At 63.2% G+C, this 56,534-nt stretch carries 51 protein-coding genes (2 of these 51 running past the window's edge); 29 read left to right on the forward strand and 22 right to left on the reverse strand.

The window, feature by feature from the left end:
• Positions 1-852 carry the 3' portion of an alpha/beta fold hydrolase gene (locus AC07N6_RS16825; protein ID WP_494782672.1) on the forward strand. Its footprint begins 75 nt before the window's first position, so 852 of the gene's 927 nt are visible here — the last part of the coding sequence; its start codon lies beyond the left edge, outside the window; it ends in the stop codon at positions 850-852.
• 22 nt (positions 853-874) lie between these two features.
• On the opposite strand, the gene AC07N6_RS16830 is transcribed toward AC07N6_RS16825, so the two are convergent.
• The 5 genes from AC07N6_RS16830 to AC07N6_RS16850 form a co-directional block, all read right to left on the reverse strand.
• Entirely contained in the window at positions 875-1,735 is an 861-nt protein-coding gene (locus AC07N6_RS16830; RefSeq protein WP_494782671.1) for an alpha/beta hydrolase, read from the reverse strand.
• Between the two features lie 90 nt (positions 1,736-1,825).
• Complete coding sequence (locus AC07N6_RS16835) at positions 1,826-5,188, reverse strand: autotransporter outer membrane beta-barrel domain-containing protein (RefSeq protein WP_494782670.1); 3,363 nt, start codon at positions 5,186-5,188, stop codon at positions 1,826-1,828.
• Between the two features lie 221 nt (positions 5,189-5,409).
• Positions 5,410-6,687 carry an MFS transporter gene (locus AC07N6_RS16840; RefSeq protein WP_494782669.1) on the reverse strand — a complete coding sequence of 426 codons (1,278 nt, stop codon included), beginning with the start codon at positions 6,685-6,687 and terminating at the stop codon, positions 5,410-5,412.
• Positions 6,688-7,072: 385 nt separating this feature from the next.
• The gene (locus AC07N6_RS16845) at positions 7,073-8,296 is read right to left on the reverse strand and encodes an ABC transporter substrate-binding protein (protein WP_494782668.1); all 1,224 of its coding nucleotides are present in this window, start codon (positions 8,294-8,296) and stop codon (positions 7,073-7,075) included.
• A gap of 96 nt (positions 8,297-8,392) precedes the next feature.
• The gene (locus AC07N6_RS16850) at positions 8,393-9,685 is read right to left on the reverse strand and encodes a hydroxymethylglutaryl-CoA reductase, degradative (protein WP_494782667.1); all 1,293 of its coding nucleotides are present in this window, start codon (positions 9,683-9,685) and stop codon (positions 8,393-8,395) included.
• Between the two features lie 177 nt (positions 9,686-9,862).
• Between AC07N6_RS16850 and AC07N6_RS16855 the strand changes: the two genes are divergently transcribed.
• Positions 9,863-11,305 carry an aminotransferase-like domain-containing protein gene (locus tag AC07N6_RS16855; protein ID WP_494782666.1) on the forward strand — a complete coding sequence of 481 codons (1,443 nt, stop codon included), beginning with the start codon at positions 9,863-9,865 and terminating at the stop codon, positions 11,303-11,305.
• Here AC07N6_RS16855 and AC07N6_RS16860 read toward each other — a convergent pair.
• Complete coding sequence (locus AC07N6_RS16860; protein ID WP_494782665.1) at positions 11,285-11,518, reverse strand: hypothetical protein; 234 nt, start codon at positions 11,516-11,518, stop codon at positions 11,285-11,287. The genes AC07N6_RS16855 and AC07N6_RS16860 overlap by 21 nt on opposite strands.
• Here AC07N6_RS16860 and AC07N6_RS16865 point away from each other — a divergent pair.
• Positions 11,517-13,133 carry a methyl-accepting chemotaxis protein gene (locus tag AC07N6_RS16865; protein ID WP_494782664.1) on the forward strand — a complete coding sequence of 539 codons (1,617 nt, stop codon included), beginning with the start codon at positions 11,517-11,519 and terminating at the stop codon, positions 13,131-13,133. The genes AC07N6_RS16860 and AC07N6_RS16865 overlap by 2 nt on opposite strands.
• A 79-nt stretch (positions 13,134-13,212) precedes the next feature.
• On the opposite strand, the gene AC07N6_RS16870 is transcribed toward AC07N6_RS16865, so the two are convergent.
• From AC07N6_RS16870 to AC07N6_RS16885, 4 genes are all read right to left on the reverse strand, one after another.
• Positions 13,213-14,694, reverse strand: a complete 1,482-nt coding sequence (locus tag AC07N6_RS16870; protein ID WP_494782663.1) for a sensor histidine kinase — start codon at positions 14,692-14,694, stop codon at positions 13,213-13,215.
• Positions 14,681-15,367, reverse strand: coding sequence for a response regulator transcription factor (locus AC07N6_RS16875; protein WP_494782726.1), 687 nt, complete (start codon positions 15,365-15,367; stop codon positions 14,681-14,683). Before AC07N6_RS16875 ends, AC07N6_RS16870 begins: the two co-directional genes overlap by 14 nt.
• Before the next feature lie 4 nt (positions 15,368-15,371).
• Positions 15,372-16,187, reverse strand: coding sequence for a MipA/OmpV family protein (locus tag AC07N6_RS16880; RefSeq protein WP_494782662.1), 816 nt, complete (start codon positions 16,185-16,187; stop codon positions 15,372-15,374).
• Positions 16,188-16,298: 111 nt separating this feature from the next.
• Complete coding sequence (locus AC07N6_RS16885; protein WP_494782661.1) at positions 16,299-17,207, reverse strand: LysR family transcriptional regulator; 909 nt, start codon at positions 17,205-17,207, stop codon at positions 16,299-16,301.
• A gap of 207 nt (positions 17,208-17,414) precedes the next feature.
• On the opposite strand from AC07N6_RS16885, the gene aceB reads away from it, so the two are divergent.
• Positions 17,415-19,001: a malate synthase A gene (aceB, locus tag AC07N6_RS16890; RefSeq protein WP_494782660.1), complete on the forward strand. Its 1,587-nt coding sequence runs from the start codon at positions 17,415-17,417 to the stop codon at positions 18,999-19,001.
• 232 nt (positions 19,002-19,233) lie between these two features.
• On the opposite strand, the gene AC07N6_RS16895 is transcribed toward aceB, so the two are convergent.
• From AC07N6_RS16895 to ispD, 3 genes are all read right to left on the reverse strand, one after another.
• A complete protein-coding gene (locus AC07N6_RS16895) occupies positions 19,234-19,440 on the reverse strand; it encodes a cold-shock protein (RefSeq protein WP_050468323.1) in 207 nt (68 codons plus the stop codon).
• Positions 19,441-19,746: 306 nt separating this feature from the next.
• Positions 19,747-20,247 carry a 2-C-methyl-D-erythritol 2,4-cyclodiphosphate synthase gene (ispF, locus tag AC07N6_RS16900; RefSeq protein WP_494782659.1) on the reverse strand — a complete coding sequence of 167 codons (501 nt, stop codon included), beginning with the start codon at positions 20,245-20,247 and terminating at the stop codon, positions 19,747-19,749.
• Positions 20,248-20,252: 5 nt separating this feature from the next.
• Positions 20,253-20,987: a 2-C-methyl-D-erythritol 4-phosphate cytidylyltransferase gene (gene ispD / locus AC07N6_RS16905; RefSeq protein WP_494782658.1), complete on the reverse strand. Its 735-nt coding sequence runs from the start codon at positions 20,985-20,987 to the stop codon at positions 20,253-20,255.
• 152 nt (positions 20,988-21,139) lie between these two features.
• Here ispD and mfd point away from each other — a divergent pair, with 152 nt between their 5' ends.
• The 5 genes from mfd to AC07N6_RS16930 all read left to right on the forward strand — a co-directional run bounded on the left by mfd (position 21,140) and on the right by AC07N6_RS16930 (position 28,549).
• Positions 21,140-24,586, forward strand: a complete 3,447-nt coding sequence (gene mfd / locus AC07N6_RS16910) for a transcription-repair coupling factor (RefSeq protein WP_494782657.1) — start codon at positions 21,140-21,142, stop codon at positions 24,584-24,586.
• Positions 24,587-24,656: 70 nt separating this feature from the next.
• On the forward strand, positions 24,657-25,514 hold the full coding sequence (serB, locus tag AC07N6_RS16915; RefSeq protein WP_494782656.1) for a phosphoserine phosphatase SerB: 858 nt from the start codon (positions 24,657-24,659) through the stop codon (positions 25,512-25,514).
• Positions 25,515-25,576: 62 nt separating this feature from the next.
• Positions 25,577-25,939: a DUF4870 family protein gene (locus AC07N6_RS16920; RefSeq protein ID WP_494782655.1), complete on the forward strand. Its 363-nt coding sequence runs from the start codon at positions 25,577-25,579 to the stop codon at positions 25,937-25,939.
• 52 nt (positions 25,940-25,991) lie between these two features.
• Positions 25,992-26,447, forward strand: a complete 456-nt coding sequence (locus AC07N6_RS16925; RefSeq protein ID WP_494782654.1) for a MaoC family dehydratase — start codon at positions 25,992-25,994, stop codon at positions 26,445-26,447.
• A gap of 335 nt (positions 26,448-26,782) precedes the next feature.
• Complete coding sequence (locus tag AC07N6_RS16930) at positions 26,783-28,549, forward strand: sensor domain-containing diguanylate cyclase (protein WP_494782653.1); 1,767 nt, start codon at positions 26,783-26,785, stop codon at positions 28,547-28,549.
• A 13-nt stretch (positions 28,550-28,562) separates the two neighbouring features.
• On the opposite strand, the gene AC07N6_RS16935 is transcribed toward AC07N6_RS16930, so the two are convergent.
• From AC07N6_RS16935 to AC07N6_RS16955, 5 genes are all read right to left on the reverse strand, one after another.
• The gene (locus tag AC07N6_RS16935; RefSeq protein ID WP_494782652.1) at positions 28,563-29,255 is read right to left on the reverse strand and encodes a glutathione binding-like protein; all 693 of its coding nucleotides are present in this window, start codon (positions 29,253-29,255) and stop codon (positions 28,563-28,565) included.
• A 183-nt stretch (positions 29,256-29,438) separates the two neighbouring features.
• The gene (locus tag AC07N6_RS16940; RefSeq protein WP_494782651.1) at positions 29,439-30,599 is read right to left on the reverse strand and encodes a pyridoxal phosphate-dependent aminotransferase; all 1,161 of its coding nucleotides are present in this window, start codon (positions 30,597-30,599) and stop codon (positions 29,439-29,441) included.
• Positions 30,600-30,680: 81 nt separating this feature from the next.
• Positions 30,681-31,220: a putative toxin-antitoxin system toxin component, PIN family gene (locus AC07N6_RS16945; RefSeq protein WP_494782650.1), complete on the reverse strand. Its 540-nt coding sequence runs from the start codon at positions 31,218-31,220 to the stop codon at positions 30,681-30,683.
• A 12-nt stretch (positions 31,221-31,232) separates the two neighbouring features.
• Entirely contained in the window at positions 31,233-31,520 is a 288-nt protein-coding gene (locus AC07N6_RS16950; protein ID WP_494782649.1) for a hypothetical protein, read from the reverse strand.
• 290 nt (positions 31,521-31,810) lie between these two features.
• Entirely contained in the window at positions 31,811-33,550 is a 1,740-nt protein-coding gene (locus AC07N6_RS16955; protein ID WP_494782648.1) for a methyl-accepting chemotaxis protein, read from the reverse strand.
• Between the two features lie 255 nt (positions 33,551-33,805).
• Here AC07N6_RS16955 and yaaA point away from each other — a divergent pair, with 255 nt between their 5' ends.
• Entirely contained in the window at positions 33,806-34,582 is a 777-nt protein-coding gene (gene yaaA / locus AC07N6_RS16960) for a peroxide stress protein YaaA (RefSeq protein ID WP_494782647.1), read from the forward strand.
• A 119-nt stretch (positions 34,583-34,701) separates the two neighbouring features.
• Here the strand turns inward: yaaA and AC07N6_RS16965 are convergent, their stop codons facing one another.
• A complete protein-coding gene (locus tag AC07N6_RS16965) occupies positions 34,702-35,502 on the reverse strand; it encodes an outer membrane protein assembly factor BamD (protein ID WP_494782646.1) in 801 nt (266 codons plus the stop codon).
• 119 nt (positions 35,503-35,621) lie between these two features.
• Between AC07N6_RS16965 and AC07N6_RS16970 the strand changes: the two genes are divergently transcribed.
• Both AC07N6_RS16970 and pgeF read left to right on the forward strand, forming a co-directional pair.
• The gene (locus tag AC07N6_RS16970) at positions 35,622-36,743 is read left to right on the forward strand and encodes an RluA family pseudouridine synthase (protein ID WP_494782645.1); all 1,122 of its coding nucleotides are present in this window, start codon (positions 35,622-35,624) and stop codon (positions 36,741-36,743) included.
• A 10-nt stretch (positions 36,744-36,753) separates the two neighbouring features.
• Complete coding sequence (gene pgeF / locus AC07N6_RS16975) at positions 36,754-37,500, forward strand: peptidoglycan editing factor PgeF (RefSeq protein ID WP_494782644.1); 747 nt, start codon at positions 36,754-36,756, stop codon at positions 37,498-37,500.
• A 58-nt stretch (positions 37,501-37,558) separates the two neighbouring features.
• Here the strand turns inward: pgeF and AC07N6_RS16980 are convergent, their stop codons facing one another.
• Positions 37,559-38,509 (reverse strand): LysR substrate-binding domain-containing protein, encoded by a 951-nt coding sequence (locus AC07N6_RS16980; protein ID WP_494782643.1) that lies wholly within the window; start codon positions 38,507-38,509, stop codon positions 37,559-37,561.
• 135 nt (positions 38,510-38,644) lie between these two features.
• On the opposite strand from AC07N6_RS16980, the gene AC07N6_RS16985 reads away from it, so the two are divergent.
• A complete protein-coding gene (locus AC07N6_RS16985; protein WP_494782642.1) occupies positions 38,645-39,412 on the forward strand; it encodes a sulfite exporter TauE/SafE family protein in 768 nt (255 codons plus the stop codon).
• A gap of 54 nt (positions 39,413-39,466) precedes the next feature.
• Complete coding sequence (locus tag AC07N6_RS16990; RefSeq protein WP_494782641.1) at positions 39,467-39,676, forward strand: hypothetical protein; 210 nt, start codon at positions 39,467-39,469, stop codon at positions 39,674-39,676.
• A 43-nt stretch (positions 39,677-39,719) separates the two neighbouring features.
• On the opposite strand, the gene AC07N6_RS16995 is transcribed toward AC07N6_RS16990, so the two are convergent.
• Positions 39,720-39,989 carry a hypothetical protein gene (locus AC07N6_RS16995; protein WP_494782640.1) on the reverse strand — a complete coding sequence of 90 codons (270 nt, stop codon included), beginning with the start codon at positions 39,987-39,989 and terminating at the stop codon, positions 39,720-39,722.
• A gap of 56 nt (positions 39,990-40,045) precedes the next feature.
• On the opposite strand from AC07N6_RS16995, the gene AC07N6_RS17000 reads away from it, so the two are divergent.
• From AC07N6_RS17000 to AC07N6_RS17070, 15 genes are all read left to right on the forward strand, one after another.
• Positions 40,046-41,881 carry a PHA/PHB synthase family protein gene (locus AC07N6_RS17000; protein WP_494782639.1) on the forward strand — a complete coding sequence of 612 codons (1,836 nt, stop codon included), beginning with the start codon at positions 40,046-40,048 and terminating at the stop codon, positions 41,879-41,881.
• A gap of 247 nt (positions 41,882-42,128) precedes the next feature.
• On the forward strand, positions 42,129-42,869 hold the full coding sequence (locus AC07N6_RS17005; RefSeq protein WP_494782638.1) for a 3-ketoacyl-ACP reductase: 741 nt from the start codon (positions 42,129-42,131) through the stop codon (positions 42,867-42,869).
• A 302-nt stretch (positions 42,870-43,171) separates the two neighbouring features.
• Positions 43,172-43,729, forward strand: coding sequence for a polyhydroxyalkanoate synthesis repressor PhaR (phaR, locus tag AC07N6_RS17010; RefSeq protein ID WP_141916213.1), 558 nt, complete (start codon positions 43,172-43,174; stop codon positions 43,727-43,729).
• 261 nt (positions 43,730-43,990) lie between these two features.
• Positions 43,991-45,367 carry a 30S ribosomal protein S12 methylthiotransferase RimO gene (gene rimO, locus AC07N6_RS17015; protein ID WP_494782637.1) on the forward strand — a complete coding sequence of 459 codons (1,377 nt, stop codon included), beginning with the start codon at positions 43,991-43,993 and terminating at the stop codon, positions 45,365-45,367.
• The gene (locus AC07N6_RS17020) at positions 45,367-45,783 is read left to right on the forward strand and encodes a hypothetical protein (protein ID WP_494782725.1); all 417 of its coding nucleotides are present in this window, start codon (positions 45,367-45,369) and stop codon (positions 45,781-45,783) included. The genes rimO and AC07N6_RS17020 overlap by 1 nt, the downstream gene beginning before the upstream one ends.
• Positions 45,784-45,947: 164 nt before the next feature.
• Positions 45,948-47,117 (forward strand): cystathionine beta-lyase, encoded by a 1,170-nt coding sequence (locus AC07N6_RS17025; protein ID WP_494782636.1) that lies wholly within the window; start codon positions 45,948-45,950, stop codon positions 47,115-47,117.
• A gap of 619 nt (positions 47,118-47,736) precedes the next feature.
• Entirely contained in the window at positions 47,737-48,054 is a 318-nt protein-coding gene (flhD, locus tag AC07N6_RS17030; RefSeq protein WP_050470524.1) for a flagellar transcriptional regulator FlhD, read from the forward strand.
• Between the two features lie 160 nt (positions 48,055-48,214).
• Positions 48,215-48,811 (forward strand): flagellar transcriptional regulator FlhC, encoded by a 597-nt coding sequence (gene flhC / locus AC07N6_RS17035; RefSeq protein ID WP_494782635.1) that lies wholly within the window; start codon positions 48,215-48,217, stop codon positions 48,809-48,811.
• A 68-nt stretch (positions 48,812-48,879) separates the two neighbouring features.
• Entirely contained in the window at positions 48,880-49,689 is an 810-nt protein-coding gene (locus tag AC07N6_RS17040) for a class I SAM-dependent methyltransferase (protein WP_494782634.1), read from the forward strand.
• A gap of 184 nt (positions 49,690-49,873) precedes the next feature.
• Entirely contained in the window at positions 49,874-50,734 is an 861-nt protein-coding gene (gene motA, locus AC07N6_RS17045) for a flagellar motor stator protein MotA (protein ID WP_494782633.1), read from the forward strand.
• A gap of 64 nt (positions 50,735-50,798) precedes the next feature.
• Positions 50,799-51,728, forward strand: a complete 930-nt coding sequence (motB, locus tag AC07N6_RS17050) for a flagellar motor protein MotB (protein ID WP_494782632.1) — start codon at positions 50,799-50,801, stop codon at positions 51,726-51,728.
• A gap of 37 nt (positions 51,729-51,765) precedes the next feature.
• Positions 51,766-52,320, forward strand: coding sequence for a chemotaxis protein (locus AC07N6_RS17055; RefSeq protein ID WP_494782631.1), 555 nt, complete (start codon positions 51,766-51,768; stop codon positions 52,318-52,320).
• 240 nt (positions 52,321-52,560) lie between these two features.
• On the forward strand, positions 52,561-52,926 hold the full coding sequence (locus tag AC07N6_RS17060; protein ID WP_494782630.1) for a response regulator: 366 nt from the start codon (positions 52,561-52,563) through the stop codon (positions 52,924-52,926).
• Positions 52,927-52,975: 49 nt separating this feature from the next.
• Complete coding sequence (gene cheA, locus AC07N6_RS17065) at positions 52,976-55,126, forward strand: chemotaxis protein CheA (protein ID WP_494782629.1); 2,151 nt, start codon at positions 52,976-52,978, stop codon at positions 55,124-55,126.
• An 18-nt stretch (positions 55,127-55,144) separates the two neighbouring features.
• A complete protein-coding gene (locus AC07N6_RS17070; RefSeq protein WP_050467922.1) occupies positions 55,145-55,651 on the forward strand; it encodes a chemotaxis protein CheW in 507 nt (168 codons plus the stop codon).
• A gap of 185 nt (positions 55,652-55,836) precedes the next feature.
• Here the strand turns inward: AC07N6_RS17070 and AC07N6_RS17075 are convergent, their stop codons facing one another.
• On the reverse strand, positions 55,837-56,534 hold the 3' portion of the coding sequence (locus AC07N6_RS17075) for a DUF2863 family protein (RefSeq protein WP_494782628.1). Its footprint extends 550 nt past the window's final position; only the last 698 of its 1,248 coding nucleotides appear in the window; the start codon falls outside the window, past its right edge; it ends in the stop codon at positions 55,837-55,839.

Below are 56,534 nucleotides of genomic sequence, written 5' to 3' on the forward strand. Positions count from 1 at the left end.
GACAGGGCGGAGGCAAACCGGTGGGGTGCAACCATCCCGTCGAGGCATGATCGGCATGCCGATATCGGCGGCCACCGGATCGCGGTCTCGACCTGGGGCTATCCGGCCGGCGATGGCGGCATCCCCATCGTTTTTTTCCACGACTCTCTTGGCGCAATCGACCTGTGGCGCGATTTCCCGGCGCAGTTGGCCGCCCATGCGGGGCATGCCGCCATGGCTTACGACCGGCTTGGATTCGGCCGCTCCGATCCGAATCCGGGCACACTCGGCCACGGCTTCATTCGCGACGAAGCAGGTGCGGCGCTGCTGCCGTTGATGGCGCATCTGGGCGCGGAGAAAGCCATCCTCTTCGGCCACAGCGTCGGCGGCGGCATGGCCATCTGCGCCGCCGCGCAATTCCCCGACCGCATCGCCGCGGTGATCACCGAATCGGCCCAGGCCTTCGTCGAAGAGCGCACGCTGGAAGGCATACGCGCGGCCAAGAAGAATTTTGTTGATCCGGCGCAGTTGGCGCGGCTGGCGAAGTACCACGGCAACGACCTGGAGAAGGCGCGGTGGGTGCTCGATGCCTGGACCGAAACCTGGCTGTCGCCGCAGTTCGCCGGTTGGTCGCTGGAGGAGGATTTGCGCAAGTTGCAATGCCCGGTGCTGGCCATGCATGGCGACCTGGACGAGTTCGGTTCCGAGCGGCATCCGAAGATGATCGCAGGCCTGCCGTCGGCGTTCGCGGGGCAGGGCGAGTATGCGATGTTCGAGGGATGCGGGCATGTGCCGCATCGCGAGCAGCCGGAGCGGGTGCTGGCGACGGTCGCGGATTTCCTGCGGCGGCGCTTGTCGTCGACAACAGGCTGAGTCCGGCGCCGGGTGTGCGCCGCTAGGGCGCTGCCTCCGCCCCACGACACGGCAACTGCTCTGCCAGCAAGCCCGGCCAGGCCGCGGCCCAGGCTCCTTCATGGGCCAGGCCATCGACGATGCGCAAGCGTGCGCAAGGGCCGGCCAGGGCGACAAAATGGCGGGCGATCGCGGTGGGGACGATGGCGTCGTCGGCGCCGCTGAAGTGCAACTGCGGGATTGCCGCGGTCTGCGCCGCCACGTCGATGGGGTTGAGCGAGCCGGGCATCGGCGATACGTCGTGCCAACGGTTGACGGCCTCGTGATCCAGGTTGCCGGCCACGGTGCGCAGGGAGGCGATGTCGCCATGCTGCCGTCGCCGTGCCGCCAGCAGCACGGCGACGGCGCCGCCGCCGGAGTAGCCCACCAGGTTGACGCGCGGCGCCGGCAGCTGTTGCAGATAGTGGGAGAGGGCCGCATCCATCGAGGCGATCACCTCGGGCGCGAAGCGCTTGTCGGTCCAATAGGCGACCGCGCAGGACGGGTTGCGGGCCATGGCGGTGAACTGGCACGGGCGCGCCAGGTAGAGCACGTTGGCGGCACGGTCGGCGGCCGCCAGCTGCAGCCCCAGTGCTTCGCGCGGCGTAGGGTCGGGAGACGGCTCTGTGCGCGTCAACCAGGCACGGCCGTCGCCTTCGATGTAGACCGTCAGCGGCAACGCCGGTTGGGTGATGCGCACGTAAGCGGTCAGTACGAAGTCGCCGCCCTTGATCTCTTCTTTGCGCAACCCGGCGGGTTGCGCCAGCGCGTCGGCATGTTCGCGCGGGTTGCCGGCGCATGCCGCCAGCAGCGACAGCGCAGCGGACAGGCACAGCAGCGCGCGCAGTTTGATCCATCCATCCATCGCGCAATTGTCTCCTGGAAGGGAAACGGCCCGCAAGTATTTGCGGGCCGTCGGTTCAGGGCGCCGGGCAAGGCCCGTGGACGGGCGGGATCAGAATGTCCAGCCGGCGCGCGCCGTCACCTGGTGGACCAGCGAGCGATCGCGCACTTCGGCGTCGTAACCCAACGTCGCGAAGCTGCCTTGCGCGCCATTCCAGCGGTAGCTGGCGCCGATCTGCAGGGCGTCGCGATTGGCCGACGCGCCGGGGGTGACGAAGCTGGGGCCGCCGGCGACGAAGCTGGCGGTGACATCCGGGCTGTTGGCCAATTCGTGCAGGTAGCGTGCCCGCAACTGCAAGCGGCCGCCGTTCTCGCCGACGCGGTTCACCTCCACGCCCAGCGTCGGCTGGACCGAGTTGGCATTGCTCGAGGCGACGTTTTGCGCGACGGCTGCATTGCCGCTTTCGGTATAGCCCTGGTTGCCGAGGTGCGAGGCGCGCAGGCCGGCCAGCCAGCGGCCGGACCAGGCCTGGTCGATGGCGAAGGGCAAGCCGGCCTCGATGCGCGCGCCGATCTGCCAGCCGTTGTAGCTGCCGTGCACGGTCTGGCCGAGGAAGTTGACGGCGCGTGTGCTGCGGTAGTGGTTGCCGCCCAGCATGAGCGAGGTGTCGAGCGTCCAGCCGCCCATGTCGCGTCCCATGTAGCCGCCGATGTTGATGGCGTCGACATCGACGTCGTTGCCGCTGGCGTTATCGCTGCCGCGGGTACCGGCGCGCGTGTAGCCGAGCGTCATGCCTGCCACTTCGCGTGCCGACAGGTCGGTTTCCAGCCCGGCGGCGATGCCGTAGGCATTGATCCTGTAGCCGTCGGCGCCGGCGCGCGCATCCTGCTTGCCCCAGGCGCCAAGGCCCTGGATCCAGACGCGGCCGCGCGCCGATTTTTCACCGGTCGCGATACCGCTGCGGCCATTGGCGGCGAGCGCGTCGCCGCCGCGCGCCGCGTCGATGCGCTCGCCGACCGCGGAGAACACGCTGCCCATGGCCACCTGCGCCGCCTGCTGGCTGGCGTGGTTGGTTTCTGGCTGCAGTTGCCGGATGGCGGCGCGATAGGCCGCCGTGGTCGGTTGCGCGTCCAGTGCGGTGAGCAATGCCACCGTCTGCGCGTTGTCGGCGCCGGCGCCGATGCCGGCGCCCAGCGCGTCAAGCGCCTGGCCGATACCGCCGCCACCGCCGCCGATGCTGCCGGCGCTGGCGGTGCGCTGCGCGGTGAGGATCAGGTCGTTCCCCGACTGCTGCAGCGAATAGTCCAGCGTCGCGGTATCGGCCACCTGGAGTTGCGCGACGTCGGCCTTGAGCCCGCCGCTGGCCGACAGGATGGTCCAGCGCGTGCTGGACGGCACATAGGTCTTCACCACCGGTTGCACCGTCGCGCCGTTGGCCAGCGTAGCGCTGCCGGCGGCGGCGATCTTGTCGGCCTGCGCACCGGCGATGCCGACCTGGAGCGTGCCGGCCGCGCCGAGCGAGAAGTCGCCGCCGACGGCGACGGTGCGTGTGGTCGCGCCCGACGCCGTCCTGAAGGTGCCGTTGACGGCGAGGTCGCCGCTGGTGCCGAAGGCGCCGTTGACCTGCAGAACCGCGCCCTGGTTCACGCTCATGTTGCTGACGGTGCCGAGGTCGTAATTGAAGGTCGTGACGCCGTCGCGGACGACGAAGTTCTCGAAGCCGGAGAGCACGCCCGCCGCGAAGGTCTGCGTGCCGCCGGTGGTCAGCGTGTCGGTGCCGTTGCCGCCGGCGATGGTGCCGATGACGGTGCCGCCCAGCAGCATCAGCGAATCGTCGCCGTCGCCCATGTCGATGGCCATGCCGTTCTTGCCTTCGATCCTGCCATAGTTGATCAGCGTGTCGTTGCCGCCGCCCATTTGCACTGCCGCGCCGGGGGCGCTGCTGCCGCCCTGGCCGGCCAGCGTGGCTTGCGCGCCGCCGGTGATGACGCCGGTGGCGTTGTTGATCAGGGTGTCGTCATAGTTGCCGACCAGCGCCACGGCCACGCCCTTGTTGCCGATGATGGCGCCGCTGTTGACGATGTAGGCGGTGGCGCCATTGACGGTTGCGGTGCCGCGGCCGGTGGTGTTGCCGCTGTTGTAGGTGATCAGCGGATTGCCGGCATCCTTGGACCAGTCGTTGCCGTCATCGATGAGGATGCCGTGGTCTTCGCCATAGATCAGCGCGCCTGCGTGGTTGATGAAGGTGCCGCCGCCGGCGGCGATGCCGTCGGCGCCGTTGGGCTGGCCGGTCGAGTCGAGGCCGCCGGCGCCGGTGCCCTTGATGGTGCCCCAGTTCTCGACATAGGCGATGCCGTCGATGTCGACGCCGTCGCCGTCGCCATTGTTGACCGTCGAGCCGTTGCCAAGCACGTCGTAGACGTTGCCGGCGCCGGCATAGTTGCCGGTGATGGTGCCGTAGTTGAAGACCACGCCGTGGCTGTCGAAGCCGATGCCGGAGCCGTTGTTGCCGGTGATGACGCCGGTGGCCTGGTTGATGACCACATTGTTGCCGATGGTGACGTTGCTGCGCGTGGTGCCGTCGGCGTAGGTCGCATCGAAGCTCACGCCGGCGGCGCCGATGTGCGCCACCAGTTGCACCGCGTTGGCCAGGTTGGCATCCGGCGTGGCGCTGACCGGATCGCCGCCGTCGATGCCGTGGCGCGCGCCGGTGATGTTGCCGTAATTGACGATGACGGCGTTCTTGATCGCGTCGTCGATGGAGATGCCATCGGCCGCCTTGGGCGGCGATCCCGTGGCGCAGGCGCTCAGGTAGTCGGGGCAGGACGTGTTGACCGGGCTGGAGGTGTAGATCTGACCGTAGTTGGTCACCATCGTATTGGAGCCCAGCTTGATCGCCGTCGCGCTGGAGGAGGTGATGGTGGCGCTGCTGTTGGTCGCCGATCCATTGACGATGGTGTTGCCGGTGGTCGAGAAATCGCTGTTGACGTTGATCGCGTAGTTCTTGCCGTTGTCCGCGTTGGTCGGGGTGGGACCGGTCTGCGAGATGGTGCCCAGGTTGACGATGGTGAAGGCGTCGCTGCCCTTGCCGACCACGATCGTCGGCGTCTTGGCGGCGTTGGACGAGCTGGTGATGAGGCCGCCGGCCTCGTTGGTCAGGACCAGGTTGATCTTCTTGTTGTTGATGTTGATCGCCGACAGGCCGCTGCTCTGGCTGATCGTGCCCGCGTTGCTGATCGTGACGGTGGTGAGGTTGTCGTTGTCCTGGGAGGACTTGATGGTGGCGGCGCTGCCGGAGCTCAGCGTGCCGCCGGCATTGATGGTGATGTTGTCGGCCACATTCTTGGTCAGCGTCTTGGCCGTGCTGTCGATGGCGCCGGTGGGAACCGTGTAGTCGGCGGCATGGGCTGCCGGATAGATGGCCTGCAGGGCGATCGCGACGGGAAGAAGTCGGAGATGTAAGGGGAGCCGCATGGTGTCAGGTTTTTGTAAGAAATTATTAAAACCTCGAATTCTGCGGAGAACATGTGACCGCTTCATTACACGCGTGTGATGATGGCGAACATGAGACAAGGCCGCTGTCAGCTCCTGGGGTTGGCGGCGCATGAAAAGAAATAGCGGGAATAGAGGCGGCGCCTGAAATGAAAAAGCGGGCCCATGGCCCGCTTGGTGAACTCCCGGCAATCAGACCCGGTTCATGATGCCGCCCGCGCGGTTGCCGCTGCCGCCGCGCGCGCCTGCACATCCCGGTCCAGCCGCCACACCAGCACCGACGCCGCCAGCGTGGTGCCGACGATCACATAACCCACCACATCGAAGTTGGCCAGGCGGCCGTCGGCGCCCAGCGTGACGATGTGGCCGGCCACTACCGAGGCGATGCCGCCCGACAATTGCTGGATCGACGCGCTGATGGCGTTGAACGAGCCGCGCTGGTTGGGCGAGGGCACTGTCGACACCAGCGCCTGGAAGGGGATCATGCGCGAGAAGATGCCCAGGAACAGCACCGCGTTGACCACGATGATCACCGGCACCGTGACCGGGCCGAGGTGGGTATAGACCAGCACCATGACGATCGACAGGGCGGCGCCGAACAGGAACACGCGGAACTTGCCGACGCGGTCGGCGGCGCGGCCGATCAGCGGGCCGAAGCCGATGGTGCAGATGCCGGTGACCATGTAGACCGTCGGCAGGTGGTGCAGGTCGATGCCGAGGTTGCCGACCAGGTAGGCGCTGGAGAACGGCATCAGCATGAAGCCGCCGGTCATCAGCAGCGCGGTGGTGGCGAAGGCGATCAGGTAGCGCGGTTCCGTCACGGTGTGGAACAGGTGCATCGAGGCGCTGTGTTCCTGTTTCAGCTTCAGGTGCTCGGCCACCGGTTGCATCTTCCACATCACGGCGATGCCGCCGAGCAGGCCCAGCGCCGCCATGGCGATGAAGGGCACATGCCAGTTCCAGCTGTTGGACAGGTACAGGCCGATCGGGATGCCCAGCACCTGGCTGGCGGCGAAGGCGGTCTGGATCAGGCCCATCACGCGGCCGCGCAGTTGCAGCGGGAACAGGTCGGTGGCGATGGCCAGTACGATGGAACCGATCACGCCGCCGAACAGGCCGGTGACGATGCGCGCCGCCAGCAGGCTTTCAAAGCTCTGCGCCAGCCCGCACCACAGCGTGCCGAGCACGAAACCGGCGTAGAAGAACAGCAGCAGGCGCTTGCGGTCGAAGCGGTCGGCGAAGCCGGCCGTCAGCAAGCCGGAGATGCCGGCCGAAAAGGCATAGGCCGAGACCACCAGGCCGAACTGCTGGGCGCTGATCTTCATGTCGGGCATGATCACGGCGCCCAGCGGCGACATCAGCATGAAGTCGAGGATCACGGCGAACTGCAGGAAGGCCAGCAGGCCGACCACGATTTTCTGGTAAGGCGTGAATTTGCCGGGCGTGGATGCGACGGCGCTGTTGTTGTCTTTGTTATTCAAATGAGTTCCTTGGCTTTTTATTGGCTATTGGCGATGGCCGCGCGTGCGCGCCCGCGCGGATGGCGCGGGCGGCGAAGATGTTGCGTGCGCGTTTGCATGCCGGAGGCGGCAGCAGTGAAGACGAAACAGGGCCGGGAATATTGTGCCGGGATCGTTGGAGGGACGGCGGACGAGCGGCAGCGGTGCGGCGGACAGCAAGAGTATGCCTAAGCGGCGCGTTGCGCAAGCTTCAGATGCTGACGCGGGGCTGACGCTGTGGCTGCCTGTGCACGCGGCGGGGGGAGGGGCGGTTGCGGTGCAAAAGATCCGGTCGTCCCGGCGCAGGCCGGGACCCGGTGACGTTCATCGTGCGTCGTGCGTCGAAGAACGCCGGTTCAGGTTCAGATCATGGTTTGAGCAAACTGCACTTGGACTCCGCCACGCTGGTGAACGCCTGTTCGCCGGGGATGGTTTCCAGCAGCTTCAGGTAATCCCACGGCTTTTTCGATTCGGACGGCGACTTCACCTGGTACAGGTACATGTCGTGGATGTTGCGGCCGTCGGCGCGGATGTAGCCCTTGTTATAGAAGTCGTCGATCTTGGTTTTCTTGAGTTCGGCCATGACCCTGGTCGAGTCGTCGGTGCCGGCGGCGGCCACGGCCTTCAGGTAGGTGGTGGTCGCGGAATAGGCCGCGGCCTGGTGCGTGCTCGGCATCTTCTTCATCTTCTGGTAGAAGCGCTGGGCGAACTTGCGCGAGGGCTCGTCCTTGTCCCAGTACCAGCTGTCGGTCATCATCAGGCCCTCGGCATTGGCCAGGCCCAGCGCGTGGATGTCGTTGATCACCATCAGCAGGCCGACCAGTTTCATGTTCTTGGTGACGCCGAATTCCTTGGCGGCCTTGATCGAGTTGACGGTATCTTCGCCGGCGTTGGCCAGCCCCAGGATTTGCGCCTTGGAGGCCTGCGCCTGCAGCATGAAGGACGACAGGTCGGAGGACTGCGGCGGGTGCTTGACCGAACCTACCACCGTGCCGCCGTTGGCCTTGACCACGGCGCTGGTGTCGTTGGCCAGCGAGTGGCCGAAAGCATAGTCGGCCACCAGGAAGAACCAGGTCTTGCCGCCTTGCCTGATCACGGCCTGGCCGGTGCCCTTGGCCAGCGCCACGGTGTCGTATTCATAGTGCACGGTGTAGGGCGTGCATTCCTCGTTGGTCAGGCGCGCGGTGCCGGCGCCGATGTTGATGTAGACGCGCTTCTTCTCCGCCATCACCTTGTTCATCGACAGCGCGGTGGCCGAGTTGACGCCGCCGATCAGCATGTCCAGGCCGCGCTCGTCGGCCCATTCGCGCGCGCGGGTGGCGGCGATGTCGGCCTTGTTCTGGTGGTCGGCCGACATGATCTCGATCGGCTTGCCCAGCACCTTGCCGCCGTAGTCGGCCACCGCCATGCGGATCGCTTCCAGGCCGCCGGCGCCGTCGGTATCGGCATAGGGGCCGGACATGTCGGTGATGAAGCCGATGCGCACGGCATCGTTGGATACCTGCGCTTGCGCGGCGCTACAGGCCGCGGTCACGGCGAGCGTGCAAGCCAGCAGGCGCAGCGATCGGCCGCGTGGGGTGGACTGGTTCATGGTGCTGTCTCCTTGGGTTTTCATCGGCCGCCTTGGGGCGGCTCGTGGGGGATGTCTCGGGTTGGCTTGCCTGGTTGGCTGACTGCATTGGCAGGCTTATTGCCCGCGCTTTTGCGCCAGCAGTTGCGCGGCATAGTCGACGCGCACATCGTGCCTGGCCACCATCTGCTGTACCAGCCAATCCATCTCTTCCGGCCTGGCGCCGGCCGCCAGCGCGATATTGCGCGCATGCAGCGCCATGTGGCCGCGCTGGATGCCTTCGGTGGCCAGCGCGCGCAGCGCCGCCATGTTCTGCGCCAGGCCCACGGCCACGGCCACCTCGGCCAGCTCTTGCGCGCTTTGCACCTTGAGGATCTTGAGCGCCGCGCGCGCCGCTGGATGGGTCTTGGTGGCGCCGCCCACCAGGCCGACCGGCATCGGGATTTCCAGCGTGCCGACCAGGTCGCCGTCGGCGGCGATCTCCCAGTGCGTCAGCGACGTGTAATGGCCGTCGCGGCTGGCGTAGGCATGCGCGCCGGCTTCCACCGCGCGCCAGTCGTTGCCGGTGGCGACGATCACCGGGTCGATGCCGTTCATGATGCCCTTGTTATGCGTGGCCGCGCGGTAGGGATCCACGGCGGCGAACTCATAGGCGTCGACGATGCCGTTGATCACTTCCTCGCCGCTGTAGTGTTCCGTGCCCAGCACCTTGGCCGAGACTTTCACGCGCGCCCGTGCCAGGCGCAGGTCGGCCAGGTTGGAGAGGATGCGCAGGCGCACCTTGCCGCCGGTGACCTGCTCGATATGCGGGGCCACCGCCTCGGCCATGGTGTTGACGGTATTGGCGCCCATCGCGTCGCGCACGTCGACGATCAGGTGGGTGACCACCATGGCGCCGCGCCGCGTGTTCGGGAAGACATGCACTTCGATGTCGCGGCAGCCGCCGCCGAGCTGGTTCAACAACTGGTCGCGGCTGTTGGCGATATCGATGATGGCCTGGCGCTCCTTGAGGATGGCCAGGCGCGCGCCGTGCGGATCGCCGATGCCGATCAGCTGGATCTGGGCGCGCATCAGCGGCGCGCTGCTGGAGGTCTGGAAACCGCCGCATTCACGGATCAGTTTGGCCATGAAGGAGGCGGCGGCCACCACCGAAGGTTCTTCCACCGCCATCGGCACCAGCACGTCGCGCCCGTTCAACTGGAAATAGCCGGCCACGCCCAGCGGCAGCTGGAAGGTGCCGACCACGTTTTCGATCATGCCGTTGGCGGTGGCCAGCGGCAGCGCGCCGGCGTCCGACAGCAGCGCCTGGTCGGCGGCGTCGAGGCCGGCCAGGCGGGCCACTTCGGCCAGGCGCTGTTCAGGCGCAAGGGAACGGAAGCCGGGCAGGCGGGAATCGATGGCAGTGCTCATGGGTGTGCGTCTCTCTTTATGTTTTGCGCTTGACCGGGAAGGTCGCGGGGCGGCCGGATTTGGAGCAGAATACCAGCGTGTACCAATATGAATGGATACAGTTTGGGCCAACAGTGCTGCAACTGTACCCAAGACAATCGCTTTGCGGCGCAACAAGAAAAATCACCGGAAGAGACCATGGCCACAGAAAACCGCAACCCCCGCACCTTGACCGGCAAGCTGGTACAACTGATCCGCCAGCAGATCGGGGAGGGCATCTATCCGCCCGGCAGCCGGTTGCCGTCGATCCGCGAGATGGCGGCGCGGCACGACTGCGCCAAGAACACCATCGTCAATGTCTTCGACGAGCTCACCGCGCTGGGCGTGGCCGAACCGCGCCGTGGTTCCGGCTTCTTCGTTTGCGCGGCGCCGCCGCCGGTCAAGGAGGATGACGAGGGCTCGCTGAGCCGGGCGATGGATGTGGTGTGGCTGATGCGCGAGCAGTTGAAGAGCGACCCCGGCCACCTGCGCCTGGGCGACGGCTTTCCGCCGGTGGATTGGTTGAACGATGTGCGCCTGGACAAGTTCCACCAGAAAGTGGTGCGCACCGGCATTGGCGCGCTGTTCGGCTACGGCAGCCGCTTCGGCTACCTGCCGCTGCGCCAGCACCTGTCGCACAAGCTGGCGCAGCACGGCATTGAGGCGGCCACCGGGCAGATCGTGCTGACCCACGGTGCCAACCAGGCGCTGGACATCGTGATCCGCAATTTCATCCGCCCCGGCGAGCGCGTGCTGGTGGATGAGCCGGGCTACTACATGTTGTACGGCAAACTGAAACTGTCCGGCGCGCGCATCGTCGGCATTCCGCGCCTGGCCGACGGGCCGGATGTGGCGGCGCTGGAGCGCGAACTGAAGCAGCCGGGCAAGCCGCCGCTGTTCTTCACGCAATCGCTGGCGCACAATCCGACCGCCTCCGACACCTCGCCGCACAAGGCGCACACGATCCTGCAACTGGCCGACCGCTACAACGCCATCATCGTCGAGAACGATGCCTTCGCCGACTTCAAGCCGGCCACCGCCGCGCGCATCTCGACGCTGGACCAACTGCGCCGCACGATCTATATCGGCAGCTTCTCCAAGTCGGTGTCGGCGGCGTTGCGGGTGGGCTTCATCGCCTGCCACCGGGATCTCGCCAGCGACCTGGCCGATATCAAGATGCTGGTGCATGTGAGCAGTTCCGAATACTGCGAGCGCACGCTGGATGTGATCCTCTCCGACGGCCACTTCAGCCGCCACACCGCGCGCCTGCGCGACCGCCTCACGCAGGCCACCGAGCATGCCATCCACCTGCTGCAACAGCTCGGCGCGGAACTGTTTTGCACGCCGCAGCAATCGATGTACCTGTGGGCGCGCTTTGCGCAATTCGAGGATGCCAAGCAATTGGCGCAAGGGCTGATGGCGCGCAATATCGTGCTGGCGCCGGGCAGCATCTTCCGTCTCGACACCGAGGAAACGGTGGCCTGGTCGCGCTTTAATGTGGGCTTGCTGGGGGATGAGCGCTTCCGGCGTGCGATGCCCGAATTGCTGGGGGAATACGCAGGCGGCGAGCTTGGCAGAATTTCAATCAATCCCGCCGCATGAATGCATTGTTGCAGCCGATTTGATCCATTTGCGAAGTAGAGGCGCAATCCGCGTTTGTTCTGCGCTTAGCTTGCTTGTTCCAGCACAGGCGGCGTGCCATAGTGCAACATGGCTGCCGGGATATTCGGCAGCGCTACACAAGAGAAAAAAGAACAAAACGCAAACAACTAAAAATGCATCGGCGCTGGCGCTGGCATTTGGGACGGAAGACATGACTATCCTCGGCAACATGAAAATCGGCAAACGCCTCACGGCCGGCTTTTCCCTGATCCTCGCTTTTTCCATCATCATCGCCGGCATCGGCGTCTGGCGCCTGCAGAACGTAGCGGCCGCCACGCGGGAGATGATGAACACGCCGCTGATGACGGAGCGCCTGATTGCCGACTGGTATGCCAACCTCGTCGGCGGCGTCCGTCGCACCATCGCCATCGCCAAGAGCAACGATCCCGCGCTGGGCCCGTATTTTGCCGAAGAGGCGGCGGCATCGTCCAAGAGTTCGGGCGAGTACCAGAAGAAGGTCGAGGCGCTGCTCAGTTCGCCGCAAGAGAAAGCCCTGTTCCAGAAGATCGGCGAATACCGCAAGGTCTACCTTTCTTCGCGCGACGAGATCAACAAGGCCAAGGCGGCGGGCGATGTGGACGAGGCGACGCGCATCCTTGACAAGGTGTTCGTGCCGGTTTCGGTCGCTTATCAGGACACCATGCGCCAGTTGATGGAAGTGCAGCGCAAGGAAATCGACGACACCGCCAAGGAAATCGATGCCATCGCCGACAAGAGCCGCACCCTGATCATCGCGCTGGAAGGCCTGATCCTGCTGCTGGGCATCTTCTGCGCACGCATCCTGACGCTGGGCATCACCCGTCCGCTGGATACCGCCGTCAGCATCTCGCGCCGCGTGGCCGAAGGCGACCTCTCCAGCGATGTGACGGTGAAGTCCAGGGACGAGACCGGCCAATTGCTGCAGTCGCTCAAGGACATGAACCACAGCTTGCGCGGTATCGTCAGCAACGTGCGCAGCGGCACCGATACGATCACCACGGCGTCGGCCGAAATAGCGGCGGGCAACCTCGACCTGTCCTCGCGCACCGAAGAGCAGGCCAGCTCGCTGGAAGAAACCGCATCGGCGATGGAAGAACTGATCTCCACCGTGCGCCAGAACGCCGACAATGCGCGCCAGGCCAGCCAATTGGCGGTGTCCGCCTCGGCCGTGGCGGAGCAGGGCGGCGGCGTGGTGAGCCAGGTGGTCGATACCATGGGCGCGATCAACGCGTCGTCCCGGAAGATCGTGGACATCATCAGCGTGATTGACGGCATCGCTTTCCAGACCAACATCCTGGCGTTGAACGCGGCGGTGGAAGCGGCGCGCGCCGGCGAGCAGGGGCGCGGCTTCGCGGTGGTGGCGTCGGAGGTGCGCTCGCTGGCGCAGCGCTCGGCATCGGCCGCCAAGGAAATCAAGGAGCTGATCAACGACTCGGTGGAAAAGGTCGGCAACGGCAGCCGCCTGGTCGAGCAGGCCGGCGCCACCATGAACGAGGTCGTCAACAGCGTGCGGCGCGTGACCGACATCGTGTCCGAGATCAGCGCCGCCAGCGCCGAGCAGACCAACGGCATCGAGCAGGTCAACCATGCCATCACGCAGATGGACCAGGTTACGCAACAGAACGCGGCGCTGGTGGAGCAGGCCGCGGCGGCGGCGGCTTCGATGCAGAACCAGGCCGATACTTTGGCGCGCCTGGTCAGCGTGTTTACGCTGCAGCCGGGCGAGCAGCCGGCGCGGCGCGAGATCGATATCACGCCGACGGCGGCGCAACTGGCGTCCCGGCGTTGAGCGGAGCAAACCAGGCATAACAAGCGCGAGCGTTATGGCGCGCAGGCGGCACGCCGCAATTTGATTGGCCCTGTCTCCCTCAGGGCGGCAGGAGATCGCCTGTGCGGCCAGGGGCCGGATGCGGCGCGGCGCCGGCATCGCTCATGGATGGCGTTGCGGCCGCCATTGCCATTGTTATCTCCGGCTGGAAGCGCAATTCGAATACCGCGCCCGGATGGGCATTGCCGGCTTCCAGGCGCCAGCCATGCGCCTTGGCGATTTCGGCGCAGATCGACAGGCCGAGGCCGGCGCCTTCGTCGCGCCGGTGCGGCCCGCGCCAGAAACGCTCGAACAGGTGCGGCATGGCCTCGGGCGCAATCCCTGCACCTTCGTCCCGCACCGAGAGGCTGAACTGGTCGGCATGGACGCTGACGATGCCGCCGGGCCCGGAGTGGCAGATCGCGTTTTCCAGCAGGTTCTTCACCAGCACCGACAAGGCGCCGGCATCGGCGCGGATGGGTTCGCCGAGGCGGGCCCCGGGCGCCGTGGAGACGATGCGCACCTGCCGTTGCTGCGCCAGTCTTTCCAGCTGCGCACAGGCTTGCGCCAGCACGTCGGCGGGATGGGTGTCGACCATCGCATAGTTGTGCGGTTCGCTGGCCTCGGCCAGGTGCAGCAACTGATGCACATGGCGCGCCATCTGGTCGATGTCCTGCAGCAGCATGCGGCGGTCGCCCAGGTCGCCCAGCTCGATCTGGCCGCGCATCAGCGCCAGCGGCGTCTTCAGTTCGTGGGCGGCGGTGGCGAGGAATTCGCGCTGGCGGCTGTAGCCTTCTTCGATCCGATCCAGCGCCAGGTTGAAGGCGCCGAACAGCGGCGCCAGTTCGCGCGGCACGCCCTCCAGCGACAGCCGGGTCGAGAGCTTGTCGGGATGGATGTCGGCGGCGGCCGCGGCGGCCAGGCGCAGCGGCTTGAGCAGGTGGTGCAGGGTGATCACCACGATCAGGGAAAACAGCGCCATGCCGACGATGGCGGCGATGATGGTGAGCGAGCGCACGCGCTGGCTATTGACGTCCAGCGAGATGCGCTGCAGCCGCTCGCTGCGCATGACCTGCACATAGATCGGGCGGCCCCGGTGCTCGATGGCCTGGGTGATGACCTGCAGTTTCTCGCCGTCCTGCACCAGGTTCAGGCGCTGGCGCGCGGGGTCGAAGGCGCTGCCCGGCAGCGCATAGGCCGATGCGGCGCCGTCGGAGGCCAGCAGTACCGTGCCGTGCTCGTCCAGCACGCGATAGACGCAATCCTTCTGCAGTACTTTGTAGGCGGTTCCCAGCCGGTTATCGATGATGACCTGGGAGGGGCGGCCGGCGGCATCGAACTGCAGGCCGTCGATGACGCGCTCGGCGTTGCTTTCCAGGGCGTGGTCCATCATCAGTTCCGGGCCCCAGCGCAGCACGGCGGCGATGGCGCCGACCACGGCGGCGCCGGCCAGCGCCAGCACGATGGCGGTCACGCCCAGCAGGCGCAGCGACAGGCTGCGCGCGCGCGGCGGACAGGCGCAACGGGCTTCAGGCGCTGCCATGGGTGTGCTTCAAGGCATAGCCCAACCCGCGCTGGTTGGCGATCTGCATCTGCGAGTCGATGCCGTTGAGCTTGCGCCGCAGGCGATGCAGCGCCACGTCGAGCGCATTGGGCGTGACCGGCTCGGCGATGCCCCAGGCGGCCGCTTCCAGCGCCGTGCGCCGTACCGTGGCGCCGGCCGCGCGCACCAGCATGAGCATCATCTGCAGTTCGGCGGCCGATAGCGAGATCGACTCCTCGCCGCAGGTCATGCGGCTTTCCACCGGATCGAGGCATACATCGCCATGCGCGGGCGCCAGGGCTTGCTGGCGCGGCGGACGGCGCATCAGGGCGCGCACGCGCGCCACCAGTTCTTCCATCGAGAAGGGTTTGGGCAGGTAGTCGTCGGCGCCGGCCTCCAGCCCGGCGATGCGGTCGTGCAGGGCATCGCGCGCGGTCAGCATCAGGCAGGGCGTGTCGACCTGGCGCGCGCGCAGGCGCCGCACCAGTTCCAGGCCGTCGCCGTCGGGCAGGTTGCGGTCCACCACCAGCGCCGGATAGCTGATGCGCGAGAGCCCCAGCGAGGCTTGCGAGATCGACCCGTAGACGTCGGTCTCGATGCCTGCCGCCGCAAGCGCCTTGACCACCAGCGCGGCCATGCGCTCATGGTCTTCCAGCAAGGCGATGCGGTTCATCATGTCAGAAACGGTACAGGTAGCCGGCGCGCACGCCGGCCGCGCTGGAGCGGTCGACCAGCGGGCTGTCGGTGATGCCGCTGCCGTAGCGGGTCACAGACACGTCGAGGAACAGCGACTGCGACGGCGTCAGGCTGTAGCCGGTGCGCAGGCCGCCCACCAGGTTGGCGGTCGAGCTGCCCTGGTAGGCCGCGCGCTGGGCGGTGGCTTCGTTTTGCCGCACGCCGAAGTAATAGTCCACGTAGTCGCTGCTCATCCAGTTGATCCCGAGATAGGGCGCCAGCGTGAAGCTGCCGGCCTTGAATTGATGTTCGGCACGCAGTTTGAGGGTTTGGCCGCCGCTGTTGCCGGAGGCGTCGGTCAGCCATTCCAGCGAGAGGTCGGCGTACGGGTTGCGCCAGGCCGCATGGGCGCCGACCCAGAAGCTGCCCTTGCGTTTTTCCATGCCGTTGAGGATGGGCGCGTCGCTGCCGTCATAGCCATCGTCGGCGTACTTGGCGCGCAAGGTAAAGCCGACCGGCCCGAGCGCGCCCAGCTTGAGGTCGGCGGTAGTGCCCATGAACTGGAAATAGCGGCTATTGTACATAACCATGGGCAGTGCCCGGGTCTTGTTGCCGTAGCCGCGATAAGGGCTTTGCTCGGTGCCGGCGGCCAGGCCCAGCGCCCATTGGGCGGCTTGCGGATCCTGCTGCGATGAAGCGGATGACGGGGTGGGTGAAGGGGCGGGCGAAGGGGCGCTTTCCTGGGCATGGGCGGCTTGCAGCATCAGGACGGCGGCGACGCCGCTCAGCAGGGAAAGGCGGGAAGGCAGGACTGGCATGGTGCAGACTCCGTTTCGGGATAGGGGAAATGACAGCGGATCATGTCCCAGGGAGTCTTACCGGATACTTACTTGCATTGCAGCATCGGCGGCCCGGCCGGCCGGGCCCGGTCAGCCGGCCTGTTTCCAGTAGTCCGGTTGCGCATAGGCATGCCGCAAAAAGTCGACGAAGGCGCGGATGCGCAGCGGCAGGTGGCGGCGCTGGGCGAACACGGCGTAGATGGACGGGGCGGGGGCGGCGAACTTGTCGAGCACCGTGACCAGTTGGCCGGCCTCGATGGCGGCGCCGACTTCCCACATCGAGCGCCAGGCCAGGCCTTTGCCGTTGAGCGCCCAGTTGTGCAGCACCTCGCCATCGTTGCAGACCATGTTGCCGCCTACCTTGAACACGCTGACCTTCCCGGATTGCTTGAGCGTCCAGCCGCGCTGGCTGCCTTCGCTGCTGATGGCCAGGCAATTGTGGCGCGCCAGTTCGTCGGGCGTTTGCGGCGTGCCGTGGCGGCGCAGGTAGGCGGGCGCGGCGACGATCACGCGGTCGTTGTCGGCCAGCTTGATGCTGACCAGGTTGGAGTCGGTCAGGGTGGCGATGCGGATGGCGACATCGATGCCTTCGCCGATGACGTCGGCGATGCGGTCGTTGAGGTTCAAGGTGAGCGTGACATCGCGATGCTCGGCCAGGAAGGACGGCACCAGCGGCGCCACGTGCTGGCGGCCGAAGCCGGCCGGGGCCGAGATCAGCAGGTCGCCGCTGGCGCGCGCGCTGCGTTCGGAGACCGCCGATTCCGCGTCTTCCAGGTCGGCCAGGATGCGCTGGCAATCTTCCAGGAAGGCGGCGCCTTCGTTGGTCAGCACGATCTTGCGCGTCGTGCGTTGCAGCAGCTTGACGCCCAGCCGTTCTTCCAGCGCATCGAGCCGGCGGCCGATCATGGCGGGGGCGATGCCTTCGGCGCGGGCCGCGGCCGACAGGCTGCCTTTGGCGATGACGTCGACGAAGGTGGAGATCTGCTTGAACTGGTCCATGGCGAGGCCTCAAAACGGGTTGCAGCGATTATCGGTTCACTTGTGACTAAAACGCAAAGATAAATTGATAAAACGTGCCACTCATATCGATTTGGTTTAAATATACTGCGTACATAACATTCCTGATGCAATGCAGCTAAAGGGCTGCCCATCAGGCACAATCAGACACGATTCAAACGTTTTTCTTTTCTTTTTGAGGAGTCCAGCATGACGCAATTGAAGCTGCCCGCCGGCATGGAAATTTCCGGCGCAATCAAGCCGGGTTACGAGAACATCCTGACCTTCGAAGCCCTGTCGCTGGTTGCCAAGCTGTCGCGCGCCTTCGAAGCCCGCCGCCAGGAACTGCTGGCCGCGCGCGTGGAGCGCGTCAAGCGCCTGGACGCCGGCGAGCGTCCGGACTTCCTGCCGGAAACCGCCAGCATCCGCACTGGCGACTGGAAGATCGCCCCGATCCCCGAGGCGCTGAAGTGCCGCCGTGTGGAAATCACCGGCCCGGTCGAGCGCAAGATGGTCATCAATGCCTTCAACTCGGGCGCCGACAGCTACATGACCGACTTCGAGGATTCCAACTCGCCGGTATGGGACAACCAGGTCAGCGGCCAGATCAACCTGTTCGACGCCATCCGCCGCACCATCTCGCTGGAGTCCAACGGCAAGAGCTACAAGTTGAACGACAAGATCGCCACGCTGGTGGTGCGTCCGCGCGGCTGGCACCTGGACGAGAAGCACGTCACCATCGACGGCAAGCGCATCTCCGGCGGCATCTTCGATTTCGCGCTGTTCCTGTTCCATAACGCCAAGGAACAGCTGGCGCGCGGCGCCGGCCCGTACTTCTACCTGCCGAAGATGGAATCGCACCTGGAAGCGCGCCTGTGGAACGACATCTTCGTGCTGGCGCAAAACGAGATCGGCCTGCCGCAGGGCACCATCAAGGCCACCGTGCTGATCGAGACCATCACCGCCGCCTTCGAGATGGAAGAAATCCTGTACGAGCTGCGCGAACACAGCGCGGGCCTGAACGCCGGCCGCTGGGACTACATCTTCTCCTGCATCAAGAAGTTCAAGAACGACAAGGACTTCTGCCTGGCCGACCGCGCCAAGGTCACCATGACCTCGCCGTTCATGCGCGCCTACGCGCTGCTGCTCCTGAAGACCTGCCACAAGCGCGGCGCCCCGGCCATCGGCGGCATGAGCGCGCTGATCCCGATCAAGAACGATCCGGAAAAGAACGCCATCGCCATGCAGGGCATCATCAACGACAAGCGCCGCGACGCCACCGACGGTTACGACGGCGGCTGGGTGGCGCACCCGGGCCTGGTCGAGCCATCGATGAAGGAATTCGTCGCGGTGCTGGGCGACAAGCCCAACCAGTTCGAGAAGCAGCGTCCGGATGTCGACGTCAAGGCGGCCGACCTGCTGAACTTCCAGCCGGAGACGCCGATCACCGAAGCCGGCCTGCGCTACAACATCAACGTCGGCATCCACTATCTGGGCGCCTGGCTGGCCGGCAACGGCTGCGTGCCGATCCACAACCTGATGGAAGATGCGGCCACCGCCGAAATCAGCCGCGCGCAGGTGTGGCAGTGGATCCGCAGCGCCAAGGGCAACCTGGAAGACGGCCGCAAGGTCAGCGCCGACATGGTGCGCGCAATGATCCCGGAAGAACTGGCCAAGGTGAAGGAAGTCGCCGGCAACGGCCCGACCTATGATCGCGCCGCCAAGATCTTCGAAGAAATGTCGACTTCGGCCACCTTCGCCGAATTCCTGACGTTGCCGCTGTACGAAGAGATCTGAGCCTCCTGAAGCGGCGCCGGCTCAGGCCGGTTTGCCGCGGTAATGAAAAATCCCCGCCTCTCGCAAGAGGGCGGGGATTTTGCATGGCTTGCCGCCGCGTCCGGTGCCCCGGGGACTGCCATCCGGCGCCGGTGCGATGGCTTGCGCACCTTGCCTGGGGCATGCGGGAGGGCCAAACAAGCAGACGAAAAAAATCCCCGACAAGTCGGGGATTTTTTATCTCAGCTGAAGCTTAAGCAACAGGCTGGATGTTCGAAGCTTGCTTGCCCTTCGGGCCAGTGGTCACTTCGAAGGAAACGCGTTGGTTTTCCTTCAGCGACTTGAAACCATTCGACTGAATAGCCGAGAAGTGCGCGAACAGATCTTCACCGCCTTCATCGGGGGTGATAAAACCAAAACCTTTTGCATCATTGAACCACTTGACGGTACCAGTTGCCATTACGGACTCCTAAATTAATTGATTGGGGCTGCTATGCCCGGCTCTTTATCGTTACTCGGGAGGAATGACAGCGAAGACCGCACTACCAGCTCGAATCCTAACGACGCGCTGATTATACTCATTAAATAGGGAATGCAAGCTATTTTCGGTAGCAAAGTTCAATTTAAATATTTAATTATTTTTGCTTGTACTTTAGTTTTCTATTCATGCCGAAAAACGGTGCGCAGAAATGCCCGGAATCCCTTTCCTGGTGCGGCTTTTAGCGTGTCCGTCATTGTCCTACGCGAATTTTCGAATTCGCACAATTCAATCATTTTTCTGATGGATCAGCACAACAGCTTCGGCCGCAATTCCTTCTTCACGGCCTAAATAACCCAATTTTTCGTTGGTTTTTGCCTTGATGTTGATTTGCTGGACAGAAATTCCCAGGTCGTCGGCCAGGTTTTTCACCATGGCGGGAATATGCGGCGCCATCTTCGGCGCCTGGGCGATGATGGTGGCGTCCACGTTGCCGATCGTATAACCGGCCGCGCCCAGGCGTTTGGCCGCTTCGCGCAGCAGGGCGCGCGAGTCGGCGCCCTTGAATTGCGCATCGGTGTCGGGGAAGTGGCGGCCGATGTCGCCCAGCGCGGCGGCGCCGAACAGGGCATCGGTAATGGCATGCAGCAGGGCGTCGGCGTCGGAGTGGCCGAGCAGGCCTTTCCGGTGGGGGATATCGACGCCGCCCAGGATCAGCGGGCGGCCTTCGACCAGCGCATGGCAATCGTAGCCCTGGCCGATGCGGAAGGGAAATGCGGTGGCGCTCATGGCGGTCAGCCTTTCAAAAAGAATTCGGCCAGCGCGGCGTCCTGCGCCAGCGTGACCTTGAGGTTGCGGGGACTGCCTTCCACCAGGCGCGGGCGCAGGCCCAGCATCTCGATGGCGCTGGCGTCGTCGGTGATGGCGCCGATGCGGCCTTGCTGCTCTGCTTGCCGCAAGGCCCGCCGCAGCAACGCGTAGCGGAACATCTGCGGCGTTTGCGCGGCCCACAGGCCGGCGCGCGGGACGGTTTCCTGCGAACGGCCGCCGGCGCCCTCGCGCTTGAGCGTGTCGACCACCGGCAGCGCCAGCAGGCCGCCCACCTCATCGTCGGCCAGCGCGTCGAGCAGGCGCTCGATCAGCTCGGCGTTCAGGCCCGGGCGCGCGGCGTCGTGCACCAGCACCCAGTCGGCGTCGCCGGCCACGTTGCGCATCTGGTTCAAGCCATTGAACACGCTTTCCTGCCGGGTGGCGCCGCCCACGCGCAGTACCGTGGCGCGTTGCGCCAGTTCGGGCGTGAGCAGTTCGTCGATCCAGCCGTCGTCGGCGCTGACCACCACGAAGGTATGGGCGATGCGCGCATGCGCGGCGAAGGTGTCCAGCGCATGGCGCAGCATCGGCTTGCCGGCCAGCGCCATGTATTGCTTGGGGGTAGCCGCGCCCATGCGAGCGCCGACGCCGGCGGCGGGGATCAGCGCGAAATGTTGCGGTTGCGCCAGGGCGGCGGTAGGGGAGGCCGGTCGGTTCATGTGATGCGGGGTGCCTGTACGGGCCGCGCGGCAGCCTGCGGCAAGGGCCATCGTTTATAATCGGAGGCTGAATTTTAATGCCAATCCTTCGCAAGCGGCCGGCATTTTGATCGCCTGAAACTGCCGGATCCGCTGAATCCCCGAACCCGCCGATGCCTTTCGACCTGAAAAAAAACCTTCCCAAGCCCGGCGTACGTTTTGTCCCGCCAGCAGCGCATGGTTCTGCCGACGCCTACCTGCTGGCGCAAGCGGCGCTGGCGCTGAAGGCCGAAGGCCGCATGCTGGCCGTGGTGGTGGCCGGCGCCACCGACGCCCAGCGCCTCCTGGCCGAGATCCCCTGGTTCCAGCCGGCCGGCGACGCGGCCGCCAAGCTGCGCTGCCATCTGCTGCCGGACTGGGAAACCCTGCCCTACGATGCCTTCTCGCCGCACCAGGATCTGGTGTCCGAGCGCCTGGCGACGCTGTATGAAGTGCAGTCGGGCCAGTGCGACCTGCTGATCGTGCCGGCGACCACCGCCTTGCTGCGCATGGCGCCGCCCGAATTCCTGGCGGCTTATACCTTCTTCTTCAAGCAGGGCGAGAAGCTGGATGAGGCCAGGCTCAAATCGCAGTTGACGCTGGCCGGCTACAGCCATGTCGGCCAGGTGATGTCGCCGGGCGAATATTCGGTGCGCGGCGGCCTGATCGATATCTTCCCGATGGGCTCGGTGCTGCCGTATCGCCTCGACCTGTTCGGCGACACGGTGGAAACCATCCGCACCTTCGATGCCGATACCCAGCGCTCGTTGTACCCGGTGCCGGAAGTGCGCCTGTTGCCCGGCCGCGAATTCCCGATGGATGAAGCGGCGCGCCTGGCCTTCCGCAACCGCTGGCGCGAGGTGTTCGAGGGCGACCCGTCGCGTTCGGCCATCTACAAGGACATCGGCAACGGCATCGCCTCGGCCGGCATCGAGTACTACCTGCCGCTGTTTTTCGAGCAGACCGCGACACTGTTCCAATACCTGCCGGCCGACGCCATGTTCGCCACGGTGGGCGACATCGAACAGGCCATCAAGCGCTTCTGGAGCGATACCCGCTCGCGCTGGCAGTTCCTGCACGCCGACCGCGAGCGTCCGGTGCTGGAGCCGAAAGCGATCTACCTCGATGACGAGGATTTCTTCACGCTGTTGAAACCCCATGCGCGCTGGATCGTCAAGACCGATGATGCGCCTTCCGAGCTGTCGGCGCCGCTGCCCAACATTGCCGTCAATCGCCGCGTCGACGATCCGCTGACCAACCTGCGTTCCTTCCTGCTGCAGACCGACAAGCGCGTGCTGATCTGCGCCGACAGCAATGGTCGCCGCGAGACGCTGCAGCAATATTTCGCCGAATACGATTTGCATCCCGCGCTGTGCGACGACTGGCAGGGTTTCCTGGCCAGCGGCGAAAGGCTGATGCTGGGCGTGGCGCCGCTGTATGCCGGCTTCGCCTTGCAGGACGAGGCGCTGGCCTTTGTCACCGAAGCTGAACTGTACGCCGGCAGCGGTCGCCGCGCGGGCCGCCGCAAGCAGCAGGCCGCGACCGAAGTCGAGCACATGGTGCGCGACCTGTCGGAGCTCAAGATCGGCGATCCGGTGGTGCACTCCAATCACGGCATCGGCCGCTACATGGGCCTGATCAGCATGGACCTGGGCGAGGGCGAGACCGAGTTCCTGCATCTCGAATACGCCAAGGAAACCAAGCTCTACGTGCCGGTATCGCAACTGCATGTGATTTCGCGCTATTCCGGCGCCTCGCCGGAAGACGCGCCATTGCACGCGCTGGGTTCCGGCCAGTGGGAAAAGGCCAAGCGCCGTGCTGCGCAGCAGGTGCGCGACACCGCCGCCGAGCTGCTCAACCTGTACGCGCGCCGCGCGCTGCGCCAGGGCCATGCCTTTGAATATTCCGCGCACGATTACGAAGCCTTCGCCGACAGTTTCGGGTTTGAAGAAACCGCCGACCAGGCCGCCGCCATCGACGCCGTGATCAAGGACATGACCGGCGGCAAGCCGATGGATCGCCTGATCTGCGGCGATGTCGGTTTCGGCAAGACCGAGGTGGCCTTGCGCGCGGCGTTCGTCGCCGTGATGGGCGGCAAGCAGGTGGCCATTCTTGCGCCCACCACGCTGTTGGCCGAACAGCATGCGCAAACCTTCGCCGACCGTTTCGCCAACTGGCCGGTGCGCATCGCCGAGCTGTCGCGTTTTCGTACCGGCAAGGAAGTCACGCAGGCGATCAAGGGGCTGGCCGACGGCACCATCGACATCGTCATCGGCACCCACAAGCTGCTGTCGGACGAGGTGAAGTTCTCGCGCCTGGGCCTGGTCATCATCGACGAGGAACACCGCTTCGGCGTGCGCCAGAAGGAGGCGCTCAAATCGCTGCGCGCCGAGGTCGACGTGCTCACGCTGACCGCCACGCCGATCCCGCGTACGCTGGGCATGGCGCTGGAAGGGCTGCGCGACTTTTCGGTGATCGCCACCGCGCCGCAAAAGCGGCTGGCGATCAAGACCTTCGTGCGCGGGGAGGGCGAATCGACCATCCGCGAAGCCTGCCTGCGCGAATTGAAGCGCGGCGGCCAGGTGTACTTCCTGCACAACGAGGTGGAAACCATCGGCAACCGCCGCGCCATGCTCGAAGCCCTGCTGCCGGAAGCGCGCATCGGCGTGGCCCACGGCCAGATGCACGAGCGCGACCTGGAAAAGGTGATGCGCGATTTCGTGGCGCAGCGCTTCAACATCCTGCTGTGCACCACCATCATCGAAACCGGCATCGACGTGCCGACCGCCAACACCATCATCATGCACCGCGCCGACAAGTTCGGCCTGGCGCAGCTGCACCAGTTGCGCGGCCGCGTCGGCCGCTCGCACCACCAGGCCTATGCCTACCTGCTGGTGCAGGATGTGCATGGCCTGACCAAGCTGGCGCAGCGCCGGCTGGAAGCGATCCAGCAGATGGAGGAACTGGGCAGCGGCTTCTACCTGGCCATGCATGACCTCGAAATCCGCGGCGCCGGCGAGGTGCTGGGCGACAACCAGTCGGGCGAGATCCACGAGATCGGTTTCCAGATGTACTCCGATATGCTCAATGAAGCGGTGCGCTCGCTGAAGAACGGCAAGGAACCCGACCTGGCCGCGCCGCTGTCATCCACCACCGAAATCAACCTGCACGTGCCGGCCTTGCTGCCCAACGATTATTGCGGCGACGTGCACGAGCGCCTGTCGCTGTACAAGCGTTTCGCCAATTGCGTCAAGCAGGACGCCATCGACGACCTGCAGGAAGAACTGATCGACCGCTTCGGCAAGCTGCCCGAGCCGGCGCGCGCGCTGGTGGAAACGCATCGCCTGCGCATCGCCGCCAAGCCGCTGGGCATCGTCAAGATCGACGCCCATTCCGAGGCCGCGCTGCTGCAGTTCATGCCCAATCCGCCGATCGACGCCATGCGCATCATCGAACTGGTGCAGAAGAACCGCCAGGTCAAGCTCAATGGCCAGGACAAGCTGCGCATCGCCGCCGCCATGCCGGACCTCAATGCGCGCGTGCAGCAGGTCAAGGCGACCATGAAGGCGCTGGCCGGGTGAGCGGGCAGGGCGGAACCTGCCCCGCAATCGAATGAATCCTTTATTTGACCTACTGAACCGATAACCAGACATGAACCTGATCCTGCAAGCATTCAAGAGCAATGCCACCGATATCAACGTCATCGCGGCGCTGGCCAGGGCGCAGCGCGTCGAGCCTGTCGACGGGCGCGTTCCCGATGTGCGGGCCTGGCGCTGCGTCGATGTGGACAGCGCCGCTGAGACCAGGGCCGCGGTCGATGCCGCCTGCCTGGCCGCGCAAGTGGACTATGCCTTCGTCGACCCGGCGCTCAGGCTGGCCGACTTCCGGCTGGTGGCGATGGATATGGATTCGACCCTGATTACCATCGAATGCATCGATGAGATCGCCGACATGCAGGGCCTGAAACCGCAAGTGGCGGAAATTACCGAAGCCGCCATGCGCGGCGAGATCGAGTTCAATGAGAGCCTGACGCGCCGCGTGGCGTTGCTCAAGGGACTGGATGCCGCCGCCCTGCAGCGTGTCTACGACGAGCGCCTGCAACTGTCGCCGGGTGCGGACAATATGCTCAAGGCGATCCAGGCGGCCGGTCTGAAGACGCTGCTGGTCTCCGGCGGCTTCACCTTCTTTACCGACCGCATGAAGACCCGCCTGGGCCTGGACTACACCCATTCGAACACGCTGGAAGTGGCGGACGGCAAGCTGACCGGCAAGGTGGTCGGCGGCATCGTCAATGCCGACGAGAAGCGGCTGACGGTGCAGCGCGTGTGCCGCGAGATCGGCGCCGACCCCTCGCAGGCGATTGTCATGGGCGATGGCGCCAACGATTTGAAGATGATGGACATCGCCGGCCTGTCGGTGGCGTTTCGCGCCAAGCCGGTGGTGCGCGCGCAGGCGGATGTGGGCTTGAATTTTGTCGGCCTGGATGGCATCTTGAACCTGCTTGGCTGAGCGCTGCGCGCCGGCGCGGATAATCGGCTTTTTTGCCGCAACCATCGCAAACGGGAGACCCGATGACGCAGGAACTGGTGTTCGACAACAAGACCCAATCGGCCAAGAGCCTGGCCTGGTGGCTGTATATCTTCCACGGCCTGTGCCTGGCGTTTTCGCTGGGCATGCTGTCGTGGCTGCCGCTGATCGTCAACTACGTCAAGCGCGAGGATGCGCTCGATACCTTCGTCTACAGCCACCACCGCTGGCAGATCCGCTCGTTCTGGTGGTATCTGTTCTGGATGTTCGCGGGCGGTCTGGTATGGATCACGGTGGTGGGCATTCCCCTGGCGATCCTGATCTGGACGCTGGCGTGGATCTGGAAAGCCTATCGGCTGATCAAGGGCTTCCTCGATCTGAACGACAACAAGCCCATGCCTGTTTGATCGCCTCGCCCAGGCGACGCGGCCCAGGACAAAACAAGGATACGACAGCAAGATGCGTGAAATTGCCACACTGGAAGAATTGAAATCGCTGGCCGGCCAGGAAGTGGCGACCAGCGACTGGATCGACGTGACGCAGGAACAGGTGAACCAGTTCGCCGATGCCACCGGCGACCATCAATGGATACACGTCGATGTCGAACGCGCGGCGCGCGAACTGCCGTTCGGCGGCACCGTGGCGCACGGTTTCCTTACCTTGGGGTTGTTGCCGCGCATGCTCGGCAATGCGCTCAGCCTGGGGCCGGACGTCAAGATGCTGCTCAACTACGGCTTGAACCGCGTGCGTTTTCCGGCTCCCTTGCCGGTGGGGCGGAGGGTGCGCGGCATCATCGTGCTGGAGTCGGTCGAGGATGTCCCCGGCGGCGCCCAACTGACCTGGGAGATCACCGTCGAATGCGAGGGTTCGGAAAAGCCGGTCTGCGTGGCGCAATTTCTGGTGCGCCGTTATTGATGCCGCTATTGATGCTGCTATCGGTGCCGGCACCGGCAGGCGGCGCGGATAAACCTGCAAATGGCCACGATGCCTGCGGTCGATTTGTTGGCATACAACATCGGATGAGGCCGGTCCGGATGATTTCCTTTCAAGTCCTGTTGCGATGATGCTAATGTAAATGCAGTTTGTAAGGACGTCTGGCGGCGCTGGCCTGGGGAGGCCGCCACTGCCGGACGATCGCGCGGCAGCTTGTCCTCGCCGCGCCGTTTGCGCAAGATTCGCCCATGACGCCTGACCGTTCAGCACACCAAGCCAAAACAGGTTTTCACCAGAAGGCGCTCGCATTCAACAATGTGACCCTTTCCTATATCGCCCGCGGGGCGCCGCTCGATCATTTGCTCGACCGTATCGCCGGCGGTTTCAGCCAGGCTTATCCGGCCCGTTCGCTGGGCATTTTCCTGTTCGATGCAGCGCAGCGCCGCTTGCGAATCGGTTCCGCGCCGGGCATGTTGCCGCGCCATGTGCAGCAGATAGAGGCGTTCGATGTGCCGCAGCCCGATACGCCCCAATTCTGGCGGCAGTTCCAGGACAGCGCCGCCGAACACGGCGTCGAGGTGATGGAGATGTTGCCGCTGCGTTCCTTCGCCGGGGATGTCGCCGGCATCCTGGTGGTATGCGGGCAAGCCGGCGCGCCGGACGATTTGCAATATGACGATATCGCCTACCGGCAGACGGTGGGGGCGGCGGTCTCGATGGCGATGCTGTCCATCGAACGTTCGATGGCGCCGGCGCATATCCGGCCGCCGGTCGAGACCGCCGGGCCCGGCGACGAACGCATGGCGCTGGCCATCGAAGGCAGCGGCACCGGCATCTGGGACCGCAATGCGGTGACCGGCGAGATCTATTATTCGCGTGGCTGGAAGGCGATCCTCGGGTATGAGGACTGGGAGCTTTCCAACCATATCGAAGACTCCTACAAGCGGGTGCATCCTGACGATCTGTCCTATGTGCAGGAGACCATCCGGCGCCACTTTGCCGAGAAATCCGATACCTATGTCGTGGAGCACCGCATTTTGTGCCGCGATAACAGCTACAAGTGGATTTGCAGCCGCGGCAAGGTGGTGGCGCGCGATGCCCAGGGCAACGCCTTGCGCATGATCGGCACCACCACCGACATCACCGAACTCAAGCTACTGACCGAGAAGTTGCGCAAAAGCGGCCAATTGCTGGCCGACCTGACCAACGAGATTCCGGGAATGGCTTTCCAGTACCGCATCCCGCCGGGAAAGGCGGGTTACTTCACCTATGTCAGCGAAGGCGTGCGGGAGACCTACGGCCTGGCGCCGGAGCAACTGCTGGCCGATGCCGCCGCGATTGAGGCCATCATGCATCCGGACGACCTGCCGGCTTATCTTGCCTCGCTCCAGTCCATCGCCGGCGGCGCCGGCCACTGGCGTCTGGAATACCGCGTGACGCCGCCCGGCGCCGGCCAGGAAATGCGCTGGCTGCGCGGCCATGCCAGGCCGCGCCGGTTGGGCGACGGCAGCATGCTATGGCACGGTTTTATCAGCGACGCCAGCGAAAGCAAGGCGGTCGAATTGGAATTGCAGGAGTTCGCGCTGACCGATTTCCTGACCCAGGTGCCCAACCGCCGCTATTTCATGCAGCGGCTGGAAGAAGAGCATGGCCGCATCCAGCGCAGCAGCGATGGCCGCGCGGCTTTGCTGATGTGCGACCTGGACCATTTCAAGGCCATCAACGATACCTACGGCCATGCCGTCGGCGACCAGGTGCTGAAGAACTTCGCCGGCGTGCTCAAGGCGCAGTTGCGCAAGAGCGATACGGTGGGGCGTTTCGGCGGCGAGGAGTTCGCGGTGATCCTGGCCGATGCCGATGCGCAGGTCGCGGCGGTTTTCGCCGAACGCTTGCAGCGCAGCTTCGCCGCCCAGCCGCTGGTATTGGACGGGCAGGCCATCCTGGTGACGCTGAGCATCGGCATCGTCGTCATGCATCCCGATTGCGAATGCCCGGAGGCGGCGCTGCGGCAGAGCGACGATGCGCTTTACCGCGCCAAGGAAAGCGGACGCAACCGTTTCGAGGTGGCGTCCGCGCAGGGCTGATGCCGGCCGCGGCTCAACGTTTCTGGTACTGGCCTTTGCCGAACAGCAGGTCCTTGGCCTTGTCATCGGTCAAGGGCTTGCGCTGGTCGGCCAGCACGGTCACGCCGCGCTGCACGGCCGGGCGCGCGCCGATGGCGTCGAACCAGCGCTTGACGTTGGGGTAGTCGGCCAGGTCGATGCCCTGGTTCTTGTGCGAACGGGTCCAGGGGAAGCTGGCGATGTCGGCGATGGTGTATTCATCGCCGGCCAGGTAGGCGTGCTTGCCGAGCTGCTTGTCCATCACCTGGTACAGGCGCCTGGCTTCGTTGCTGTAGCGGTTGACGGCGTACTCGATCTGCTCCGGGGCATACAGGCGGAAGTGGTGCGCCTGGCCCAGCATCGGCCCCAGGCCGCCCATCTGGAACATCACCCATTGCAGCACCTCATATTTCTCGCGGTCGGTCTTGCCGAGGAAACGGCCGGTCTTGCCCGCCAGGTAAATCAGGATCGCGCCCGATTCGAACAGCGAGATCGGCTTGCCGTCCGGGCCGTCCGGATCGGTGATGGCGGGAATTTTGTTGTTCGGGGAAATCTTCAGGAAGTCCGGCGCGAACTGGTCGCCGGCGCCGATATCGATGGCGTGCGCGGTGTAAGGCAGGCCGCATTCTTCCAGCATGATGTGAACCTTGTGGCCGTTGGGCGTGGCCCAGCTATAGACGTCGATCATGTGTGTCCTTGTCGTTATCCGGTTGATCCGATGGCGGCGCGCCGGCGATGACTGTCGTCAGGGGCGCGGTGCATTAGTGTAGCGGAAGGCGGATGCGGCTGCAGGAGGTGGGGAGTGGTGTGGGCAGGAGAGCGGGGGCCTCGCCCGGAGATGCCGGGGCGAGACCATGTTGCAGCGATGGGGTTACAGTTTTGCCAGCCGGTCCAGCGCCAGGCGCAGCGTTTCATCCTTCTTGGCGAAGCAAAAACGCACGATGCCCGATTCCCTGGGCGTGTTGTAGAAGGCCGAGACCGGAATGGCCGCCACGCCGATCTCGGTGGTCAGCCATTTGCAGAATTCGGCTTCGGAGAGATCGGAGATGGCGCCGTACTTCACGCATTGGAAGTAGGTGCCTTCCGAGGGCAGCAGTTCGAAGCGGGTGTTCTTGAGGCCGTCGCGGAACAGGTCACGTTTCTTTTGGTAGAAGGCCGGCAGCTCGAGGTAGGGCGCCGGGTCCTTCATGTAAGCGGCCAGGCCGTACTGTACCGGCGTATTGACGGTGAACACGTTGAACTGGTGCACCTTGCGGAATTCCGCGGTCATGGCGGCCGGCGCGGCCACGAAGCCGACCTTCCAGCCGGTGACGTGATAAGTCTTGCCGAAGCTGGAGTTGATGAAGGTGCGCTGCGACAGTTCCGGATGGCGCGCCAGCGATTCGTGCTGGCAGCCGTCATAGACCATGTGTTCGTACACTTCGTCGGACAGGATCAGGATGTCGGTGCCGCGCACGATATCGGCCAGCGCCTGCACGTCGGCCGCCTTCATGATGCTGCCGGTCGGGTTGTGCGGGGTGTTGACCATGATCATGCGGGTCTTGGGCGTGACGGCGGCCGCCACCTTGTCCCAGGGAATGCTGTAGCCGCGCTCGTCCACGTTCATCTGCACGAAGACCGGGATGCCGCCGGCCAGTTCGATGGCGGGCACGTAGCAGTCGTACGCCGGCTCGATGACGATCACTTCGTCGCCGGCATGCACCGCGCACAGCACCGAGGTCAGGATGCCTTGGGTGGCGCCGGCGGTGACGGTGATTTCGCCGGCCGGATCGTAGCGGCGGCCGTGCAGCTTCTCGACCTTGTCGGCGATGGCTTCGCGCAGGAGCTGCACGCCGGCCATCGGCGGGTATTGGTTCAGGCCGTCCTGCATGGCGCCGGCGACAGCCTGCACCAGCGCCGGGTCGCAATTGAAATCGGGGAAGCCCTGGCCCAGGTTGACCGCGCCCTTTTCGCTGGCGAGCGCGGACATGACGGTGAAAATGGTGGTGCCGACGTTGGGCAGTTTGGTGACGATATTGGCTGGCGTGCTCATTGCTGCGGGGCCTGATCCTGGAGTGTTTTTTACAAGCCGGCTATTTTAGCCGGAATCGTCGCCCGGCATTTTTGCGTTGCATCAACAGGCTGTGGGGAGAAAGGCGTCGAGCCGCCAGTGCTGCGGCGGGACGATGGAAAACATGCCTTTGCGCAAGGTCTTTTTGGCCAGTTTCAGCACTGCCTTGTCTTTGCTGACCAGGACATGGGCCCGGCATTGCAGGGCCAGTTCCAGGAATTTCTGGTCATCCTTGTCGCTGCAGATCGGCAGGCCGAAGGTGTTGACCTCAGCCAGCGGCAGGCAGTGCAGCAGGCGGTCGAATTCGGCGCAGATGGCCGGCTTGTCGGCGGGCGTGAGCGGCAGGTGCGGGTAGTCCAGCACGGCCAGCCATTCGTTGCGGCAGTCTTCGCGGGTATAGGCCTGTACGCTGCCGTCCTGCAAGGCTTGCAGCAGGGCGTTCCAGCGCGCATCGCGAAAGACGAACAAGTCCAGGCAGACGTTGGTGTCGAGCACCAGCCGCTGGCGTTCGCCGGCGGCCGGCGCAGCGGCAGGCGTGGCGGATGCGGTGGGGGCGATAGGTACGGTGGGGGCGGTAGGGAGGGGTATTGCCGGAGTGCTCATTCAATCATCAATCTAGTTGTCGATGCCATGGTTGGCTTCCGGTGGCATGTCATGCGCTTGGAGCAGGTTGCCGCCGGCTTCGAGCACATCATACCCCTGGTCGGTGACGCGCCAGAAATTGTGCATGTCCACCGCCACCAGGCCGCGGTCGTGCAGCAGGCGCAAATGGTGGAGGATCAGCTCCGGCGCCAGGTGCTTGACCGACAATTCCCCCTGGATCTTTTCCACATCGCCGTAAATGGTGCCGAAGGAGGCCAGGGTCTTGAGGATGTCGCCCATCAGGGCCTTGTCGCGTTTCATGGTGTGCTCCTTGCCGCCTGGCATGGCTGCCGCAATCGGGGCGATTGTGCTTTTGCCAATGCACCACTATCAATGTAGGCGTTTCATGCATTGACCGCAAAAGCGGGCGCAAGTGCCTGCCGGGTTGATCGGCGATGTGCATGGTATTGGTTATCGGCAATTCGCATGGCGGACTTGAGTGCCATGCCGGCGAAAAAATCGCCTCGCGAATGAATTGAACCCCGCAAGTTGGGCATCAACTTGCGGGGTTTTTTATTGGCCGCGGCGGCAAGGCAGGGTGGGGCCTGCGCTCAAAACTGTTCCCACGCCTCGTCGTCGCCGGCGGGCATGAATTTGGGTTCGGCTTTTTTGGCGGGCAGGGCCGGCTTGCCCGGCATGGATTTGAGCGCGGGCGCCGCCGCCGGCTTGATGGCGGCTGTTGGCGCTGGCGCCGGTTTGGCGGCGGGCTTTGCTTCTGCCGGGGCGCCGGCGGTGGCGTGCGAACGGTCCAGCTTGAAGACGCTGACCAGTTCGGCGAGTTTTTCCGCCTGCTCTTGCAGGGAGCCGGCGGCCGCGGCGGCTTGCTCGACCAGCGCGGCATTTTGCTGGGTGACTTCATCCATCTGGGTGATGGCGAGGTTGACCTGTTCGATGCCATCGCTCTGTTCCTGGCTGGCCGAGCTGATCTCGCCGACGATGTCGGTCACGCGCTTCACGCTGGCGACCACTTCGGTCATGGTGGTGCCGGCCTGCTCGACCAGCTTGCTGCCGGTATCCACCTTGGCCACCGAGTCGTCGATCAGGGCCTTGATTTCCTTGGCCGCCGATGCCGAACGCTGCGCCAGCGAGCGCACTTCGGACGCCACCACGGCGAAGCCGCGCCCTTGTTCGCCGGCGCGCGCTGCTTCGACGGCGGCATTCAATGCCAGGATATTGGTCTGGAAGGCGATGCCGTCGATCACGCTGATGATGTCGGCAATCTTGCGCGAACTCTCGGTAATGCCTTCCATGGTTTGCACCACCTGGCCCACCACGCTGCCGCCCTGGACCGCCACATCGGAGGCTGAGTTGGCCAGTTGGTTGGCCTGGCGCGCGTTGTCGGCGTTTTGCTTGACGGTGGAGGTCAGTTCTTCCATGGCCGAGGCGGTCTGTTCCAGCGAGCTGGCTTGTTCTTCCGTGCGCGAGGACAGGTCGAGGTTGCCGCTGGCGATTTCGCGCGAGGCGGTGCTGATGGTATCGGTCCCTTGGCGTACCTGGCCGACGATGCGCAGCAGGCTATCGTTCATGGCCTTGAGCGATTGCATCAGGCGGCCGGTTTCGTCGCGGCTGGCAGGTTTGATGTCGACGGTCAGGTCGCCTTCGGCCACGCGCTCGGCGACATGCATGGCATCTTGCAGCGGGCGCGACACGATGCGCGCCACCCAGGTCGCCAGCAGCAGGCCCAGGCCGATGCAGCAGGCCAGCAGGACGGCGATCATCGTGCGCGCGTTGTCGTAACGGGTCTGGGCGTCTTGGTCGGTGGCGTCGGCGGTATCGATATTCAGGCTCACCAACTTGTCCAGCGTGTCGAACAGCCGCAGGTAGACTGGCGTGAGCTGGTCGAGCAGGATCGCGCGCGCTTCGTCTATCTGGTGTTCCTTGACGTGCCCGGCGATGGTCTGGTGGATGCGGGTAAAGGCCGCGAGATCGGCCTTGATGGCGGCGAAGCTGATTTCCTCCGCCTCAGAGTCGACCACTGCCGAGTATTTTTCCAGCGCCTTGTCCAACGCGCTGAACTGGCCCGCGATCAGTTTCTCGTTGTTCTCCACGTTGCTTTCATTGCCGGGCAGCAGGTGCTGGAGCTGGAGCGTCCGTATGCGCGCCAATGCGACCTTGACTTCCAGCGGATAGCGCACGCTGGGCAGCGATTCGGTGGCGATCATGGTCGAGGCCTGGTTGACTTTGGACAGTTGCACGATGGAAAACACGCCTTGAATGGCTGTCAGTACCAGGATCGCGGCGAAGGTGATGAGCAGCTTGCGCGCGATGCGCAGATCATAGAACCAGGTCATGGTTGTTTCCCCTATTGGATAGTTTTGTCGCAAAGCGTGGAGTGCGCAGGCGCGATCCCGTCTTGCATGGATGGTCTTGCGTCAGTGTAAAGTCTCGATTGCCGGGCAAAAGGCCTAAAAGGGCTGTATTTGCGCGGCAAATTCGCGTATCGCGGCGTCTTCCCGTCCAATAGGGCGTAGGGCGCTTTATTGCGGTGCACACAATTGCCGGGCTTTGGGTATCATTGCGCCAACCTGTTGATTGGATGAAATCCCATGCTGATTGTTTTGTCTCCCGCCAAGTCGCTTGATTACGATACGCCGCCCGTTACCGAGATCCACACCACGCCCGCTTTCATTGCGCGCTCGGCCGCACTGATCGAGCTGCTCAAGCAGCTCTCGCCGGCCCAGGTCGGCAGCCTCATGGGCATCTCCGATCAATTGGCGGTGCTCAACGTGAACCGGTATGCCGCGTGGTCGCGCAAGTTCACCGGCAAGAATTCCAAGCAGGCGGTGCTGGCCTTCAACGGCGATGTGTATGAGGGGCTGGATGCGAATTCGCTCAATGCCAAGCAGCTCGACTATGTGCAAAATCACGTGCGAATCTTGTCCGGTTTGTACGGCATGCTGCGCCCGCTGGATCTGATGCAGCCTTATCGCCTGGAAATGGGGACCAAGCTGGCCAATCCGCATGGCAAGGACTTGTACGCTTTCTGGGGCAGCGAGATCACCGAGGCCCTCAACGGCGAACTGGCGACGCAGAAGGCGCCGGTGCTGGTGAACCTGGCGTCGGAAGAGTATTTCAAGGCGGTCAAGCCCAAGCTGCTCAAGGCCAAGGTGATTGCGCCGGTGTTCGAGGACTGGAAGGGCGGCAAGTACAAGATCATCTCGTTCTATGCCAAGCGCGCACGCGGCCTGATGGCCCGTTATGCGGCGCTGAAGAATATCAGCCAGCCGGAAAAGCTCAAGGGCTTCGACCTGGACGGATATGCGTTTGCCGAAGAGGTATCGACCGACAGCAACTGGGTGTTTCGCCGCAAGCTGGAGGCTTGAGGTATCGGCGGCATCGGCGGCGATGGGCGCCTGGCGCGCCTTGCCTTCGGGAAATGAAAAAGCCTCGCATTGCGAGGCTTTTCGTTTGGCGGCTCAGGCCGGGCCAGCCGGGCGTGTCTTTACCAGATCTTCCACCAGGCTTTGTCTTCCTTCTTCGGGCCGCCGGTGTAGTAGGGGCTGTTCGGGTAGTTGGCCTTGATCACGCGTTCGGTATCGTCGCGCAGCTTGGTTTGGCCCAGCGCGTCGTAGGAGCGCATCAGGATGAACAGCGCCTCTTCGTTGGCCGGCGCGTCGGGGTATTGCTTGATGGCGGCCTGGGCGCGGTTGGCGGCTGACACATAGGCGCCGCGGCGGTAGTAGTAGTTGGCCACGTGCACGTCGTATTGCGACATGGCGTTGACCAGGTACTTCATGCGGGCGATGGCGTCCGGCGTGTACTTGCTGTCGGGAAAGCGTTCGGCCAGCAGCTTGAACGAGTCGAACGCGTCGCGCATCGCCTTGGGGTCGCGCTCGGTGTTGTCCTGGTCGGTGAAGGTGTCGAAGATGCTGGTGCGGTCGTTGAAGTTGATCAGGCCGCGCAGGTAATACATGTAGTCGACATTGGGATGGTTCGGGTGCAGCTTGATGAAGCGATCCACGGCGGCCAGGCCTTGCGCCTGGTCATTCTGGCGGTAGTAGGCGTAGGCGACATCCATCTGCGCCTGCTGGGCGTAAGTGCCGAACGGATAGCGCGATTCCAGCTTCTCGAAATACTTGATCGCCTTGTCATAACCGCCGGCGTTCAGCTCATCCTTGGCTTCCGAGTATAATTTCGCGGCAGACCAGCCGGTAGTCTCGTCCTTTTGCTCCGGCAACAGACCGCAAGCCGTGAGAGACAGGGCAAAGCCGACGGTGATTAACTTCAATAAGATTTTGTGCATGACTCTTGTGTGCTTGTCTGAATGCTTACCGTTTTTTTGCATGTCAGGCGCGAACGCCTTGCCGAGTCGGCTGCATGGTTAACCCAAATACAATCCACCCGATCCGGCGATTATAGCTGATGTCACGTAAGAAACCCCCTCAGATTACAAATGGCGAACAGCCTGTAAAGATCGACCTTCCCGACGACGAATTCGACGAGGGCGACGATGCCTCCGAGGCAGCGGCGTCCGCGCAGTTGTCCGAGCTGGCGCCCATTTCCCTGCGCCTGACCGACGATGCCATCGGCCAGCGTCTGGACAAGGTGCTGTCAGGCTTGATCCCCGAATTTTCGCGCAGCCGCATCCAGCAATGGATCGAAGAGGGCTACGTGACCGTCGACGGCGCCCCGGCCAAGGGCAAGATGACCATGCTGGGCGACGAGCAGGTGGAAGTGGCGCCGCAATCGTCGCCGCAGGATCATGCCTACGGCCCGGAGCCGATGGCGCTGGATATCCTGCACGAGGATAAATCCCTCATCGTGCTCGACAAGCCGGCCGGGCTGGTGGTGCACCCTGCCGCCGGCAACTGGAGCGGCACCTTGCTCAACGGCCTGCTGCACCATTGCCCGGGACTGGCCAATGTGCCGCGCGCGGGGATCGTGCACCGCCTGGACAAGGAAACCAGCGGCCTGATGGTGGTGGCCAAGACGCTGTCGGCGCAGACCGACCTGGTGCGCCAGTTGCAAGCGCGCAGCATGAAGCGCCAGTATCTGGCGCTGGTATGGGGATTGCCGCAACTGTCCGGCACCGTCGATGCGCCGATGGCGCGCCATCCGCGCGACCGCATCAAGATGGCGGTGTCGCAAAGCATGACGGCCAAGCCGGCGGTGACGCACTATCGCCGCCTGGCCACCGGCCTGATCGACAGCAAGCCGGTCAGCCTGGTGCACTGCCGCCTGGAGACCGGGCGTACGCACCAGATCCGGGTGCACCTGCAGTCGCTGGGGTTCCCGCTGGTGGGCGATGCGCTGTACGGCAAGCAGCACCTGGCTTCGGTGTTCCCGCGCCAGGCGCTGCAGGCGGCCCGCCTGGGGCTGACGCATCCGACTTCCGGCAAGTTCAGGCAATGGGCGGCGCCGCTGCCGCAGGATATGACGGAGCTGCTGGTGCGGGCGGGCATCGATCCGGCGCTGGCGATGATCCCGGAAATGTCGAGCGAACCGGATCCGGTGATGGGCGATCCGGACGACGACGATTATTGAGGAAGCCTGCATGGAGTTGCTGATCCCGGAATGGGATGCCCCCGACAATATCGGCGCGCTGGCCACTTTGCGCGCCGGCGGCTGCAGCGCGCATCCTTATGGCGACGGCGAGGGCGGCCCGGGCTTGAACCTCGGCGCCCACGTCGAAGACGATCCTGCGCTGGTAGCCAAAAACCGCGCCTTGTTGCGCCGCCTGCTGCCGCAGGAGCCGGCCTGGCTGTCGCAGGTGCATGGCACCACGGTGGTGGATGCGGCCGGCGCGGCGCCCGCCGTCCAGGCCGATGGCTGCGTCAGCGCCGCGGCCGGCGCCGTGTGCGTGATGATGACGGCCGATTGCCTGCCGGTCCTGTTGTGCGACCGCGCCGGGACGGTGGTGGGCGCGGCCCATGCCGGCTGGCGTGGGCTGGCGGCCGGCGTATTGGAAAATACCGTGGCGGCGATGCGCGCGCGCGGCGGACAAGACATCATGGCCTGGCTGGGGCCGGCGATTGGGCCGGCGCAGTTCGAAGTCGGCGCCGAGGTGCGCCAGGCCTTCATGCAGCACGATGCCGCGGCCGATGCCGCCTTTCGCAGTTGCGCAGGCCGGCCGGGCAAGTATCTGGCCGACATCTACCATCTGGCGCGCTTGCGCTTGCATGCAGCCGGGGTGGCCGATATTGCCGGAGGCGGGCTGTGTACGGTCAGCGATGCCCGTTTTTATTCTTACCGGCGCGACAAGACTACCGGCCGCATGGCTTCGCTGATCTGGCTTAAATAGTCGAAATAGCCGACCGGATCCCCGCTTGGAAAATGGCAGCCTGTGAGGGCTGCCATTTTTATTTGCGCTTGCCGTTGTCGCTTGAAGAAGATGGGGGCGGCCCCTTGGGCGGCCGATGCGAATGCGCCTGCAGGGCCTGGATCAATTCGCGCGTATGGCCGGGCAGGCCGTCAAGGCCGCGCACGCAGATCAGCAATTGCCGCCTGGCCCAGGCATCGGCCAGGGGCAGGGCGCGGATATCCATGTGGGCGGCGCAGGCGTAGGCCGCGGTTTCAGGGATGACCGCCACCCCGACCTGTTGCTCGACCATGCGGCAGATGCCGTCGAAGCTGCGTAACCGCACCCGGTATTGCAGGCGTTTGCCGGCGCGCGTGGCATGGCCGGCGAGATGTTGCTGCAAGGCGCTGTCGCCGGACAGACCGACGAAATCCTCGCCCAGCAGTTCGCCGAAGGCCAGCGATTTGCGCCTGGCCAGCGGATGCCTTCTGGCCAGCACGGCGACCAGGTGATCCTGGCGGAAGGGGAAGGTGTGCAAAGGGCCGCTGTCGGTCGAGTCGGCGATGATGCCCACGTCGGCCACGCCGTCCACCACGGCTTGCACCACTTCATAACTCAGCTTTTCTTCCAGTTCGATATCGGTGCGCGGATGGCGCGCCAGGAAAGAGGCCAGGACTTCCGGCAGGAATTCGGTCATGGCCGAGGTATTGCACAGCAGCCGGATATGGCCTTTCAAGCCTTGCGCGTACTGGCCCAGTTCGTCGCGCAACTGTTCCATTTGCCGGGTCATCATGCGTGCATGGTGCGCCAGCGCGCGGCCGGCGTCGGTCGTCTGGACACCGCGCCGCCCGCGTTCCAGGAGGGCGGCGCCGAGCGCGTCCTCCATGTTGCGGATGCGCGCGCTGGCCGAGGCCAGCGCCATGTGCGCACGGGTCGCGCCGGCGGTGATGCTGCCGCTTTCCACGATATGCAGGAAAAGGCGCAGGTCGGAAAGGTCGAATCGGTTGCTCATCGGCAGCAGGTGGCGTTGGTCTGCCTTCGTCCATGACGAAGGCTGGCTAAGTGTATTCCACATTTCCAGATGGCGCGAGGGCTGGCAGACTGCTCGTAACCTGACTTTTTTGCCGCCATCTTCCGAGCCCACATCATGCAATCGCTGCTTTCCTTCATGGGTATGAACGCCACTGTACTGGCGGCTTGCCTCGGCGTGTTTTTGCTGGCCGGCTTCGTCAAGGGCGTGATCGGCCTGGGGCTGCCGACCGTCGCGGTCGGGCTGCTGAGCCTTGCGATGCCGCCGGTGCAGGCCGCGGCGCTGCTGATTGTGCCTTCGATGGTAACCAATGTCTGGCAACTGCTGGCCGGCGGCGCCTTCATGGCGCTGGCCCGGCGGCTGTGGGCCATGCTGGCCGGGATCATGCTCGGCACCTTGGCCGGCAGCGGCTTCATGGGCGCCGACGGCGGCCGGCGCGCCATTGTCGCGCTGGGCGTGGCGCTGGCGCTGTATGCGATAGCGGGCCTGGCGTCGTTCAAGTGGTCGGTGTCGGCGGGCGCGGAGAAATGGTGGTCGCCGGTCATCGGCCTGGCGACCGGTTTGATCACTGCGGCGACCGGCGTGTTCGTGATCCCGGCCGTGCCGTACTTGCAGGCGCTCAACCTGGAGCGCGACCAATTGATCCAGGCGCTGGGTTTGTCGTTCACGGTCTCCACTGTCGCGCTGGCGATCAATCTGGGGCAGGGCGGAGCCTTCGGCGGCAGCGTAGCCGGAGCCTCGGCGGTGGTGTTGCTGCCGGCGCTGCTGGGCATGGGCATCGGCACCTGGGTGCGCGGCAAGGTGAAGGCGCAGACCTTCCGGCGCTGTTTCTTCGCCGGCCTGCTGCTGCTGGGCCTGCATCTGGCCTCGCACGTGGCGGAGTGAACGGCGATGGCGACTTGCGGAATTTCTTGCAACTGGAAGATCGAAGGGCCGCGCATGCATCCGCAAGACGAGGTGCATGTCTATGCTTACCTTGGCGGCCGGATGATCGGCATGCTTGACTGCCGCTTATGTGGCGGCGGCGTGCAGTTGCGGATGGCCTACGTGTCGCCGCCCTGGCGCGGGAGTGCGGTGCTGCGCGATATGCTGGCCGCCCTGCGCGGGCACTACCGGCAGGTTGCCGTGTTGCGTGCGCGGCGCCGCTGAGGTTGCCGCGGCATTGTCGTGCGATAGGGGCGCCAAGCCGGCTTTATCGGCCCGGATGATTGGCGCCGTCTTCCGGGTTTTTCTGCGCGCATTCGGCATGCTCGTCATTTGCCGAGTCTTCCTTGCGCGCAGCTTTCATTTTCTCTCTCTTTTGTCGATTCCGCTTGCGTTGCGGCGTACCCATCAGGTATAAAACAATGGTCAAGGGAAATACGCCGTACAGCAGGAAGGTGGTCACTCCGGCGACCGCATTCAGTTCGGTGATCGACATCATGAAGACGACGTAGAGCCATGCGATAGCAACGATATACATGGTGACTGGAGCTTCGGGATAAACCGTCAAGATACGCGAAAATTGCAGATCCGAGCATGAACAAGCAGAATCCGCAGCAACTCTCTCCTGATGTATCCGCATGGCTGGCGCAGATGTCCGATCCGAAATTCTGGGCTTCCCTGCCATCTCAATTTCAATCGCAATTCCAGCATTTCCAGCATTTCCAGCAACTCCAGCCTGCGTTGCCGTCTTTTCCCAATATGGGTTTTCCCTCCGGGGCGGCGGCCAGTGCCGGGCAGTTCGACCCGTCTTCGCTGATGAAGCAGTTGGGCGAGTTGGGCGCTTCGCTGGATGCGGCCGACATGCTCCGCCTGCAGCAGGATTACGCGCAGCAGTTTTCCGAACTCTGGCAATCGGCGGTGTCGGCCAAGACGCCGGCCATCACTGACCGCCGCCTTTGCGCGCCGGCCTGGCAAGAGAGCCCTTACTTCGCGTTTCAGGCTGCGGCCTACCAGCTCAATTCGCGCTTCCTGCTGGCCTTGGCCGATGCGGTCAAGGGCACCGACAAGGTGCGCCACAAACTGCGTTTTGCGGTGCAGCAAATGATCGATGCGATGTCGCCGGCCAATTTCCTGGCGACCAATCCGGTTGCCCAGCAAAAGATTATCGAGACCGGTGGCGAAAGCCTGACCAAGGGCATTGCACAATTGCTCGCGGACTTGCAGAAGGGCCATATCTCGCAGACGGATGAAACCGCTTTCGAAGTCGGCAAGGATGTCGGCGCCAGCGAAGGTTCGGTGATTTACGAGAATGAGCTGTTCCAGCTGATCCAGTACGCGCCGCTGACCAAAACCGTGCATGCGGTGCCGTTGCTGATCGTGCCGCCTTGCATCAACAAGTTCTACATCCTCGACTTGCAACCGCAGAATTCGCTGGTGCGCTATACGGTCGAGCAGGGGCATACGGTGTTCCTGATTTCGTGGCGCAATGCCGATGCCTCGATCGATGGCGCCACCTGGGAGCAGTATGTCGACGGCGCCGTGGCCAACGCCATCCATATCGTCCAGGAAGTGAGCAAGCAGCCGCAGATCAATGCGCTGGGCTTTTGCGTCGGCGGCACTATCTTGTCGTGCGCGTTGGCGCTATTGGCCGCGCGCGGCGAGGATCCGGTGTCCAGCCTGACGCTGCTGACGACCTTCCTCGATTTCGTCGATACCGGCGCCATCGATGTCTATATCGATGAGATGCAACTGGCCATGCGCGAGCAGATGATCGGCAAGCGCGGCCTGATGGCCGGGCGCGATTTTTCCAGTGCATTTTCCAGCCTGCGCCCGAACGACCTGTTGTGGAATTATGTCGAATCCAATTACCTGAAAGGGGAGACGCCGACCGCGTTCGACCTCCTGTACTGGAATGCCGACAGCACCAACCTGCCGGGGCCGATGTTCTGCTACTACCTGCGCCACATGTATCTGGAGAATGCCCTCAAGGATCCGGGGCGGCTGACGGTTGCCGGCGAGAAGATCGACCTGCGCAAGATCACCGCGCCGGCGTTCATTTACGCCTCGCGCGAGGACCATATCGTGCCGTGGAAATCGGCGTATGCGTCGGTGGCGCTGCTCAATGCATCCAGGCGCGCCAATAACCGTTTCGTGCTGGGCGCATCCGGCCATATCGCCGGCGTGATCAATCCGGCGTCCAAGAACAAGCGCAATTACTGGACCAACGACAAGCTGGAAGCCGATCCCGATGCCTGGTTCGCCAAGGCCAAGGAGCATCCCGGCAGCTGGTGGAGCGAATGGGTGGCCTTCCTGGGCAAGCATGCGGGGCGCAAGGTGGCCGCGCCCAAGGCTGCGGGTTCGGCAAAGCATAAGAGAATCGAGCCGGCTCCCGGGCGCTACGTGAAGGTCAAGGCCGACCAGATCATCTGAGTTTGCGGGGGAAACTGGAATTCAGGGCTTGCCCGCGCGGCCGCTACGGGGAGGCCGGCATGGAAAATGCATCGAGGGCCGCGCGGCCGGGCGACAGGCCTGCATCATGCAGCGATGCGTCGGATGAGGTTGGGATTCAGGGTGGCCGAAGGCAATCGGCGCTCAGGAAAACGCGGACGCAGAGCAGACGCGAGAGAGGGGAGATGTTGATGTCCCCGATAATCAATCCACACTAGGAGGCAGCACAATGAACAAGCGTATCGCATATGTGACCGGCGGCATGGGCGGTATCGGAACCGCCATCTGCACACGCCTTTGCAAGGACGGATATACCGTCGTGGCGGGTTGCGGTCCGAATTCCTCGCGCAAGGACAAATGGCTGGCGACCATGCGCGAGCAAGGCTACGATATCCATGCGTCCGAAGGCAACGTCTCCGATTGGGATTCGACCAAGGTGGCGTTCGAGAAGGTCCGGGCCGAGATCGGCGAAGTCGACGTGCTGGTCAACAATGCCGGCATCACCCGCGACGGCCAGTTCCGCAAGATGAGCAAGGACGACTGGGACGCCGTCATCAATACCAACCTGAATTCGCTCTTCAACGTCACCAAGCAGGTCATCGACGGCATGGTCGAGCGCGGCTTCGGACGCATCGTCAACATTTCATCCGTGAACGGCCAGAAGGGCCAGTTCGGCCAGACCAACTATTCCACCGCCAAGGCGGGCATCCATGGCTTCACCATGGCGCTGGCGCAGGAGGTGGCGACCAAGGGCGTGACCGTCAATACCGTCTCGCCGGGTTATGTCGGTACCGATATGGTGCGTTCGATCCGTCCGGAAGTGCTGGAGAAGATCGTCTCCGGCATCCCGGTCAAGCGCCTGGGCGAGCCGGAGGAAATTGCCTCCATCGTTGCCTGGATCGCTTCGGACGAAGGCGGCTACGCTACCGGTTCCGACTTCTCGCTCAATGGCGGCCTCTATATGGGCTGATGCCATTTGCCGCGGCCGGCGCCGCTTGCGCCGACCGCGGCATTGTTGCGAGGGCTTATTCTCCGCAATGCAATATTGGTTTGCCCATTCGCACTCTTTCCCCCCTATAATGTTCAGGCATGCTGCCCTGCAAAACCATGGGTTGTATGGTGTTCGAACGAGCAGGACAAAAGAAGAAAGAGTAAGAGAGAGGACAGATAAGAATGTCCCAGACGTCTGCGGGCTGGGAGGTAACTGAAGCGGCCCGCAATCGCTGCAAACAATAGCCGCAACAGCGGCTGACAAGAGAGACTGGACTTCAGATGACTACTGCAAAAAAATCGGCCGATCGCTTGATCAAGAAGTATCCCAACCGCCGTCTTTACGATACCCAGACCAGTTCCTACATCACCTTGACCGACGTCAAGCAGTTGGTGCTGGACAATGAGGAATTCACCGTGGTCGATGCCAAGAACGGCGACGACCTGACCCGCAGCATTTTGTTGCAGATCATCCTGGAAGAAGAGTCGCACGGCGCGCCGATGTTCTCCAGCGGCGCACTGTCGCAGATCATCCGCTACTACGGCCATGCGATGCAGGGCATGATGGGCTCCTACCTGGAAAAGAACATCCAGACCTTCATCGACATCCAGAACAAGCTGGCCGAGAACTCCAAGGGTTTCTACGAAGGCAAGCCGTTCAGCCCCGAGATGTGGACCCAGTTCATGAATGTGCAGGGGCCGATGATGCAGGGCATGATGAGCAACTATATCGAGCAGAGCAAGAACCTGTTCATCCAGATGCAGGAGCAGATGCAGAGCCAGACCAAGAACATGTTCGGCACTTTCCCGTTCGGCAATCCGCCGGACCAGAAGAAGTAAGGCGAAGCGCCGCGTTTGCCGGGCTTGCCGGCGGCGGCCTGAAAAGCGCCATGGTTCGACTTCCCAAACGGCCCATCGGGCCGTTTGCATTTTGGCAAGTGTGTGGCAAGCGTTGTGGCGGTTTCGAGGGGAATCTGCGCGAAAAAAGCGCAGAAGAGGGTGGGGCGCGGCGGACAAGGTACAATACGGCCCTGATTTTAAACGCATTTTTAAAAGCCTTTCCCGTTTTTCCTTCCAGCCAGTTTCTCCAGCCAGTCCATCATGTCCAACCCATCCTCTTCCCATCCCCCGGCGCAGCCCAAGGTCGGTTTCGTCTCCCTCGGTTGCCCCAAGGCGCTGGTCGATTCCGAGCAGATCCTGACCCAGTTGCGCGCCGAAGGTTACGACACCGCCAAGTCCTACGACGGCGCCGATCTGGTGATCGTCAATACCTGCGGTTTCATCGACGCCGCGGTGCAGGAGTCGCTGGACGCCATCGGCGAGGCGCTCAATGAAAACGGCAAGGTGATCGTCACCGGTTGCCTGGGCGCGAAGAAAGATGCCGACGGCGACGACATCATCCAGAAGATCCATCCCAAGGTGCTGGAAGTGACCGGCCCGCACGCGGTCGGCGAAGTCATGCAGGCGGTGCACAAGCATTTGCCCAAGCCGCATGCGCCCTTCATCGACCTGGTGCCGCCGCAGGGCGTCAAGCTCACCCCCAAGCATTTCGCCTACCTGAAGATTTCCGAAGGCTGCAACCACCGCTGCAGCTTTTGCATCATCCCGTCCATGCGCGGCGATCTGGTGTCGCGTCCGATTGCCGATGTCATGCTGGAGGCGGAAAACCTGTTCAAGGCCGGGGTCAAGGAATTGCTGGTGATTTCGCAGGACACCAGCGCCTACGGCGTGGACGTCAAGTTTCGCACCGGGTTCTGGAACGGCAAGCCGATCAAGACCCATATGACGCAACTGGTGGGCGCGCTGGGCGAGCTGGCGGCGCAGTACGGCGCCTGGGTGCGCCTGCATTACGTTTATCCGTATCCGCATGTCGACCAGATCATCCCGCTGATGGCCGAGGGCAAGATCCTGCCGTACCTGGACGTACCGCTGCAGCATGCGCACCCGGACGTCCTCAAGCGCATGAAGCGTCCGGCCAATGGCGAGAAGAACATCGAGCGCATCCAGGCCTGGCGTGCGATGTGCCCGGACATCACGATCCGCTCCACGTTCATTGCCGGTTTCCCGGGCGAGACCGAGGCTGAATTCGAATACCTGATGGATTTCCTCAAGGAGGCCGAGATCGACCGCCTGGGCTGCTTTGCCTATTCGCCGGTGGAAGGCGCGACCGCCAATGCGCTCGACAATCCGGTGCCGGAAGAGCTGCGCGAGGAGCGTCGCGCCCGCGTCATGCAGTTGCAGGAAGAGATCTCCAGGAAGCGCCTGCAGGCCAAGGTTGGCAAGACGCTGCGCGTGTTGATCGATGAAGTCGACCGCAACGGCGGCGTTGGCCGCACCTATTCGGATGCGCCGGAAATCGACGGCGTGATCTATGTGAAGCCGCCGTTCGAGCCGCACCGCAAGTTGGCCGTGGGCCAGTTCGTCGATGTGCGCATTACCGCCGCCGATGCTCACGATCTTTGGGGCGCGGCTGAGTGATGGCGTCGTTTGCGGGATGGCGCAGCCTGACCTGCGCGGCGGTGTTGCTGTCCGGTTTGACTGGCGTGCCTGCTGCGGCCGGTGACGCCGCCGCATTGGCCGTACCGCTGCAGCAAAGCCTGATGGAGCATGCCGTCGTTTTGCGCGGCGACATCGATGGCCGCCAGATCCAGTTGTCGCTGCAACCGAAGACAAACGAGGATGGGCTGGAAGGCCGTTACTTCTTTTTCGGCGGTTCGCCGGAGATCCTGGTCGCAGGCGAAGTGGAGGGCGACGACCTGGTGATGGAAGAATCGGTCAACGGCAAGGATGTGTCCGGCCAATGGGAAGGGCATCGCCAGGGCAATGCCATCAGCGGCACCTGGTCCAACGCCGACGGTTCCGTTACCAAGCCGTTTTCGCTGCAGCTTCCCTGAACCTGCGGTGCATCGCGCAGATGCGCGCCCGGGGCCATCACCTCTCCGGTAGCCTCCCCATTCTCCCCATGGAGCGCTGCGCGGGACTTGCCGTGCGCGTATAGTGAGATTTTCCTGAGGCAGCCCTGCATCGGTGCCGCCATTTCGTCGCCAGAGGCCGATTCGTGTCAGAACAAAAGAATACCCCGCAAACTTCCCTGATCCACAGCAGCTATCGTGCCCCGGATGGCTTCGAGGCTTTCCCGGTCGGCATTCACCATGCTTCCACCGTGCTGTTTCCTAATGTCGCGGCCATGCGCTCGCGCGACTGGCGCGAAAAGCTCGGCTATACCTATGGCTTGCATGGCACCCCGACCAGCTTCGTGCTGGAGGCCCGCTTGGCGGAGATAGAAGGCGGCAAGTATTGCCGCGTCACCCCCAGCGGCCTGGCGGCGATCGCGATGATCAATTTCGCTTTGCTGAAAAGCGGCGACGATGTGCTGCTGCCGGACAATGCCTATGGGCCCGGCAAGGATCTCGGGCAATGGCTGCAGCGCGACTTCAACATCACGGCGCGCTTCTACGATCCGATGATCGGCGCCGGCATCGCCGACCTGATTGAACCCAATACGCGCCTGGTGTGGACCGAGGCGCCCGGTTCGGTCTCGATGGAAGTGCCGGACATCCCGGCCATTTGCCGCGCCGCCCATGAAAAGGGCGTGCTGGTGGCAATCGACAATACCTGGGCGGCGGGCCTGGCGTTCAAGGCCTTCGAGCATGGCGTCGACATCGTCATGCAAGCCCTCACCAAATACCAGTCCGGCGGTTCCGATGTCCTGATGGGCGCGGTCATCGTGCGCGACCAGGCGCTCAATGAGAAGCTGGAGCTGGCGCACATGCGCCTCGGCTTCGGCGTGGGCATGGACGACGTCTACCTGGTGTTGCGCAGCCTGTCATCGATGCGTTTGCGGTTCGAGGCGCATGACGCGGGCGCGCGCAAGGTCGCCGCTTGGCTCAAGCAACGGCCGGAGATTGCCGCGGTACTACATCCCGCCTTCGAGGATTGTCCGGGGCACGCATTCTGGAAGCGCGATTTCACCGGCGCGGGCGGCCTTTTTTCGGTGATCTTCGATCCGCGCTTTGGCGAAGAGCAGACCGACCGCTTTGTCGATAGCCTGCGCCTGTTCAAGATCGGTTATAGCTGGGGCGGGGCGCACAGCTTGTGCGTGCCTTACCGGATGCGAAGCATGCGCAGCCAGTGGACGCGGGAAGGCCAATTGGTTCGTTTCAGCATCGGACTGGAATCGCCGGAAGACCTCATCGGCGATATCGAACAGGCGCTTGCCCGGATGTAGCTGCCCGTACGGTATCTAGAACTTATTCTGTGATGAGATCCAGATAAAGACGGTATTCCCGGCTATTTTCTCGCTTGTCATGGAAATGAAGGAAATGTTGCCCCTTTTCATCCCTTTATTCGCAGCACGAACGTTTTATAATTGTTCCTGTACTGCCATGTTGCGCAAACGATGTAATGTCTTGTAAAGATATGCAAGTTTTGTCCTCTGCGTTATGGAACAAAACTACATTGCTGGCAGCAAGGAGATGTTCGCTCTGTTGATGAGCTAGTCGTTGCCAAGCAACATAAGCGCCCCGCACGCAAATAATTTACATCTGGTTTTATTGTCCAAATGGTAATTTTTTTGAGAGGTTTCACTGCGGAAATTTTTTCTGTTGAAAAATGTAAAACATCTCCGAAAGTCTTCTGGCAGCTGTCTTCAAATAGCTTTTAATTAATTTATTTGAAACAAAAATAAGAATTTGTAGGACAAATTCCTACAAATCACACTGGGTCGTATCTGACGAAAAATACCGACCAAGTCTAATTTCCCGCCTTTCTCCCCCCCCTCAGAATTGGCTTGCAGTCAAGTAAATGTAACTGACTGTAAGCGGTTTCCTTTTGAGGCGGGGGTTCAAATGAATACTAACGACATGATGGCGGAGATTCGCGACGCCAACCTGAGCTATCTCATGTTGGCACAGCAGATGGTTCGTTCCGATAAGCCGACGGCGATTTTCCGGCTCGGCATCAGCGCGGAAATCGCCGATCTGATCGAAGGCTTGAGCAATGCCCAGATCATGAAGTTGGCCGCCACAAACATGATGCTGACGCGTTTTCGTTTCGACGACAGCGCCATTCTCGGCATGCTGACGAACTACAACAAGGATAAAAGCCTGGCCCAGTCGCATGCGGCCATTCTGATGGCTTGTCAGCCCAGCGAACAAATTTCGTAAAACAACAAGACAAGAAGAGCCGGTGCGGCTGCATGCAGTCAACGCACCGGAGGGGAAGACGTTGAGCAGGACATAAGTTGGTCTTGGAAGTTTGCAGTCTGATGTCTTGCTTACAGGCGGATGGCAAGGCAGAGTCGATACGAAATCATCGGGGGGTAGCATGGCTAAGAAAAGCGTTGTCACGGAGGCGCAGGAAATTCAGTTGGCCATAGAGCTGATCAATCTGGGGGCAAGGCTCCAGTTGCTGGAGTCCGAAACTTCACTCTCGCGCGAGCGCTTGCTGAAGCTGTACAAGGAACTGAAAGGCGTTTCGCCGCCCAAGGGCATGCTGCCGTTTTCCACCGACTGGTTCATTACCTGGCAGCCCAATATCCATTCCTCCCTCTTCATCAACATCCATAAATACCTGGTTGAGCATGCGCGCATTGCGGGTATCGAGGCGGTCATGAAGGCCTACAAGCTCTATCTGGAGCAGGTCGGCCAAACCGATTCGGGCGAGCCGGTGCTGTCGCTGACCCGCGCCTGGACGCTGGTGCGCTTTTTCGAAAGCAAGATGCTGATGACCACTCCCTGCTGCAAGTGCAGCGGCCATTTCGTGGTGCATCGCCTGGATCTGCACCAGGATTACCTGTGCGGTCTATGCCACATGCCTTCGCGCGCCGGCAAGACCAAGAAGGCCAAGGACGCCGTGATTGCGCTGATCGAGCCGGTGCTGTTGCCGGTTGCGGCATCGGCGCCGCTGGCAGCTGTGGCCTGAGTGCTTGCCTTATCTGGCAAACCTGGCAAACGGCAGTACGCGTACCCCGGATGAGGCCGTTCGCATAGATGCCAGCAGACCGGAATGATCCCGAAGTTCGTCGCAAGCCTTTGCTGCAGGCTCCGGCTGTCCAAGCGCTGTTCCTCTTTTGCATTGGCCTGGTCGGCGCCAATGTGCTGGACGTGCTGGCCCAGCGCCTCGGCCTGGCCCCGTTTTCCCCTGTCCAGACATCGCTGCTGCATGGCCTGATTGCCGCATTGCTGGCGCGGCTGCGGCGCATGGCGGCCTGGTGGTGGTTCATCCTGCTGGTGTTTCCCGCGGCCGCGCAGGGCGTGGCGCACCTGCATCTTCCTTCCTGGCTGTTCCTGGCCATCTTCCTGTTCATGCTGGTGTTGTTCTGGTCGACCTTTCGCAGCCAGGTGCCGTTCTATCCCTCCGGCCTTCCTGCGTGGAATGCGGTGGCCGAGCTGCTGCCGGCCGGACGCCCGATCCGCTTCATGGATATCGGCAGCGGCCTGGGCGGCGCCGTGCTCAATCTCTCGCGGCGGCGGCCGGACAGCGAGTTCAGCGGCATCGAGATCGCCCCTTTGCCGTGGCTGGTCAGCCGGGTGCGCGCCGCATGGGCGGGAAACCGTTGCCGTTTTGTCAGGGGCGACTACCTGCTGCTCGATTTTGCCGACTACGACGTCGTGTTCGCCTATCTGTCGCCGGCCGCCATGGTCGCGCTGTGGCAGAAGGCGTCGGCGGAAATGCGCCCGGGATCCTTGTTGCTCAGTTACGAATTCCATATCCCGGGGGCGCCGCCGGACATCGTGGTGCAACCGGATGGGGGCGGGCCCGCGCTGCATGGATGGCGCATATCGTCGGCCGCGCGGTAAGCGGAGGGTGAGTCGGCGTTGAAAATAAGGCGAGACGGAACGTATTAAGTTTCCCGGTTTTCAGCCGTAAATCGAAAAGGAAGGACGTTTTTCGGATATGTATTCCCCCATTTGCTTGAATGGAATACATGTAATCTGACGAACGTGAAAATACACTCAACGCCACCGGGACGGGAGTAGGCACTTGTTAGTCATCATTGGATATGTCGTGGTCATGGCGTCCGTCTTCGGCGGATTTGCCCTTGCTGGCGGCCACTTGGGGGCGCTGTTTCAACCGGTCGAACTGCTCATGATCGGCGGTGCGGCCGGCGGCGCGTTCCTGGTCGGCAACAACGCCAAGGCCATCAAGGCCACGCTGAAGGCGTTGCCGACTGTCCTGAAAGGGTCGAAGTACACCAAGGCGCTGTACATGGAGTTGATGGCGCTGCTGTTCGAAATCCTGACCAAGTCGCGCAAGGAAGGCCTGATGTCGATCGAAGGCGACATCGAAGAGCCTGAAAACAGCCCGATCTTCAGCAAGTACCCGGGCGTACTGGCCGACCATCACCTGATCGAATTCATGACCGACTACCTGCGCCTGATGGTGTCGGGCAACATGGATGCGTTCCAGATCGAAAACCTGATGGACAACGAAATCGAAACGCACCACCACGAAGGCGAAATCCCGGTGCATTGCATCGCCAAGCTGGGCGACGGCATGCCGGCCTTCGGTATCGTGGCGGCGGTGATGGGGGTGGTGCACACCATGGAATCGGTGGGTATTCCCCCTTCCGAGCTGGGCATGCTGATTGCGCACGCGCTGGTCGGCACCTTCCTCGGCATTTTGCTGGCCTACGGTTTCGTGGGGCCGTTGGCGAGCCTGCTGGAACAAAAGCTGCATGAATCGACCAAGATCTACCAATGCGTCAAGGTCACCTTGCTGGCCAGCCTGAACGGGTATGCGCCGGCGCTTTCGATCGAATTCGGCCGCAAGGTCCTGTTCTCGACCGAACGCCCGACCTTCCTCGAGCTGGAAGAGCACGTGAAGCAGGCCCGCAGCAAGTAAGGCGAACCGAACCGGCGACCATCGATTTTGACAGCAACCATCAGCACCCAGCAGGAGTAGAGACATGGCCGACGAAGGGCTGCGTCCCATTATCGTAAAACGGATCAAGAAGGGCGGCGGCGGCCACCATGGCGGCGCCTGGAAGATCGCATACGCCGACTTCGTGACTGCGATGATGGCGTTCTTCCTGCTGATGTGGCTGCTGGGTTCGACCGCCAAGGGCGATCTCAACGGTATCGCCGAATACTTCAAGACCCCGCTCAAGGTGGCCATGGCCGGCGGCTCCGGCAGCGGCGACGCCAATACCGTTTTGCCCGGCGGCGGCAAGGACCTGACCCGCCAGGACGGCCAGTTGCGCAAGGGCGAGAACGACGTCGTCACGCGCCGCCAGACCTTGAAAGAGGCGCAGCAGGAGCTGGAGCGCGCCGAGCGCGTCCGCCTGGAGCAGCTCAAGCAGCGCATCGAAAAGGCGATCGATTCCAATCCGACCCTGAAGCAGTTCAAGAACCAGCTGTTGATCGATATCACGTCCGAAGGCCTGCGCATCCAGATCGTTGACGAAAAGAACCGTCCGATGTTTGCTTTGGCCAGCGCCCAGTTGCAGCCTTACACCAGGGAGATCCTGCACGAGATCGGCAAGACGCTCAACGACGTGCCCAACAAGATCAGCTTGTCCGGCCACACCGATGCCACGCCCTATTCCAGCGGCGAGAAGGGATACAGCAACTGGGAGCTGTCGGCCGACCGCGCCAATGCTTCGCGGCGCGAACTGATCCTGGGCGGCATGGATGAATCCAAGGTGCTGCGCGTGGTGGGGCTGTCTTCCGCGGTGCTGCTGGACAAGGAAGATCCGTTTAACCCCATCAACCGTCGCATCAGTATCATCGTGATGAACAAGAAAGCAGAAGAACTGGTGGAGAAAGACAGCGGTTCGCTCAACGTCTCCACCGACGATGACGTACAGGAAGGCTTGATCGGCCCTGCCAAGAATTGACGGGATGTTTAACTGACCACGGGGAAGAGGGCCGGAAATGCCGACACAGACAATGCTGCAGGAGTTGAAACGCCTGCTGCTCGACACAGCCAGCGGAGGCAGCCGCCAATTGACGGAAGTGGAGTCGGATCTGGTCCAGACCAACATTCTGCTGGGCGAAGCCATCGGCAAGCTGGGCGGGAGCTTCATGGACCTGCACCGTTCGGTACAGGCGCAGCAGCAGATCCTCGAAGGCCTGATGAATGGCGGCGAGACGCTCAACGCGGAGAGCATCGAGAAGCTCAAGGAAACGCAGAATGCGGTGAGCCAGCATGTGAATGCCGCGGTAACGGGGCTGCAATTCCAGGATATGACCAGCCAATTGCTGGAGCGTATCGTGCGGCGCGTGATCGGCCTGCGGGAGGCATTGGGCGTATTGAGCGCCAACAGTTTCGAGATCTTGCCGGAACAGGGGCAGACGGATCAGGAGCTGGAGAACCTGCTGGCCAATACCGTGAACTCCATGGAAGAACGGTTGACCATGCTGGAACACGGGCTGTGGAAGGCCGTGCGGCAGACCCGAATGGAAAGCGGCGATATCGAGTTGTTTTAAGACCATGAACAGGGGCTGGGGCCCTGGCAACATGCCGATGGCAAGCGCAACGCCGGCAGCGGTATTGGGTTAGCGGCCTCCGGGGCCGGTCCGCATGGCTTGCAGCGGGAGTGCCGCGGGAGTGCGGCAAGGTTGAACTAGGTCATCTTGGGGCGCCGGCGGCAGTGCGGTTGGTGGCAATGGTGCGGCATAATCCGATATCGCGATTGATGTCCGTAATTGAAGAAACAGGGAGTAACAATGTCCAAAACGATTCTCGCAGTAGACGATTCCGGATCTCTGCGCCAGATGGTGGTATTCAGTCTGAAGGCTGCGGGTTACAGCGTCACCGAGGCGGTCGATGGCGTGGATGCGCTGGAAAAGGCCAAGGCGCAGACCTTTGACCTGGTGCTGACCGACCAGAACATGCCGCGCATGGATGGCCTGACGCTGATTCGTTCCTTGCGCGAACTGACCAGCTACCAGCGCATCCCCATCCTGATGCTGACCACCGAGTTCAGCGATGAGATGAAGTCCAAGGGCAAGGCCGCCGGCGCCAATGGCTGGCTGGTCAAGCCGTTCGACCCGCAGCGCTTGACCGAGGTCGTCAAGAAAGTGATCGGCTGAATTTTCAGAATAAGAACAACACGTACCGCATTCGTGACGGAGCCCAGGCATGAGCATTGATATGAGCCAGTTTTTCCAGGTGTTTTTCGACGAGGCCGAAGAAGGTCTCGCCGAAATGGAAAAGCTTTTGTTGGCCGTCAATGTCGCGTCGCCGGATCCGGAAGATCTGAACGCGATTTTCCGTGCCGCCCATTCCATTAAAGGCGGTTCGTCGACCTTTGGCTTGACCGATATCGCCGAGGTCACGCACGTATTGGAGTCGCTCCTGGACCGTATCCGCCAGGGCCAGATGGCCCTGACCGGCGAGCATGTGGATGCCTTCCTGGCCGCCAAGGACGTGCTCAAGTCCATGCTGGACGGCCACAAGCACGGCGCCGAGGTCGACCTGGATGCGGCCGGCGACGTGCGCATGCTGCTCGAGGCGCTGTCGCAGGGCAAGAGTTCCGCGCCGGCCGGCGCGGCGTCCGGCGCAGCGAGCGGGGCGGGCGGCGTGTGCCGCTATCGCATCGAGATGCCGGCCATCGTCGACAAGGATGCCGAAGCATTGGCCGACGAACTGGCGATGCTGGGCAAGATCGAGAAATCGAAGTCGCCGCAAGGGCGCTGGATCTTCATCCTGGACACCGCCGAACCCATCGATGACGTGGTGGCCATCTGCGCCTTCATCGTCAACGTTGCGGACCTGAAGATTTCACAGGCGCTTGGGCCGGCCCCGGCCAGCGCCAGGGAAGAGGAACAGGGCTACGGTTTCTTCGATAACTTCACGACCCAGGAAGACCGGGAGCGCATTCGGGGCTACGGCTTCCTCGACAACCATACCGCCATCGAAGACCGGGAGCGTACGCAGGGCTACGGCTTCTTCCCGCCCTTCGTGCCATTGGATCTTACCGCCAGGAAGGCCGAGCCGGAGCCGGATTTGCATCACCATCCGGACGAAGCGCCGTTGTCGATCACCGAGAGTGCCGCGCACGAGAAAAAGGCCGCCAAGGCCGGCGGCGCGGCGGCAGGCCATGAGTCATCGTCGATCCGCGTCAGCGTGGAAAAAGTCGACCAGCTCATCAACCTGGTCGGCGAGCTGGTGATCACCCAGGCCATGATCGAACAGCGCGTCGGCAAGCTCGACCCGATGACGCATGAGCATCTGCTCAACAGCGTCAGCCAGTTGAGTCGCAACACGCGCGACCTGCAGGAATCGGTGATGTCGATCCGCATGATGCCGATGGACTATGTGTTTTCGCGCTTCCCGCGCATGGTGCGCGACCTGGCGGCCAAGTTGGGCAAGCGGGTCGAGTTCGTCACCCACGGCGCCGCGACCGAACTGGACAAGGGCTTGATCGAGCGCATCGTCGATCCGCTGACCCACCTGGTGCGCAACAGCATCGACCACGGCATCGAACTGCCCGACGCGCGCCGCGCGGCCGGCAAGAGCGACGCCGGCACGCTGTCCCTGTCGGCCGAGCACCAGGGCGGCAACATCATTATCGAGGTCTCCGACGACGGCGGCGGCCTGAACCGCGACAAGATCCTGGCCAAGGCCAAGTCGCAGGGCATGCCGGTATCGGACAACATCAGCGACGCCGACGTCTGGCAACTGATCTTCGAACCGGGCTTCTCGACCGCCGAGCAGGTGACCGACGTGTCCGGCCGCGGGGTCGGCATGGACGTGGTCAAGCGCAACATCCTGGCCATGGGCGGCGCGGTGGATATCCGTTCCAGCAAGGGCTTCGGCACCACCATCTCGATCTCGCTGCCGTTGACGCTGGCGATCCTGGACGGCATGTCGATTCGCATCGGCGCGGAAGTTTACATCTTGCCGTTGGGGTATGTGGTTGAATCTTTGCAGCCGATAGCGCAAGATATCAAGGAAATCAGCGGACAAGGAAAAGTGCTGCGCGTGCGCGGCGAATACCTGCCGTTGATACCGCTTTATCAGCTTTTCAACATCGAGCCTTCGTTCACCGACCCGTCGCAAGGGCTGGTGGTGATCCTGGAGTCCGATGGCCGGAAAGCGGCGCTGTTTGTGGACGACTTGATCGGACAGCAACAAATTGTCGTAAAAAATCTTGAATCGAATTATCGAAAGGTAGCGGGCATTTCCGGTGCTACCATTCTGGGTGACGGCGGCGTCGCCCTGATTGTCGATGTGGCAGCCTTGCTGCGATCCAGCCGCCAATTGAATGACGAATCTGTGTTTTCCTGATTTTTAAAGGGCCTCAACATGTCTGACACTGCATCCAAGAATCTTTCCGGCTTCGGCGAAAAAACCGACAGCAATGGAAATGAGTTTCTTGCCTTTACCTTGGGCAAGGAAGAATACGGCATCGATATTCTGAAGGTTCAGGAGATTCGCGGTTACGAGGCGGTGACCCGCATTGCCAATTCGCCCGATTTCATCAAGGGCGTGGTCAACCTGCGCGGCATCATCGTGCCCATCGTCGACATGCGCATCAAGTTCCAGCTGGGCGAGCCGACTTACGACCAGTTCACGGTCGTGATCATTCTCAATATTTCCGGCCGTGTGGTCGGCATGGTGGTCGACAGCGTGTCTGACGTGATCACCCTGACCCAGGAGCAGATCAAGCCGGCGCCGGAAATGGGCACCACCTTCGACTCCGATTACCTGATCGGCCTGGGCACGCTGGAGCAGCGCATGCTGATCCTGGTCGATATCGACAAGCTGATGTCGAGCACCGAAATGGGGCTGATTGAAAAGCTGGCGGCTTAACGAGCCCGGCCGCAGTTCTCCGGAGCCGGAGGAGACCAAGGCCGGATGGCGCGTCGCGGTCATTCGGGAAAAGCGGGCGACAAAGCCCGATAGAGAAAAGAAAAAAGCATCTGCCGTCATGCGGCAGATGCTTTTTTTATTGCCAATCGGGCAATCCGGATGGGCGGGGTTTGCCGCCGGCGCGATCAGTGGAAATGCTCGGCCGCCGGCGGCGTGTCTTCCGGCATCTCGGCATGCACCAATTCCCCTTCGCGGTCCGGGAACAGCGGGGCGCCGCAGTCATCGCAGAATTCCATCGTGAAGCGTTCCGTATGGTGCTTGATGTGGACGATGCCGCATTCGCGCAGCACGGTCAGGATCTCCTGCAACGGGCTGGGGCCCGGCGACTCCGGCAAGGCGACGCCGGCCGGCATCAGCAGCGCCATGTCTTCGCCGCTTTCCTGTTCATACAATGGCCATACGGTGCCGTAGACCACGGTCGGGTCGCCGCCGATGGCAAAGCCGATGCGGTATTCGTCGACCTGGCCGTTGATGTCTTCGGAAAAGCCGCCAATGCTGGCATGCAGCTCGACCGAGGAAATATCCAGGGTCTGGGTCAGGAAGTAGTCCGCGGCACGGATCGAGGCCGGGCGGATACGCTTGTCGGCCTCGCGGCAGCCGAAGTAATAGGCTTGCGGCAGCAGCAGTTCGACGTTGCAGCCGGGCAGCATGCGGGTAAGCAGGGGCGTGACTTGCTGCTTCCAGGCGTCGATGGCGGCGCTCTTTCCGGCCGAGAAATGGCTTTGCTGCTCGCTTTCCTGCCAATGGAACAGGGCGGTGCCGGCCGGTACGGCGACGGCGGCGATGACGTAGCGGGTATCGGCCAGGAAGGCGGCGGAAGGCT

Source organism: Herbaspirillum sp. GW821-FHT09A12, from assembly GCF_059418325.1.

Excerpts from the sequence above, each read along its gene's own strand:
- AC07N6_RS17055 (WP_494782631.1), top strand. The coding sequence starts at position 51,766 with ATGCCGACACAGACAATGCTGCAGGAGTTGAAACGCCTGCTGCTCGAC.
- ispF (WP_494782659.1), bottom strand. The coding sequence starts at position 20,247 with ATGAGCGCCACCGCATTTCCCTTCCGCATCGGCCAGGGCTACGATTGC.
- AC07N6_RS16955 (WP_494782648.1), bottom strand. The coding sequence starts at position 33,550 with ATGACCTGGTTCTATGATCTGCGCATCGCGCGCAAGCTGCTCATCACC.
- AC07N6_RS16945 (WP_494782650.1), bottom strand. The coding sequence starts at position 31,220 with ATGAGCACTCCGGCAATACCCCTCCCTACCGCCCCCACCGTACCTATC.
- AC07N6_RS16925 (WP_494782654.1), top strand. The coding sequence starts at position 25,992 with ATGCGTGAAATTGCCACACTGGAAGAATTGAAATCGCTGGCCGGCCAG.
- AC07N6_RS16870 (WP_494782663.1), bottom strand. The coding sequence starts at position 14,694 with ATGGCAGCGCCTGAAGCCCGTTGCGCCTGTCCGCCGCGCGCGCGCAGC.
- rimO (WP_494782637.1), top strand. The coding sequence starts at position 43,991 with ATGTCCAACCCATCCTCTTCCCATCCCCCGGCGCAGCCCAAGGTCGGT.
- AC07N6_RS16830 (WP_494782671.1), bottom strand. The coding sequence starts at position 1,735 with ATGGATGGATGGATCAAACTGCGCGCGCTGCTGTGCCTGTCCGCTGCG.
- AC07N6_RS16950 (WP_494782649.1), bottom strand. The coding sequence starts at position 31,520 with ATGAAACGCGACAAGGCCCTGATGGGCGACATCCTCAAGACCCTGGCC.
- motB (WP_494782632.1), top strand. The coding sequence starts at position 50,799 with ATGGCCGACGAAGGGCTGCGTCCCATTATCGTAAAACGGATCAAGAAG.
- AC07N6_RS16995 (WP_494782640.1), bottom strand. The coding sequence starts at position 39,989 with ATGTATATCGTTGCTATCGCATGGCTCTACGTCGTCTTCATGATGTCG.
- AC07N6_RS16965 (WP_494782646.1), bottom strand. The coding sequence starts at position 35,502 with ATGCACAAAATCTTATTGAAGTTAATCACCGTCGGCTTTGCCCTGTCT.
- AC07N6_RS16865 (WP_494782664.1), top strand. The coding sequence starts at position 11,517 with ATGACTATCCTCGGCAACATGAAAATCGGCAAACGCCTCACGGCCGGC.
- AC07N6_RS16885 (WP_494782661.1), bottom strand. The coding sequence starts at position 17,207 with ATGGACCAGTTCAAGCAGATCTCCACCTTCGTCGACGTCATCGCCAAA.
- pgeF (WP_494782644.1), top strand. The coding sequence starts at position 36,754 with ATGGAGTTGCTGATCCCGGAATGGGATGCCCCCGACAATATCGGCGCG.
- cheA (WP_494782629.1), top strand. The coding sequence starts at position 52,976 with ATGAGCATTGATATGAGCCAGTTTTTCCAGGTGTTTTTCGACGAGGCC.
- AC07N6_RS16880 (WP_494782662.1), bottom strand. The coding sequence starts at position 16,187 with ATGCCAGTCCTGCCTTCCCGCCTTTCCCTGCTGAGCGGCGTCGCCGCC.
- yaaA (WP_494782647.1), top strand. The coding sequence starts at position 33,806 with ATGCTGATTGTTTTGTCTCCCGCCAAGTCGCTTGATTACGATACGCCG.
- AC07N6_RS16970 (WP_494782645.1), top strand. The coding sequence starts at position 35,622 with ATGTCACGTAAGAAACCCCCTCAGATTACAAATGGCGAACAGCCTGTA.
- mfd (WP_494782657.1), top strand. The coding sequence starts at position 21,140 with ATGCCTTTCGACCTGAAAAAAAACCTTCCCAAGCCCGGCGTACGTTTT.
- AC07N6_RS17000 (WP_494782639.1), top strand. The coding sequence starts at position 40,046 with ATGAACAAGCAGAATCCGCAGCAACTCTCTCCTGATGTATCCGCATGG.
- AC07N6_RS17040 (WP_494782634.1), top strand. The coding sequence starts at position 48,880 with ATGCCAGCAGACCGGAATGATCCCGAAGTTCGTCGCAAGCCTTTGCTG.
- ispD (WP_494782658.1), bottom strand. The coding sequence starts at position 20,987 with ATGAACCGACCGGCCTCCCCTACCGCCGCCCTGGCGCAACCGCAACAT.
- AC07N6_RS16845 (WP_494782668.1), bottom strand. The coding sequence starts at position 8,296 with ATGAACCAGTCCACCCCACGCGGCCGATCGCTGCGCCTGCTGGCTTGC.
- phaR (WP_141916213.1), top strand. The coding sequence starts at position 43,172 with ATGACTACTGCAAAAAAATCGGCCGATCGCTTGATCAAGAAGTATCCC.
- AC07N6_RS16985 (WP_494782642.1), top strand. The coding sequence starts at position 38,645 with ATGCAATCGCTGCTTTCCTTCATGGGTATGAACGCCACTGTACTGGCG.
- AC07N6_RS16935 (WP_494782652.1), bottom strand. The coding sequence starts at position 29,255 with ATGATCGACGTCTATAGCTGGGCCACGCCCAACGGCCACAAGGTTCAC.
- AC07N6_RS16980 (WP_494782643.1), bottom strand. The coding sequence starts at position 38,509 with ATGAGCAACCGATTCGACCTTTCCGACCTGCGCCTTTTCCTGCATATC.
- flhC (WP_494782635.1), top strand. The coding sequence starts at position 48,215 with ATGGCTAAGAAAAGCGTTGTCACGGAGGCGCAGGAAATTCAGTTGGCC.
- AC07N6_RS16990 (WP_494782641.1), top strand. The coding sequence starts at position 39,467 with ATGCATCCGCAAGACGAGGTGCATGTCTATGCTTACCTTGGCGGCCGG.
- AC07N6_RS17060 (WP_494782630.1), top strand. The coding sequence starts at position 52,561 with ATGTCCAAAACGATTCTCGCAGTAGACGATTCCGGATCTCTGCGCCAG.
- AC07N6_RS16875 (WP_494782726.1), bottom strand. The coding sequence starts at position 15,367 with ATGAACCGCATCGCCTTGCTGGAAGACCATGAGCGCATGGCCGCGCTG.
- AC07N6_RS17070 (WP_050467922.1), top strand. The coding sequence starts at position 55,145 with ATGTCTGACACTGCATCCAAGAATCTTTCCGGCTTCGGCGAAAAAACC.
- AC07N6_RS16895 (WP_050468323.1), bottom strand. The coding sequence starts at position 19,440 with ATGGCAACTGGTACCGTCAAGTGGTTCAATGATGCAAAAGGTTTTGGT.
- AC07N6_RS16940 (WP_494782651.1), bottom strand. The coding sequence starts at position 30,599 with ATGAGCACGCCAGCCAATATCGTCACCAAACTGCCCAACGTCGGCACC.
- AC07N6_RS16860 (WP_494782665.1), bottom strand. The coding sequence starts at position 11,518 with ATGTCTTCCGTCCCAAATGCCAGCGCCAGCGCCGATGCATTTTTAGTT.
- AC07N6_RS17005 (WP_494782638.1), top strand. The coding sequence starts at position 42,129 with ATGAACAAGCGTATCGCATATGTGACCGGCGGCATGGGCGGTATCGGA.
- flhD (WP_050470524.1), top strand. The coding sequence starts at position 47,737 with ATGAATACTAACGACATGATGGCGGAGATTCGCGACGCCAACCTGAGC.
- AC07N6_RS16850 (WP_494782667.1), bottom strand. The coding sequence starts at position 9,685 with ATGAGCACTGCCATCGATTCCCGCCTGCCCGGCTTCCGTTCCCTTGCG.
- AC07N6_RS16855 (WP_494782666.1), top strand. The coding sequence starts at position 9,863 with ATGGCCACAGAAAACCGCAACCCCCGCACCTTGACCGGCAAGCTGGTA.
- AC07N6_RS17020 (WP_494782725.1), top strand. The coding sequence starts at position 45,367 with ATGGCGTCGTTTGCGGGATGGCGCAGCCTGACCTGCGCGGCGGTGTTG.
- AC07N6_RS16835 (WP_494782670.1), bottom strand. The coding sequence starts at position 5,188 with ATGCGGCTCCCCTTACATCTCCGACTTCTTCCCGTCGCGATCGCCCTG.
- serB (WP_494782656.1), top strand. The coding sequence starts at position 24,657 with ATGAACCTGATCCTGCAAGCATTCAAGAGCAATGCCACCGATATCAAC.
- AC07N6_RS16920 (WP_494782655.1), top strand. The coding sequence starts at position 25,577 with ATGACGCAGGAACTGGTGTTCGACAACAAGACCCAATCGGCCAAGAGC.
- aceB (WP_494782660.1), top strand. The coding sequence starts at position 17,415 with ATGACGCAATTGAAGCTGCCCGCCGGCATGGAAATTTCCGGCGCAATC.